This is a genomic window from Streptomyces mutabilis (genome assembly GCF_014649815.1).
Lineage (GTDB): Bacteria > Actinomycetota > Actinomycetes > Streptomycetales > Streptomycetaceae > Streptomyces > Streptomyces mutabilis.
In genome coordinates this window covers 453197-508892 of the sequence record NZ_BMTT01000003.1, presented here as the reverse complement: position 1 = coordinate 508892, position 55696 = coordinate 453197, and the positions used below count along the sequence as shown (strand labels likewise).

Genomic DNA, 55696 nt, shown 5'->3' with positions numbered 1-55696 from the left:
TCCAGCTCCACCCCGACCTGCCGAACATGTGGGACGCCTGGGACGTCGACGAGTTCTACCGCAACACGGTCACCGACCTCACCGACGCCGACGAGGTCGCGCCCGGCGACGACGGAGCCTCGGTGCGGATCACCCGCTCCTTCGGCTCCTCCCGCGTCACCCAGGTGCTGACCCTCGCGCCGGGGGAGCGGCGGCTGGAGGTGGACACAGAGGTCGACTGGCACGAGACGGAGAAGTTCCTCAAGCTCGCCTTCCCGCTCGACGTGCACGCCGAGCGGTACGCGTCCGAGACCCAGTTCGGGCACTTCCACCGCCCCACGCACACCAACACCAGTTGGGAGGCGGCCAAGTTCGAGGCCTGCAACCACCGCTTCGTCCACCTGGAGGAGCCCGGCTGGGGCGTGGCCGTCGTCAACGACTCGACGTACGGGCACGACGTCGCCCGCACCGTCCGCACCGAGGGCGACGCCGGTACGACCACCACCGTGCGTGTCTCCCTCCTGCGCGCCCCGCGCTTCCCCGACCCCGAGACCGACCAGGGCGTGCACCGCTTCCGGCACGCGCTGGTGCCGGGCGCGGACATCGGCGCCGCCGTGCGCGAGGGCTGGCGGATCAACCTGCCCGAGCGGCGGGTCACCGGTGCGGGGGAGGTCGCGCCGCTGGTCACGGCCGACCGGGACGCGGTCGTGATCACCGCCGTCAAGCTCGCCGACGACGGCAGCGGCGACGTCGTCGTCCGCTTCCACGAGGCTTACGGCGGCCGGGTGAGGTGCACCCTGACGGCCGGCTTCCCGGTCGTGGGCGTGGCGGTCACCGACCTTCTGGAACGTCCGCTCGCCGGGGAGGGGGAGACGGCGGTCGAGGCGGACGGCGACCGGATCGGCGTGCGGCTGCGCCCGTTCCAGCTGATGACGCTGCGGCTCAAGCGCGCGTAGCGCCTCGACGAGGTCCCGGCCCGGCACCGGCGCCCGCCGGTCCGGGCCCTCGTCCTGACCGCTGGTAGGTTCACGTCAATCGCGTCGGCGGCAGGAACTCCCGCACGTAGGTCCGCTCCCAGCACGCGCCCGTCTCGCGCAGTTCGCGCCAGGTCGTGTACCGGTAGCGGTACAGCCTGGCGCGCACGAAGCGCGGCGGCGCGTCGGGAGGGAACGGCGACCGGCGCAGCAGCTTCAGCGTCGCCCGGTCGTTCTCCAGCAGGCGCTCCACGAAGGTGCCGAACCACGACCCGGCGTACGCGGGCGACAGCGCGACGAACCACATCAGCCAGTCCAGCCTCAGGTGGTACGGCGCGAACTGGCGCGGCCAGCGCCGTGGATCGCCGGGCTTGCCCTTGAACTCGTACTCCCGCCAGTCCCCGTCCGCACGGGCCACCTCGTCGGCGGTGCCCTCGATCACCACCTCGTGCCGGATCCGGCTGACGGTCCCGAAGGCGCCGTAGGTGTTGACCAGGTGGAGGGAGTCGAAGGAGCGGTTCATCACCTGGCGCCGGGAGATCATGTTGCGGACCGGCCGGTGGCTCAGGAAGACCAGCAGCGCCGCCACCGCCAGGACCACGACCTCGTACCAGAGCGGCGCGGCGGCCACGGACGGCGGATCGGCCGGGAACCGCACCGCCGACAGGGCCAGCACGATGGTGATCCAGTTCAGCCAGGAGAAGTTGCCCGAGAGCACCAGCCACAGCTGGGTCACGATCATCAGGGCCGCGGCGGTCGAGGCGACGGGCTGCGGGGTGAAGAGCAGGAAGGGCACCACGAGCTGCGTGACGTGGTTCGCGGCCGCCTCGACCCGGTGCAGCGGCCGGGGGAGACGGTGGAAGAACCAGCTCAGCGGTCCCGGCATCGGCTGGGTCTCGTGATGGTGGTCCAGACACGTCAGCTTCCGCCAGCACTCGTCGCCCCGCATCTTGATCATCCCCGCCCCGAACTCCACGCGGAACAGCAGCCAGCGCAGCAGGAACAGCACGACGATCGGCGGCGCCACCTCGTCGTTGCCGAGGAAGACGGCGACGAACCCGGTCTCCAGCAGCAGTGACTCCCAGCCGAACGAGTACCAGGTCTGCCCGACGTTGACGATGGACAGGTACAGCATCCACGGCACCAGCCACAGCAGCATCGCGCCCCACAGCGGCACCAGTGAGTCCAGCCCCGCCGCGAGCGCCGCCGACACCCCGCAGCCCGTCCACGCCACGACCGCGAAGAGGCGGTCCGAGTAGCGCAGCTGGAACAGGCTCGGCGCCCGCTCGAACGGCACCCGCTCCACGAACCGCGGCACGGGCGTCAGGCCGCGCTCCCCCATCAGCGGGCGGAACTGCAGGGCCGCCGTCAGGAACGCGACCAGGTACATGATGGCCAGACCTCGCTGGAAGACCAGCCGGGCCGTCCAGTACTCGGGTGCGGTGAACCACTCCACGGCCGCGCTCCTCTCGTACGATCACGCTCTGTCTACCCCGCTCGGCCACAAGCCCCCTGCCCACGGGCGGCGGACCAGGAGTCGAAGAATCGGGCGAACCCTGGCAAGGTAGGGCCCATGGCTGATCGGGCAGCGAGTGCCCTGCCGCTCCCGGACGACTGGCCCGCCCACCCGGACCCGATCCTGGCGCTCAACCGCATGGGCAGCTTCGACTGGGACCTGGACACGGGACTGTTCCACATGGACGCCCAGGCGCACGAGGTGTTCGACCTGCGCCCCGAGGAGTACGACGGGCGCCCCGAGTCGCTGTCGGTGCGCGTTCCCGCGGCCGAGGGCAGGCGCCTGGACACGATCGTCGCCCAGGCCATGAAGGACGGCAGCGAGAACTACGGCACCTACTTCCGCCTGCGCCGCCGCGACGGCACCCTGCGCTGGACCCGCACCCAGGGCTACATCCGCCGGGACGAGACCGGCCGCCCCCGCCGCATCATCGGCATCGTCCGCGACGCGACCCAGGAGGTCGCCGACATCGAGGCCCACCGGGAGCAGGCCGCGCAGGACGAGGCCCGCCGCCGGCTCACCAACGTCGTCCAGCTCGCCACGGCCGCCCTCGCGCACGCCCGCACGGTGGACGAGGTCATCGAGGTCCTGCGCGACACCCACGGCCTCACCCGGCTGGGCGCCACCAGCCTCGTGATGGGCCTGGTGGAAGCCGGCCGCATCCGGCTGGTCGCCGACGGCCCCGACAACAGCTTCGTCCCCGGCACCCGCGTCACCCGGATAGACGAGCCCTACCCGATGAGCGAGGCCGTACGGACCCTCAGCCCTCGCTTCATCGAGTCACCGGAGGAGTTCGCCGAGCGCTACCCCCTGCTGTGGCGGAACATCACGCACCTGAACATCACCGCGGCCGCCTACCTGCCGCTGATCGCCCAGGCCCGGCCGATCGGCGCGATCGGACTGCTCTACAGCGACCGGCAAGGGTTCTCCCCGGAGGACCGCAACGTCCTCGTCGCGCTCGGCAGCGGCATCGCGCAGAGCCTGCAGCGGGCCATGCTCTACGAGCAGGAGATGGACCTCGCCGAGGGACTCCAGCAGGCCATGCTGCCGCGCACCATCCCGAGCGTGCCCGGCTGCGACGTCGCCGTCCGCTACCGCGCGGCCACCATCGGCGGCGCCTTCGGACGCGACATCGGCGGCGACTGGTACGACCTGATCCCGCTGCCCGGCGGCAGGGTCGGCGCCGTCATCGGCGACGTCCAGGGCCACGACACCCACGCCGCCGCCGTCATGGGCCAGCTGCGCATCGTGCTGCGCGCCTACGCAGCCGAGGGCCACCCGCCGGCCACGGTGATGGCCAGGGCCTCCGTCTTCCTCCACGAGCTCGACACCGACCGCTTCGCCACCTGCCTGTACGCGGAGGCCGACCTGGCCACCGGAGTGGTCCAGGTGGTCCGCGCCGGGCACATCGACCCCCTGCTGCGGTTCGGCGACGGAAGCTGCCGCCGCGTCCCGGTGGAGGGCGGACTGCCGCTCGGACTGTCCGCCGAGTTCGGGCGCCTCGCCTACCCGGTCTCCACCGTCGAGCTGGACCCCGGCAACACCCTGCTGCTGTGCACCGACGGCCTGGTGGAGCAGCCCGGCGCCGACCTCGACGAGGGCATCGAGGTCCTCACCGCGCTCGTCGCCTCCGGCCCGCGAGACGTTCGGGACCTGGCGGACCGGCTCATCGACGTGGCCGAGGAGCGCCGCGGTGACGACGACGTGGCGCTGCTCCTGCTGCGCCGCCACACGGTGGGCGCCCCGAGGACCTTCGGACGGCTCCAGCAGCACGTCCCCCCGGGCGACCCCGAGGCACTGACCGATGCCCGGCACATGATCCGCACCGCCGTCCGCGCCTGGGGGGCCTCGCGGCAGAGCGACGAGATCGAACTGGTCGCCGACGAACTCGTCACCAACGCCCTCATGCACACCGAGGGCTCCGCGATCGTCACCCTGCGGCTGCTGACCGGCACCGACCGCCGGCTCCGGGTCGAGGTCGAGGACTCCTCTAGCGCGCTGCCGCGCCGCCGCGAGGCCGGGGACGACGGCGTCTCCGGACGCGGACTGCTGCTGGTCGAGACGCTCGCCGACGTGTGGGGCGTGGAGGCGCGCGGCGGGGGCAAGTGCGTGTGGTCCGAGTTCCTGGTGTCCCACCCCACGGGCTGAGTCCCGGCCGGGTCCCACTGGCACCGCCGGTCACCGGTGGCACTCTGGACGTATGCCAGAACTGCCCGAGGTCGAGGCGCTCAGGGACTTCCTGACCGAGAACCTGGTCGGCCGTGGGATCGTCCGCGTGCTGCCGGTGGCCATCAGCGTCCTGAAGACGTACGACCCTCCGCTCACCGCCCTGGAGGGCCACCGGGTGGCCGCCGTGCACAGGCACGGCAAGTTCCTCGACGTCGAGACCGCCGGCGGCCCGCACCTGGTGACCCACCTGGCCCGTGCCGGCTGGCTGCACTGGAAGGACAGCCTTCCCGGCGGGCTGCCCCGCCCGGGCAAGGGCCCGCTCGCCCTGCGCGTCGCCCTGGAGGCGGGAGCCGGCTTCGACCTGACGGAGGCGGGCACGCAGAAGCGGCTGGCCGTGTACGTCGTGGCCGACCCGCGGGAGGTGCCCGGCGTGGCCCGGCTCGGCCCCGATCCGCTCGCCGACGACTTCGACGAAGGGCGCTTCGCCGACCTCCTCCGGACCGAGCGGCGGCAGCTCAAGGGAGCCCTGCGCGATCAGAGCCTGATCGCGGGTGTGGGCAACGCGTACAGCGACGAGATACTGCACGCGGCGAGGATGTCCCCGTTCAAGCTGGCCGCGTCCCTCACCGACGAGGAGACCTCGCGGCTGTACGCGGCCCTGCGCGCCACTCTCACCGAGGCCGTCGAGCGCTCCCGGGGAGTCGCGGCCGGCCGGCTGAAGTCCGAGAAGAGGAGCGGGCTGCGGGTCCACGGCCGCACCGGCGAGCCCTGCCCGGTGTGCGGCGACACCGTGCGCGAGGTGTCCTTCAGCGACTCCTCGCTCCAGTACTGCCCGACCTGCCAGACCGGCGGCAAGCCGCTGGCGGACAGGAGGCTGTCCCGGCTGCTGAAGTGACGGGTGTCCCCCGACGGTGGTTCTTCGACGGTCAACCGGTCGGGAGAGTCACCAGACGCTCCCCGTCCGCCGTCCGCACCTCGTAGCGGGCGATCTGGTCGGCGTGCAGGGCGGCCCCACCGCGCATGGTGTTCGGCCGGGCGTCGCGCCCGGGGACCGTCCAACTGGTGACCGTCTGCTCCGTGCCGTCGCGGCCGACGGCGACCAGCAGGCAGGGCCGCGGGCCCGCCGCGTCCTTGACCGTGAGCTCCACGCCGGTGCCCCAGGTCTCGTCCTCGGCCGAGAGTTGCGCCCACACCCCGGACCGTTCGCCGGTCGCGGTGACCCGCACCGCCGACGTGTCGGCCCCGCCCGCGTGGAGCACGGCACCGGGACCGGCCACGGCGCACACGACCGCCGCGGCCAAGGCGTACAGCAGGCGCCTGCGGTCCGCCCGCCGACGCGTGGCGATCTCGGTCAGCAGCCGGTCCAGCAGGCGCGGGCCGGGCCGGGGCATGGGATGGACGAGGCGTGGCGTCGCCTGCCGGTACAGCATCAACTGGCGGGTGACGGCGCCGAATTCGGTCACCTGCGTCGCGCACCGCGGGCATTCCATGAGGTGGTCCTCGAAGCGGAACGCGTCGGCCTCGTCCAGCACGCCGAGCGCGTAGGCGCCGACGTCACGATGCCTTTCCGTGGACCTCATGCCGAATCCTCGTGCCGTGGGTGCGGGTGGGGTTACTCCTTGCTCCCACCCGTACGCACCGGACAGTCGAATCACTCAAGCCACGTACGGAATCGCGACCTAGGGGTTCGGAACGACGGAGCCGGCGGACTGGGCCGCGCGGAATGATTCTCCTGCGCCGGCCGGACTCCCCGGGGTACCGGCCGGTCGTCTAGAAGAGGTGGATGGCGAGGTGGCCGAGCGGCAGCCCCAGCTGCCAGGCCGGCGTCCACACCTTGGGCCCCTCGTCCTCGCCGGTCACCGACGCCCCGCCGGGCACCGCGTTCAGGTCCGGGGCGAGCAGTTCGGTCTCCTCGAGCCAGCGCCAGGCGGCCCGGGCCAGGTCCAGGTCCGGCGAGTGCCGCCCGGCGGCTTCGGCGTCGGCAGTGACCTGGGCGAGGCGCTCGCGCACCCACTCCTGCCACGGCTGGTCGTAGGCGGTCAGCGACAGCCAGGTCTCCAGCCGGGTGATGACCCGGATGCCGCTGAGCTCGCCGTCGGTGTCGGACAGGAAGACGGTGAGCGCCAGCGCGTCGCGTCCGGCGCGGAACTCGAAGGACGTGGGCGGCATCAGGTCGCCGGTCCGCAGCAGTTCGTCGGCGATGTACTCGGCGTACAACCACGCCATGGGGACGGTCAGTTCGCCCCCGCCGGCGTCGTCCGTGCTCTCTTGGCCTCTGTGCAGCATCCCTTCCTGCCTTCCTCCGGTGCGTTCGCGTCGCCCGACCCGGGTCGTGGGCCCCCGTCCGGAACACGGATGAGGACAGCCGATTACTCAACCGGGGTCCTGGGCAAGGCGCTTTACGGAGGCTTGACCATACGATCGGTTTCACCGCAGGTCGGCGGCGTATCCCGGTAGCACCCTGCGCAGGGCTCGCAGCGCGTAGTACGCGCGGGACTTCACGGTACCGGGTGGGATGCCCAGGGCCGCCGCGGCTTCCGCCACACTCGCCCCCTGGAAGTACACCAGCACCAGAACTTGACGGTGTTCCGGAGTGAGTGTCTTCACAGCCTCGCGCACATCCAGGGCGGCGGCGGCCCGTTCGGCGTGATCGGCGCAGACCCGGGCGTTCTCCAGCACGGCGTCGCCGACCTCCGCGGGCCGCGCCTGCCGGGCCCGGCGCGCGTCGATCGCCAGGCGCCTGGCCACCGTGAGCAGCCAGGGCCGTACTGAGTCGAAGTCGTCGGCGCGCAGGGCCTCGGGGTGCTGCCAGGCGCGCACCAGGGTCTCCTGCACGAGATCCTCGGCGCGCTGCCGGTCTCCGTCGCTGAGCCGCAGCAGCAGCGCGAAGAGCGGCCGGCCGTGCTCGCGCTGCAGTGCGGCGAGCTCGTGCTCGGCGGTCGTCTTGCTCGTCCTGTCGATCAGGGTGGTTCCGGCCGTCATGGCCGTATGGCACCGCAGGGGGCCGTCCGGTGACAGGGCGCGCGCACGGGTGTGCGACGGACGGTCGATCGCGTCGACGAACGGTTCGACGAACGGTCGGCGCACCCGGTCCGAACAATTCACGCACTTCGTCCGAGCGGTCGGCGTACCCGGTCCGAGCGGCGGAACACCCCGTTCGCGCACGCCGGACGGGCTAATGAGCGTGTCGGAGCCGCCCGGGACCCCGCGAGCCCATTACCTGTTTGTAGGTAAATGTGACTTTCCCTCGGTGTGTGCGACCCCAGCGGAGTGAACGGATGATCACACGCAGTCGGCAGGCGGCCCTGGCCCTGACCGCCCTTCTCACCCTGGGCGCGGCCTGCCAGGCCCGCGACCACGAACCGCCGAAGCCACCGGCTCCGGCCCCGTCCGCCGCGGACACCGGCGCCTTCACCCTGGTCGCCTCCGGCGACGTCCTGCCCCACGACTCGATCATCGACCGGGCCCGCTTCGACGCGGGCGGCAGGGGCTACGACTTCCGCCCCATGCTGGCCGGTGCCCGACCCGTCGTCTCACGCGCCGACCTGGCCCTGTGCCACATGGAGACCGTGTACGGCGCGAACGGCGACTACAGCGGCTACCCCCTCTTCAGGTCCCCGCCGGAAGTGGCCGAGGCGCTGGCCGCCACCGGCTACGACGGCTGTTCCACCGCCTCCAACCACAGCGTCGACGACGGAGCCGACGGCATCCGCCGCACCCTGGACGCCTTCGACCGCGCCGGTGTACGGCACGCCGGGACGGCGCGCTCGGAGGCCGAGGCGCACACCACGACCGTCCTGCGCGCGGGCCGGGCCGAGGTCGCCCACCTCGCCTACACACTCCACACCAACGGCCACCCGCTGCCCGACGGGCAGCCCTGGGCGGTCGACATGATCGACGAGGAGCGGATCGTCGAGGACTCCCGGGCCGCCCGGGAGGCCGGCGCGGACGTCGTCGTCGTGTCCCTGCACTGGGGCACCGAATGGCAGGACGAGCCCGACCGGGACCAGTTGGCGCTGGCCCGTAGCCTGACCGCCGCCCGTACCGGCGATCGCCCCGACATCGACCTGATCCTCGGCACCCACGCCCACGTTCCCCAGGCGTATGAGAAGGTCAACGGCACCTGGGTGGTCTACGGGATGGGCGACCAGATCGCGGGCGAGATGATCAACGACGCGGGCGAACGCGACCCGCGCGGCAACCAGTCGACCATCGGCCGCTTCACCTTCACCCCGCCCGCCCGGCCCGGTGAACGCTGGCGGGTGGCGAAGGCCGAGTTCGTCCCGCAGCTCTTCGACGTCGACGCGGGACGGGTGGTGAACCTCAACCGCGCGCTGGAGGAGGGCGCCGAGGTGCGGGCCGTGCGCGACCGCATCCGCGACGTCGTGCTCAGCCGGGGCGCGGCCGAGGACGGGCTGGTGATGGGGGAGTAGGGCGGGGCCGCCGCGCGTGTCAGGCGTCGTCCACGTGGTCCAGCGCCGTCAGCATCGCCCCGAGCACCCGCCGGCAGGTGGCGACGTCGGCGTCGGTGAGGTCGCCGCCGACGTCGCGCAGCAGCCGGTGCTCCCGGTCCAGCACGGCGGCGATGGTGTCCTGTCCGGGGCCGGTCAGCCGGATCAGCGACGACCGTCGGTGCGCCGGGTTCGGGATGCTCTCCACCAGGCCCAGCGCCGCGCCCTCGTTGACCATGCGCTGCACGAACTGACGGCTGATCGCCTGGGCCCGGCCCATCTGCGGCACGGTCATCGGCCCGTTGCGGTGCAGCAGCGTCAGCACGGCACGGACTCCGACGGACAGGCCGTCGGCGGCCAGGCCCTGCTCGACACTGCGCTGCGCACGCCGGTAGAGGGGGCCGACCAGATCGTAGACCTCGGTGAGGCGCCGGGCGAGCGCGTCCGGCGGGAGGGGGGTGTCGGTGTCCTTCACCCCTTCATCATGACACCTGGGTTGCCAAATCGGGCCCGAAATGACACCTTGGTTGTCATGAATGCTGCTTCGGATCTGCGCTTCTTCACCTCCTCGGACGGGGAACTCGCCTACGGTGACGCCGGGGCCGGGGACCTGGTCGTGCTGCTGCACTCCGGATTCGTCGACCACCGCGTGTTCGAGGCCCAGATCCCGGCTCTCGCTTCCGCCGGATACCGCGTGATCGCGCCCGATGTCCGCGGTCACGGTGCCTCGGCCAACGCCACCCGGCCGTTCCGCTGGGCCGACGACCTCGCCGCCCTGCTGCGCCACCTCGACGCCGGGCCCGCGGCGTTGGTCGGTGTCTCCATGGGCGGGGCCATCGCCACCGACACGGTGCTGGAGCACCCGGAGCTGGTCCGTGCGGTGGTGGTCTCGGGAGCGGCCACCAGCGAGTTCGAGTACACCGACCCCTGGGTGCGGCAGGTGCAGGCCGAGCAGGCCCGCGCGCTGGGGGCGAGTGACGTCGAGGGCTGGGTCGCCGCCTTCCTGCGCTTCGTGCCCGGCGAGCACCGCACCCTCGACGACGTCGACCCCGCCGTCCTGACCCGGCTGCGCGAGATGGCCCTCGGCACCCTCGCCAAGCACACCCCGGACGAGGAGAACCACCACGTGCCGATGACCGACACCTGGTCCCGCGTCCCGAAGATCGACGTCCCGGTCCTCACGGTCAACGGCGCGCTGGACGCGCCCGACCTGATCGCCGAGGCGGAACGGCTCGCCCGCACGGTCCCGGACGGCCGCTGCGCCACTGTGGAAGGCACCGCGCACTACCCCAACATGGAGCGCCCGGACGCCTTCAACGCGATCGTCACCGGCTTCCTCGGCAGCCTCTAACGCCGCCGCGCCAGCTCCGACTTCCGGTACGAGTACCCGAAGTAGATCACCAGGCCGACCGCGAACCACACGGCGAACCGCGCCCAGGTCTGCCAGCGCAGGAACGTGATCAGCCAGATCGAGAAGACGATGCCCAGGGCCGGCACGAACGGCATCCACGGCGTCCGGAAGGTGCGCGGCAGCTCCGGCTGCCGGTAGCGCAGCACGATCACCGCCGCGCACACCACCACGAACGCCAGCAGGATGCCGATGTTGGTCAGCTCCGCCGCCTCGCCGATCGGCAGGAACCCGGCGATCAGCGCCGACGCGACCCCGACGATCCAGGTCACCCGGGTCGGCACGTGCCGCGTCGGGTGCGTCTTGGCGAACCACTTGGGCAGCAGCCCGTCACGCGACATGGCGAACCACACGCGGGTGACGCCCAGCATGAACGTGAACATCACTGTCAGGATGCCGATGATCGCGCCCACCGCGATCACGTCCGCCAGACCGCTCAGCCCCACCGACTTGAACGCCGTCGAGAAGCCGCTCTCCGGGTCGACTTCCTTGTAGTTCTGCATGCCGGTCAGCACCAGACAGGCCGCCACGTACAGCACCATCGAGATGATCAGCGAGTAGATGATCGCCTTCGGCATGTGGCGCTGGGCGTCCTTCGACTCCTCGGCCGCCGTCGACATCGCGTCGTATCCGAAGACCGCGAAGAACACCGTCGCCGCGCCCGTGAACGCCCCGCCGACCCCGTACGGGAAGAACGGGTCGTAGTTCGTCGTGTCGATGTGGAAGATGCCGACCGCGATCACCAGCAGCACCACCAGCACCTTCAGCACCACCACGACCATCTCGAACCGGGCCGCGTTCTCGATGCCCAGGTTCAACAGGTACGCGATGAGCAGGCAGAGCAGCGCGGCGAACAGGTCGACCTTGTGACCGTCGCCGGTGCCGGGCGCGCCCAGCATCCAGTTCGGGATGTCCGCGCCCATCTCCCCGACCAGGAAGCTGAAGTAGCCGGAGATGCCGATCGCGACCACCGCCACGATCGCCGTGTACTCCAGGAGCAGGTCCCAGCCGATGAACCAGCCCGCCAGCTCACCGAGGACCACGTAACCGTAGGTGTAGGCGGAGCCCGCCTTCGGGATCATCCCGGCGAACTCGGCGTACGACAGGGCCGCCGCGGCGCTCGCGACGCCCGCGACGAGGAAGGAGACGAGGACCGCCGGTCCCGCCGTGCCGTTGGCCACCGTGCCGGCCAGGGTGAAGATGCCCGCCCCGATGATGCCGCCCACGCCGATAGCGGTCAGCTGCCACAGCCCCAGCGTCCGCTGCAGGCCCGTTCCCCCGCCGCCCTCGGTAGCTTCGATCTGCTCGATCGGTTTGCGGCGGAGAACGCCCTCGCCCGTACGGAACCCGGCCATGCGCCTCACCTCTTTGTGGACGGCAAACGGCTGACGGTGGATCATGATGACTCACACACGCCCGCGACGGAAGCGACGACGCACACGCCACTCCGACAGGAGTCACGGCACCACGGTCACCGGCCAGCGCCCCGCCTTCACCAGCCGCACCGCGACCGAGCCCACGATCCGGTGCCCGGCCTGCTCGGAGGCGCCCACGACGACGGCGTCGGCCTTCAGATCGTCGGCCGCCTTCACCAGGCCGTTGTACGGGTCGCCGCGGAAGGTGTGGAACTCCCAGCGCACGTCGAATATCCCCTTGACCCGCTCGGCCGCCTCCCGGATGTGCGCCACCAGGTCCTCGGCGATCTCGTCGGTCGTCCCCGCCACCGGCGCCCCGAGCGCCGTACCCGCCGCCAGCACCGGCTGCACGTACACGACGGCGAGCAGCGCGCGCTGCCGCCGGGCCAGACCGCCGGCGTAGGCCGCGGCCCGCAGCGAGGAGTCGGACCCGTCCACCCCGACGACGATGACCTTCGGCCCGTCCGTGCCCCGCTCGAACCGCTGGGCGTGCTGCTCCGTCACGCGGCGAGGTTATCGGAGTCACTCCCGATCTTGGCCCGTGCGGGTGGTTCCGTGCAGCCGCACCGGTGTTTCTCAAGTGCGCCGGACCCCCGCCGGGCGACTGATGAGTCATGCAGAAGGATCAGTTGTTCACCCGGCGTCGCGCACTGCTGGCCGGCGTCACGGCAGTCGGAGCGGTCGGCACCGCCGGCGCGTTCGCGGTGGGCTCGGGGGGTGGACCGGCCCCGTCGGCCGCGCCCGCCCCGGGCCCCGCGGCGCACCGCCCGCTCAAGCCGTCCGCCTACCGCCTCCAGCCTCTGACCGGATACGGCGCGCCCCGGGACGCGCTCCGGCGGCCACCGGTGCGCAGCGAGCCGATCCTGCGCATCTCCGGCCGGGGCCGCGTCATGATGCTCACCTTCGACGACGGCCCCGACCCCCGCTACACCCCGGACATCCTGGACACGCTGGCCGAGTACGGCGTGCGCGCCACGTTCTTCGTCTGCGGGGAGATGGCGGACTACAACCGGGACCTGCTGTCCCGCATGGCCGACGAGGGACACGTCGTCGGCAACCACACCTGGTCCCACCCCCTGCTGACCCGGCTGACCCGGCGCCGCATCCGCACCGAGATGGAGCGTACGAGCGAGGTCGTCGAGCAGGCCTATGGCGAACCGCCCCTCTGGTTCCGGGCCCCCTACGGGGCGTGGAACCGCGCCGCCTTCCAGCTCGGCGCGGAGCTGGGCATGGAACCGCTCGCCTGGACCGTGGACACCCTCGACTGGACCACCCCCGGCACCGGCACCATCGTCGAGCGGGTCGAGGACGGCGCCGCCCCCGGCGTCGTGGTGCTCTCGCACGACGCCGGGGGCGACCGCTCGCAGAGCGTCCGGGCCCTGCGCAGGTACCTTCCCGAGCTGCTGGACTCCGGCTACCACCTCACCGTCCCCCGCCGTCGGTTCGTCTGATCCCCGGCGCGCCCGCGGGCCGGGGCCCGCTCAGCGGACCTCGGTCATGCGGGCGAAGGCCACGACGTTCCCCTCGTAGCCGTTCTGCTTGGAGAAACCCCCGCCGCAGGTGATGACCCGCAGTTCAGGGCTTCCCTTGGACGCGTACACCCGGTCGCCGGGGAAGTCGTCCTTCGCGAACACCTCGATGCCGTAGATCTCGAAGACCGCCGTCTTCCCGTCCTGGCGGTGCACCTCGACCTCGTTCCCCTTCTTGAGGGCCCCGAGTCCGTAGAAGACGGCTGGCCCCTGCTGGTTGTCGACGTGGCCGACCACGACCGCGGTGCCCTTCTCGCCCGGGGTGACCGCGCCGGTGAACCAGCCCGCCAGGTTCGGGTCCTCGGGGGGCGGCGCGTCGATCCAGCCCTCGGCGTCGAGACCGACCGACATGACCGGCGCGTCGACCTGGATGGCGGGGATGCCGACCCGGTCGGGTACCGAGTACGGCAGCGGGGCGAGACCCGTGGCCGCGCCGTTGTCGTCCGCGACGCGGGTGTCCGAGGCGGCGGCCGACGTCGGCTGCGGCGGACCCTGGTCGAATTCCCCCGAACCGTTCCGGATGAGCGCGAGTCCGGTCAGCAGAACAAGCGCTATCACGCCCCAGGGAGCGCGCTTCCTGCGCCGCTCCTCCTCTTCGGCCCACTCGGACGCGTCCATTGGCCATCCCCTCTCGGCCCGGCCGTCGCCGTGTCGTTCGCGCATACGGGCACGCTAAGCGCCACGCGCCCGACCGGCGACGGGGCGGTGGCGAACGGGTGGCGGGAGCGTCCTTCGGTGAGCCATCCGGGATTCGGCCGAATGGAATTCGCTGACGGTGCGTGACCTGCGGCGATATCGGCCCGCGCGGTTTCGGCCCCGTACACCGCTCACCAGGACGGACCATTCCCGAAATGCGGCCCCGGGCAGGGCAACTGAGGGTCATTCCGGGAGGCGCTTTCTCGCCGATCGACCGGGGACGGGTCCCGGGGCGTCTTCCGCGGAGGATCACATGCGCAACACTCGTGCCCTCGCGGCAGCCGGCGCCGCGGTCGCTGTCCTCGGGCTGGCCGCCCCCACGGCCACCGCGGGCGGCGACCACAACCAGCCGAGCAACATCGTCGCCCTGCCCAGCGTGATCGCCCGCGGCGGCCAGATGACCGTCACGGTCGACGGTTGCCCCCAGGGTGGCACAATGACCTCGGACGCCTTCCGGACGACCCACCTGACCCCGGTCAGGGGAGCCAACGAGACGTCCAAGGGCACCGCCACCATCAAGCAGGACGCCCGTCCGGGCTCGTACGACATCACCGTCAACTGCTCGGGCAGGCGCCTGACGCGTCCGGCCGCCTTCACCGTCATCGGCGGCGTCCGCGGTGGCATCGGCGGCAGCAGCACCAGCGGGGCGACGTCGGCCGACATCGCGATCGGCGGCGGGCTCGTCGCCGCGGCCGTCGCCGGCGGCGGCCTGTTCTGGATGCGCCGACGCGCCGAGCGCCGCATCTGACCCGCCCCGGCACGTCACCGTACGGGACCCGCCTTCGGAAGGTGGGCCCGTCCGGTCTCTCCTTCCCACCGCGCGTCGGCGTCGCACGGCCGGTTCGCGCACCGTCCCGACAGGACTTCGCCCCGGGCCCTTCGCGGGTCCGGGGCGAAGTCCTGTCGGGGACGTTCAGGTCGCGTCCTCGCCGGAGCGGCGGCGCGAGAGGTGGTACGCCGCGCCGACCGAGCCCGCGATGAGCAGGGCGCCGAGCCCGATCTCCTTCACGTCGAACCCCGCGACGCTGCCGCCCTCACCGGCGTGGACGCCCTTGTCGGGGTGGCGGGGGTGGTGCGTGGGGTGGCCGGAGTGGCCGCCCGCGATGGTCAGGTTCAAGGTCTCGGACCTGCCGTCACAGGCGAACTTCACCTCGTAGACCGCCCCGCGCCTCGCGTCCCGGTCGACCTGCGCCGTCGCCGAGTACTCGTGCCGCGGGATGGTGACCGTGTCGAAGACGGGCGACGACACGGTGACGCGCCCCTTGCAGCCGCCCGCCCCGCGGCCCACTCCCAGCGTCACCTCGTCGCCCGGTGCCACGGTGGCCGGGGAAAGGGTGAAGCCGTACGTGCCGCCCGGGGCTGCTCCGGCCGGTACACAGGCGGAGAGGGCGGCGACGCCCAGCAGTGCGACCGAGGCGGCGGGTATCGCGCGCATGGTGAATCCTCCGGGTCCCCGAGGAGCGGCGGGCGGACCTGTTCCGCTCGCGCCAGGAATGCACCTCGATGCCCGAAACGCTAGGAAGCCGGAGGAGCCGGCGCGATCGCAGTCGCGCGAATGGGGGCAGATGTGTGGGCCGCTCAGGGGACACCGACGGCGTGTCGGGTGTCCCCCGGCGGTTCCCCGGTGCCGGGTCTCAGTCCTTCACCCCGGGGAAGAGGTTCAGGAACGGGTCGGTCGACGCCGCCACACCGCGGCTGAACGGTGCGTCGAAGTCCCAGATGAGGAAGAGCAGGAAGGCGATCAGCGCGGAGAACAGCCCGGCGAGGATGAGTTCGCGCGCCGTGCGCTGGATCTGCAGGGCGAAGACCATCCCGACCGTGACGACGCCCCCCGTGATGAGGCCGAACCACACCACGCCCGGCATCGTCGCCCCGGTCGACTCCGCCCGGGCGATGCGGGCCTGGTCCGCGACGGCCACCTGGTCGACGAGCGGCTGGTACGCCTGGGCCTCGAAGTCCGACTTCGGCTCGTAGTCCGTGACGTCCGCGCGGACGCGGTCGAGGAGCTCGGTGCCGCGCTCGGTCACCTCGCCCCGGTCGGCCATCACCTTCCACTCGGTGGTGACGACGTGTCCGACATAGGCGTTGACATCCTCCCGGATGCGGTCGCGGACGTCGGGCGGATAGGCCCGGACGCGTTCCGAGATCTCGTGCAGCGCGACCGCCTCCGCCTGGACGTGGTCCTGGGCGGCGCTGCGCGCCTCCCAGACACCCGCGATGGCCAGACCCAGGACGATGGCGTACACCACCCCGATCCACATCGTCATGTACTCGATGACGTCCGGGGTCTCGGTGATGTCCTCGTCGTCGGACGCCCGGCGGTGCCGCACGACGGTGATGATGACCACCACGACACCGGCGGCCACCATCGCGAGGGTGAGAACAAGCCATTCCGGCAAGACAGGCTCCAGGGGATCAGCGCGCACGGAGCGCGGCCACGGCGACCACCGCGGGCACCGTGATGAGCAGGACGAAGACGAGCGGCGAGGTGGCCCCGCGGGACGACCGCTGCTGCGGCCGGGCTGTGCGGTAGCGCGGGTAGTGCACCGGGCTCAGTGTCGGCCGGGGCGTGGGCGTGACCGACGGGGTGGGCGCGGGCGGCGCCGGCCGCTCCGGTACGGGGGCGGGCGCCGGCGGAAGGGTCGGGGTCGGTGTCGGCGTGGGCCGCTGCGGTGCCGGTCGAGGGGGCGGCGCGGGAGGCGGCGGCTCGGGTCTCGGGGCGGGCGGCGCCGGTGGCTCCGGTTCGGGCTCCGGTGCGGGTGGTGGCGGTGGCGGTGGCGGGGGAGTGGGCTTCGGTGGTGGTGGCGCGGGCGTCGGTGGCGGGGCGGGCGGAGGCGTCGGTGAGAGCTCGGGGCACGCCGGGAAGGTGGGCCAGGTGCCGCTCCCGGCGATCGCCACGGCGTCGATGCCGCCCGGCCCCGTCGAGGCGTACGCGCAGGCGTCCGCCCGCGCCGGGCCGACCGGTGTGCCGACGAGCGTGAACGTCAGCGTCACCAGGGCCAACACGCGTCCGGCGCAGGCGGATCGGGTCGGTTCGGGTCCATGCACGAGCAGATCATGAGGCCCGCACGAGCCGGAACAGTCCCGATTACCGGACGATTGACCCGAAGGGGGTAAGGGGGTCGGTCGGGGGTTTGACCAGCGCAGCTCGGCTCGTGCCCAGGTCGTACCCGTGTACGGCGCCGCCGGGCCGGGCCGACCCGGGAAAGAAACCGCGCCCCGATTGAACACAACCGGCGCCGGCGTGCGTACCCAGTGTCGTGCGGCGGCGCGACGCCGCCTCCAACACCTTCGTGACGATCGGGGATTGACGATGAAGACCTCCTGGCGGAGCGCCTCACTCGTGGCGAGCGCTGCGGCGGTGCTGGCGCTGACGACGGCGTGCGGCCAGGACGGCGGCGGTGCCACCGGCAGCCGGAACGTGAGCGCCACGGCGGCGCCCGGAGACGTCGGCGACATCGGCGCCGGGGCCGGCGAGGGGCTGGGCACCGGCACCGGCGCGGGCGCGCAGGCGTCGGCGAACGCGCTGGAGCCCGCGGGCAAGCTGTCCGTCTCCACCGACGCCGAGATCGGTGAGCTGGTGACCGACGGGGCCGGACGCACCCTCTACCGTTTCGACGAGGACACCGCCAAGCCGCCCGAGACGACGTGCGAGGGCGACTGCGCCACCGCCTGGCCGCCCGTACCCGCCGACGACGCGCTGGCCGGCGAGGGCGTCGACAAGGCGCTGCTGGGCGAGGTCGCCCGGCCCGACGGCACCAAGCAGCTGACCATCGGCGGCTGGCCCGCCTACCGCTACGCCAAGGACGCGGCCGCCGGCGACGTCAAGGGCCAAGGCGTGGGCGGCAAGTGGTACGCGCTCGCCGCCGACGGCAAGAAGGCCAAGGCGGACGACCTGCCCGGACTGTCCACCCGCGACGACCCGAAGCTCGGCGAGATCGTCGTCGACCTGAACGGTATGACCGTCTACCGCTTCATGAAGGACGAGGCCTGGCCGGAGCCGGTGTCGGCGTGCACCGGCGAGTGCCTGGAGAAGTGGCCGGTCGTGGCGCCCGTGGAACCCGACGACACCGAGGGCGTCGTGAAGAAGGACCTGATGACCTTCACCCGGCCCGACGGGGCCGAACAGCAGACGGTCGACTGCTGGCCCGTCTACACCTTCGCCGGTGACAGGAAGCCCGGCGACACCGACGGCCAGGGTGTCGGCGGCACCTGGTACGCCGTCTCGCCCGACGGAAAGCCGGTCGGCGCGCCGAAGAAGTAGCGGCCTCCCGCCCGTCACCCTCCGGCGCGCGACCGAGGGCCGTCCCCTCCGCACCCAGGCGCAGGGGACGGCCCCGTTCGCGTGTCGTGCCGTGGCCCCCGACTCCTCGGCTCGCTCCGGCTCGTCCTGGCACCTGGCACGTGCCCCAGGCAGTGACCGGGAACGGACGGTCAATTTCCGGTTCGGCTCGCCCGTTTGGCGGGCGATCAGTAGCCTCAGCTCGAACACCGGATCGCCTATGCCTTGGAGAGCTAGATGGAGCGTCCCGCCTGGGCCCCTCGCAGCATCGACATCTCGGTGCCCAGCGTGTCCCGGATCTACGACTTCTACCTGGGCGGTTCGCACAACTTCGAGGTCGACCGGGAAGCGGCCCGCAAGGCCATGGAGTTCATGCCGGGACTCCCCAAGATCATGCAGGCGAACCGGGCGTTCATGCGCCGCGCCGTGCGCTTCGCCGCCGCCGAGGGCATCGACCAGTTCCTGGACATCGGCTCCGGTATTCCCACCTTCGGCAACGTCCACGAGGTGGCCGCGGGCAGCCGCCCCGGCTCCCGCGTCGTCTACGTCGACCACGATCCGGTGGCGGTCGCGCACAGCCAGGCCGTGCTGGCGGGCAACGACGACGCGGACGTGGTGGCCGCCGACCTCCTGAAGCCGCAGGAGATCCTCTCCAGCCCCCAGGTGGAGCGGCTGATCGACCTGAATCGGCCGGTGGCGCTGCTGTTGGTTGCCATACTGCACTTCGTGGAAGACGCGGACGACCCGTACGGGGCGGTGGCCGAGCTGAGCGACGCGCTCGCACCCGGCAGCCTGCTCGTCCTCACGCACGCCTCGTACGAGGGGATCCCCCTGCCCGCCGAGCGGGCCGGGGGCGCGGTGGACGTGTACAAGGACATCCGCAATCCGCTGATCATGCGCTCGCGCGACGAGATCGCGCGGTTCTTCGAGGGGTACGACATGGTGGAGCCCGGGCTGGTGCCGATGCCGCGCTGGCGGCCGGAGGGGGCACCGGAGGAAGAGGACCCTTACGCGTTCTCCGGGTTCGCCGGCGTGGGGCGTACGGCGTGACGGCACAGCCGGGCGGGCCGGAGGACAGACTGCGACGGTTCGCGACCATCTGGAGCCGGGCGGTCTTCCCGGTGACCTCGACGTCGTCGACCCGGCCCGAGTTCGAGGAACAACTGCTGCCGCTGGCCCGCAGACTGCGCCGAGCGCTGCGGGCCCGGAGCTTCGACGCCGACGAGGCCCAAGCGGTCGGCGCCGCGCTCGTCGACGCCCACTGCACCGACCCCGAGGCGCTCGCCCGAACCCTGGACTGCGTGGACGCCTACCTGGTGCTCTACTGCGGCGAGGACGGCGACCCCGAGGACCTGCGGGCCCGTTCGGCCCGGCTCCAGCACGCCATGGCGGCCGGGTTCGCCGGGGCACTGCGCGCCCGGACCCTGACCGAACAGGAGGCCATCGCCCAGGCCGCACTGAAGGCGCAGGGCGTGGTGGCGGAGGCCCTGCACGCCAGCGAGGCCCGCTTCCGCGCGGTCTTCGAGGGCGCCGCCATAGGCATCGGCATCGCCGACCTGGACGGCAACGTCCTCCAGGTCAACGGGGCGCTGATGCGCATGTTCGGCATCACCGACCGGACGATGCGCGGCCGCAAGGTCCGGGAGTGGTCGCACCCCGACGACGCGCCCCAGACCTGGCGGCTCTACGACGAGCTGGTGCGCGGCGAGCGCGAGCACTACCACGTGGAGAAGGCCTTCTACCGGCCCGACGGCACCGTCCTGTGGACCAACCTCACCGTCTCCCTCCTGCGGGACGCCGACGGCGTCCCGCAGTACCAGCTCGCGTTGATGGAGGACACCACCGAGCGCCGGCTGCTCAACCTGCGGCTGCGCTACGAGGCCACGCACGACGCGCTGACCGGCCTGCCCAACCGCAGCTTCTTCTTCGAACGCCTGGAGAAGGCCCTGAACGCGGGCCCCGGACAGCGCTTCGGCCTGTGCTACCTCGACCTCGACGGCTTCAAGGCCGTCAACGACAGCCTCGGCCACGCGGCCGGCGACCGCCTCCTCGTGGAAGTGGCGGACCGGCTGCAGGCCTGTGCCACCGCGCCCGGCGAGATGGTCGCCCGGCTCGGCGGCGACGAGTTCGTGGCGCTGACCACGGGCCCCGACACCCGGCACGAGGTGGACGAACTCGCCGGGCGCATCATGAACGCGTTGCTGGCCCCGGTCAGTGTCGACGGCCGCGAACTGACCGTGCGCGGCAGCATCGGCGTCGTCGAGGGCCCGGCGGGCGAGCGCAGCCCCGCAGAGGTGCTGCGCAGCGCCGACATCACCATGTACCGGGCCAAATCGGCGGGCGGCAACCGGTTCGAGCTGGCCGACCCGGAGGCCGACGCCCGGGTCATCACCCGCCACGGCCTGACGACCGCGCTGCCGGCCGCCCTGGAACGCGGTGAGTTCTTCATCGAGTACCAGCCGCTGGTCCACCTCGGCGACGGCAGTGTGCGCGGCGCCGAGGCACTGGTGCGCTGGCTGCACCCGCAGCACGGCGTGCTCGGCCCGGACCGCTTCATCCCCCTCGCCGAGCACACGGGGCTGATCGTTCCGCTCGGCCGCTGGGTCCTGGAACAGTCCGTGCGGCAGGCCCGCGACTGGCGGGAGCGCCACGGCGGTGCGACCACCGCCGGGCCGTTGCGCATCAACGTGAACCTCTCGCCGTGCCAGCTCACCCACCCCGGCCTGGTCCAGGACACCGTCGACATCCTGGAGCGGACGGGCGTCGCCCCCGACGCGCTGTGCCTGGAGGTGACGGAGTCGGCCCTCATCGGCGCCGACGACGACCTCCTGAAACCGCTGCGCCGCCTGGCCGAGTTGGGAGTGGACATCGCCCTCGACGACTTCGGCACCGGTTACTCCAACCTCGCCAACCTGCGCCGGCTCCCGGTGAGCGTCCTCAAGCTGGACCGCTCCTTCACCCAGAGCATGCAGCAGTTCCCGGCCGACCCCGTCGACCTCAAGATCGTCGAAGGCATCGTCGCCCTGGCCCACAGCCTCGACCTCACGGTCACCGTGGAGGGCGTGGAGACCGGCGCCCAGGCCGAGCAACTGCGCATACTCGGCTGCGACACCGCCCAGGGCTGGTACTACGCCCGCCCGGGGCCACCGGAGCGGCTGCACGAACTGGCGCTGGTCGACGCGACGGCGTAGGTCCCCTGGGTGCCTGATCACAGGCGCCCAGGGGAGCGTCCCCCAAGGGGGCGCGGGGGCTGTGGCATCATGCGGCTCCGCCGCGCGGGTGCGAGCGACCACGGATCACCCGCACCCCCGAACGGCGCTGAGCACAACGGCGCTGCCGGGCACCTCCCCGCGCTCATCTTTCCAACAGCATCCGCTGCAACTCCCGGGCCGCCCGAGGCGGAGCCACATCGCTGCGATGCGCCAGCGCGATGGTCCGGTGCAGCCCGGGACGGGCCAGCGGAGTGACCCGCAGCCCGCGTCCGGAGCGCGCCGCCACCATCCGCGGCACCACCGCCATTCCCAGCCCCGCCCGCACGAACCCCAGCACCGCGTCCATCTCCCCGCCCTCCACGGCGAAGTCCGGCTCGAAACCCTCCGCGCGGCAGGCCGCCACCGTCAGCTCCCGCAGGTCGTACCCGTGCCGGAACATCACCAGGCGCTCTCCCTCGAGGTCGGCGATGCGTACGGCGCGCCGCCCGTCGCCCGGCCGGGGGGCCTCCGGGGACGACACCACCACCAGGTCCTCCCGCAGCAGCTCCACCGTCGTCAGCGCCGGCGACGCGGTGGGCAGCGGAAGCACCACCAGCGCCAGGTCCAGCGCGCCCCGGGCCAGCTCCCGCACCAGGTCGTGCGAGCCGCCCTCCTCGATCATGAGCCGGATGCCGGGGTACCGGTCGTGGAAGGCGCGCAGCACGTCCGGCAGCAGCCCGGTGCACAGGCTCGGCGTGGCGCCCAGCCGTACCCGCCCGCGCCGCAACTGGACCAGCTCCAGCACCTCGTGCCGGGCGGTGTCCGCGTCTGCGAGGATGCGCCGGGCCAGCGGGAGCAGGGCCTCCCCGGCGTCGGTGAGGGTGATGTTGCCGCGTGCGCGCTGGAACAGATCCGCGCCCAGCTCCCGCTCCAGCGCCTTGATCTGCTGGGACAGCGACGGCTGAGCCACGTGCACCGTCTCGGCGGCCCGGGTGAAGTGCCGGGTCTCGGCGACTGCCACGAAGTACTGGAGCTGCTGCAACTGCATGAGGTCAGCTTAAGCCGTCGATAGCCGCAGCCTATGGAAACAAGGCGGACCATGTCTTGGACCGATGGCACCTCGCCCCGTAGCGTCTAGTGACATGGCTCTGGCAACGCGGACGGACCGACGGCCGTCCATGGCGCGCACCGTGTGGGACTCGACCGTCGGCAAGAAGACAGTGATGGCGGTCAGCGGGCTCGTCATGCTGCTCTACCTGGTCGTCCACATGATCGGGAACCTGAAGATCTTCTTCGGGACCGGTGAGTTCAACGGGTACGCCCACTGGCTGCGCACGGTCGGCGAGCCGTTCATGCACTACGAGTGGACGCTGTGGCTGGTCCGCGTGGTGCTGGTCGTCGCCGTCGTCGCCCACGCCGTTTCCGCGTACCAGCTCAGCCGCCGCGACATCAAGGCGCGGCCCAGCAAGTACGTGCACAAGAAGAAGCGGGCGAGCTACGCGACCCGCACCATGCGCTGGGGCGGGATCATCCTCGGCCTCTTCATCGTCTGGCACATCCTGGACCTGACCACCGGCACCGTGCACTCCGGCGGCTTCGAGACGGGCAAGCCCTACCAGAACGTCGTGGACACCTTCTCCACCTGGTACGGGAACGTCATCTACATCGTCGCCGTGCTCGCCGTCGGCATGCACGTCCGGCACGGCTTCTGGTCCGCCGCCCAGACCCTCGGCGCCGGCAGCCGCACCCGCGACCGCGCCCTGAAGACCGTCGCGAACGTCCTCGCGCTGCTGCTCACGGTGGGCTTCGTAGCCGTACCCGTGGGCGTCATGACCGGAGTGGTGAGCTGACATGACAACCTACGCCGACTACACGACCGGTGAGCCGGTCGCCGACACCAAGGCCCCCGCCGGGCCGGTCAACGAGCGCTGGGACACGCGGCGCTTCGAGGCGAAGCTGGTCAACCCCGCCAACCGGCGCAAGCAGACCGTCATCGTCGTCGGTACCGGCCTCGCGGGCGGCTCCGCGGGTGCGACCCTCGCCGAACAGGGCTACCGCGTCGTCCAGTTCTGCTACCAGGACTCCCCGCGCCGGGCCCACTCCATCGCCGCGCAGGGCGGCATCAACGCCGCGAAGAACTACCGCAACGACGGAGACTCCATCCATCGGCTGTTCTACGACACCGTCAAGGGCGGCGACTTCCGTTCCCGCGAGTCCAACGTGCACCGCCTCGCGCAGATCTCGGTCGAGATCATCGACCAGTGCGTGGCACAGGGCGTGCCGTTCGCCCGGGAGTACGGCGGCCTGCTCGACACCCGCTCCTTCGGCGGCGTCCAGGTCTCCCGCACGTTCTATGCCCGGGGCCAGACGGGGCAGCAGTTGCTGCTCGGCGCCTACCAGGCGCTCAGCAGGCAGATCGCGGCCGGCGGCATCGAGATGCACCCGCGCACCGAGATGCTCGACCTGATCGTCGTCGACGGGCGGGCGCGCGGCATCGTCGCCCGGGACCTGATCACCGGGAAGATCGGCACGTACTTCGCGGACGCGGTGGTCCTGGCGAGCGGTGGCTACGGCAACGTCTTCTACCTGTCGACCAACGCCATGAACTCCAACGCGACCGCCGTGTGGCGGGCGCACCGGCGCGGCGCGTACTTCGCCAACCCCTGCTTCACGCAGATCCACCCGACCTGCATCCCGCGCACCGGCGACCACCAGTCCAAGCTGACGCTGATGAGCGAGTCGCTGCGCAACGACGGCCGGATCTGGGTGCCGAAGGCCAAGGGCGACGACCGCCCGCCGAACAAGATCCCCGAGGACGAGCGCGACTACTACCTGGAGCGCATCTACCCGTCCTTCGGCAACCTCGTCCCCCGCGACATCGCCTCCCGCGCCGCCAAGAACGTCTGCGACGAGGGCAGGGGAGTGGGGCCGGGCGGCCAAGGCGTGTACCTGGACTTCGCCGACGCGATCAAGCGCATGGGCCGGGAGGCGGTCGAGGCCAAGTACGGCAACCTCTTCGACATGTACCAGCGGATCACCGACGAGGACCCGTACAAGGTACCGATGCGGATCTACCCCGCCGTGCACTACACGATGGGCGGACTGTGGGTCGACTACGACCTCCAGACCACGATCCCGGGCCTGTTCGCCATCGGCGAGGCCAACTTCTCCGACCACGGCGCCAACCGACTGGGCGCCTCCGCGCTGATGCAGGGCCTGGCCGACGGCTACTTCGTCCTGCCGGCCACCATCAACGACTACCTCGCCCGCAACCCCCACAAGGACGAGGTCGACGACGCTCACCCGGTGGTGCAGGAGGTGCTGGCCGAGACCGAGGACCGGCTCAACCTGCTCCTGTCCGTGGACGGCGACCGCACCCCGGACTCCTTCCACCGCGAACTCGGCGAGCTGATGTGGGAGTTCTGCGGCATGGCGCGCACCGACTCCGGACTGCGCAAGGCCCTGGAGCGGATCCCGCAGATCCGCGAGGAGTTCTGGCGGCGCATCAAGGTCCCGGGCACCGGCGAGGAGTTCAACCAGTCGCTGGAGAAGGCCAACCGCATCGTCGACTACCTGGAGCTCGCCGAGCTGATGTGCCTCGACGCTCTGCACCGCGCCGAGTCCTGCGGCGGCCACTTCCGCGAGGAGTCCCAGACCCCCGACGGCGAGGCGGCCCGCAAGGACGACGAGTTCGGCTACGCGGCGGCCTGGGAGTTCACCGGCACCGGCGAGGCTCCCACCCTGCACAAGGAAGACCTGGTCTTCGAGTACGTCCACCCCACCCAGCGGAGCTACGCATGAAGCTCACCCTGCGCGTCTGGCGGCAGAAGAACGCCGACGCCGAAGGCGCCATGTCCACGTACGAGGTGGACGGAATCTCGCCGGACATGTCCTTCCTGGAGATGCTCGACACCCTCAACGAGGAACTCATCCTCGAAGGCGAGGAGCCGGTCGCCTTCGACCACGACTGCCGCGAGGGCATCTGCGGCGCCTGCTCCCTGGTCATCAACGGCGATGCCCACGGTCCCGAGCGCACCACCACCTGCCAGCTGCACATGCGGTCCTTCGAGGACGGCGACACCATCGACGTCGAGCCGTGGCGGGCCGCCGCCTTCCCGGTCGTGAAGGATCTGGTCGTCGACCGGTCGGCCTTCGACCGGATCATTCAGGCCGGTGGCTACATCACCGCGCCGACCGGCGCCGCCCCCGAGGCCCACGCCACACCGGTGCCCAAGCCGGACGCGGACTTCGCCTTCGAGCACGCCGAGTGCATCGGCTGCGGCGCGTGTGTCGCCGCTTGCCCGAACGGTGCGGCGATGCTGTTCACGTCCGCGAAGGTCAACCACCTGAACGTGCTGCCGCAGGGCGCACCCGAGCGGGAGACGCGGGTGCTGGACATGGTGGCGCAGATGGACGACGAGGGGTTCGGCGGCTGCACGCTGGCCGGCGAGTGCGCGACCGCTTGCCCGAAGGGCATTCCACTGGTGTCCATCACCAGCATGAACAAGGAGTGGCTGCGGGCCACCCGGAAGGCGGCGAAGCGCTAGCACGACCGAGTACGACCGAACGTTCGCCGGAAGGTGCGGACGGGCGGGGCCGGGAGAGGTGCTCCTCCCGGCCCCGTCTCGCTTGCGCGCCCGGCATTCAGCAAGCGCACACCCGCTCTCCCGGCAGTGGTCACGCGCAGTACAGCCGGCATCGGAAGAACTGTGGCGGACCCGCCCCGCGGTCCACGGAACCGCCTTGCGACCAGGAGAGCACCCATGACCGGCGTACTGACCGCTGACCGCCCCCCGAAGCCCACAGCGCCCCACCGCTACACCGTCACCCTCGCCCGGGACGAGGAGGACGTGCGGGCCGCGCAGCGACTGCGGCACGACGTCTTCGCGGGGGAGATGGGTGCCCTGCTGTCGAGCCCGCAGCCCGGACACGACATCGATCCCTTCGACGCGTACTGCGACCACCTGCTGGTGCGCGAGGAGACTACCGGGCAGGTCGTCGGCACCTATCGCCTGCTGCCGCCCGAGCGTGCCGCGATCGCCGGACGGCTCTACGCGGAGAGCGAGTTCGACCTGACGGCGCTGGACGCCATCCGGCCCGGCCTGGTCGAGGTCGGCCGCTCCTGCGTGCACCCCGACCACCGCGACGGTGCCGTCGTCGGGCTCATCTGGGCCGGCATAGCCCGCTACATGACCGAGCGGGGCCACGAGTGGCTGGCCGGCTGCTGCTCCGTCCCACTCGCCGACGGCGGCGCCCTCGCCGCCGGCACCTGGAACCGGGTGCGGGCCAAGCACCTCGCGCCCGAGGAGTACCGGGTGCGGCCGCTGCTCCCCTGGCTCCCGCGCGCCTCGGCGCCCGTCGGCCGCAGCGAACTCCCGGCCCTGCTGCGCGGCTACCTCCGCCTCGGCGCCTGGGTCTGCGGCGAGCCCGCGCACGACGTGGACTTCGGCGTCGCCGACCTGTACGTGCTGCTGCCGATGAACCGGGTCGACCCGCGCTACCTGCGGCACTTCCTCTCGCTCGTCCCGGCCTGATGAGCGCCTGGCTGCCCAGCGCGCCCTGCACGCCGGGGACGTGTGTGGAGCCACTCACGGCCGCGAGGGCCCTGCCGAGTGCCGTCCTGCGGCTCACGGCGGTCGTCGTGCTGCTCGTCGCCGGCGTCGCGGTCGTCGCCACGCCGCTGCGCACCCGCGTCCCCGCCGTCCTGGTGCGGTTCTGGTGCCGCTGGATCGTGCGGGCCGCCGGTGTCCGGGTCCGTTTCACGGGTGCCGCCCCGCCCGAAGGCGGACTGCTCCTCGTCGCCAACCACGTCTCCTGGCTCGACGTCCCGCTGCTCGCCGCCGTGCGCCCCGCCCGGATGCTGGCCAAGAGCGAGGTCCGGTGCTGGCCGGTGGCGGGTACGCTGGCCGCGCGCTCGGGCGTGCTGTTCATCCAACGGGACCGGCTGCGGGCGCTGCCCGACACGGTCGCCGTGATCGCGCGGGCACTGCGCGCGGGTGCCGCGGTCGCCGCCTTCCCCGAGGGCAGCACCTGGTGCGGACGCGCCCGGGGCCGCTTCCGCCGGGCCGTCTTCCAGGCTGCGCTGGACGCCGGGGTGCCGGTCCAGCCGGTCCGCATCCGCTACCTGAGCGGGGAGCGGGCGGTGGGCACGGCCGCCGCGTTCGTGGGCGAGGACACCCTGCTCGCCTCCGTGTGGCGGGTGGCGTCGACCCGGGGGCTGACCGCCGAGGTGGAGGTGCGCCCCGCGGTCCCGTCGGGTCGGCACCACGACCGCCGCTCCCTCGCCCGGGCCGCGGAGCCGCCGGGTCGAGCGGCGTCGGTGGTCCGGCACGGCCACTCCGGGAAAGCACATTCGAAAAGTTTGCGCACTTTGTGATGTATGTGCCGTTTTCGTACGGCTGATGCGGACATCCGGAAGGCAGGCACTCCGGAAGGAGGGTGATGCCAGATGATCACCCGTGAAGAGATCGCCCACGTCTTGGACCATCCGGTCTACGACGGGGACGGCAACAAGATCGGCGACGCCAAGCACGTCTTCTTCGACGACATTACGGGGCGCCCCGAATGGGTGAGCGTCAAGACGGGGATGTTCGGCTCCAACGAGTCCTTCATACCCATCCGTGACGCCGCGGTGGTGCAGGACCACCTCGAGGTCCCCTACCGCAAGGACCAGATCAAGGACGCACCCAATGTCGACGTCGACGCGGGCGGCCATCTGTCCGAGTCGGAGGAGCACCGGCTCTACGACTACTACGGCATCAACTGGGACAGCGTGCTCTCGGAGGCCGAGCGCACCGACGACGGCCGCTTCGCCGCCGGCCCGGGACCGGCGGGCACCGCCCAAGCGGCGGGAGCCGCGGGTGCGGCTGGCCCGGCCGGCGCCGCCGGCACGGCGGGCGGCATGGCCGGCCGTCAGGAGGGCGCGGACCGCACCGGCATGCGCGGCGACGACGCCATGACCCGCTCCGAGGAGCAGATGCACGTCGGCGTCGAGCGGCGTGAGTCGGGCCGGGCCAGGCTGCGCAAGTACGTGGTCACGGAGGAGGTCCAGCAGACCGTTCCGGTCAGCCACGAGGAAGTCCGGGTGGAGCGCGAGCCGATCACGGAGGACAACCGCGGTGAGGCGCTGTCCGGCCCGGAGATCAGTGAGGCCGAGCACGAAGTAACGCTGCACGAGGAACGCCCCGTCGTGGAGACGGAGACGGTTCCGGTGGAGCGTGTCCGGATGACCACCGAGGAGCACACCGAGGACGAGGTCGTGCGCGGTCAGGTACGCAAGGAGCGGATCGAGGCCGAGACCGAGCGATTCACCGACGACGAGACGCGGCGGGGCCGCGAATAGTCGTCCCGGCCCCTCACCGCCCGGCGGGGCGCCGGTGAACCGCCTTCACCGGCGCCCCCCGCCGTACAGCGCCTCGGTCAGATACCGCGCCGTGGCGCTGCCGTCCGCCCGGGCCACGTCGGCCGGCGCTCCGGCGGCGACGATCCGGCCGCCCGAGTCGCCGCCGCCCGGCCCCATGTCGATCACGTGGTCGGCGCCCGCCACCACGGTCATGTCGTGCTCGACGACGACCACGGTGTGCCCGGCGTCCACCAGGCCGTGCAACTGGCGCATCAGCACCTCGACGTCGGCCGGGTGCAGGCCGGTCGTCGGCTCGTCGAGCAGGTACAGGGTGTGGCCGCGCCGCCCCCGCTGGAGTTCGCTCGCCAGCTTGATGCGCTGCGCCTCCCCGCCGGACAGTTCGGTGGCCGGCTGGCCGAGTCGCAGATAGCCGAGCCCCACGTCGAGCAGCGCGGCCAGGCTGCGGGCCACCGCCGGGGTGTCCGCGAAGAACTCCGCCGCGCCCTCCACCGTCAGGTCCAGCACCTCGGCGATGTTCCGTCCGCGGTACGTCACTTCGAGCGTGCCCGGGTTGTAGCGCGCCCCGCCGCAGTCCGGGCACGGCGCGTACGTGCTCGGCAGGAACAGCAGCTCCACGCTGACGAACCCCTCGCCCTGGCAGGTCTCGCAGCGCCCCCCGGACACATTGAAGGAGAAGCGGCCCACGCCGTAGCGCCGCTCCCGCGCCTGGTCGGTGGCCGCGAAGATTTTGCGCACCACGTCGAACAGGCCGGTGTACGTGGCCAGGTTGGAGCGCGGGGTGCGTCCGATCGGCCGCTGGTCGACGGAGACCAGCCGGCCCACTCCCGGCAGGTCCTCGGTGATCTCGCCGATGAGCGTCGACTTCCCGGAGCCGGACACGCCCGTCACCGCGGTGAGCGCGCCGAGCGGGAACCGGGCGGTCACCTCGCGCAGGTTGTGCCGGGTGACCGGACCGACCGTCACCGAACCCCGCGGCGTGCGCGGCGCACGGGCGGGCGCGGGGGAGCGGTCGAAGAGATGACGGGCCGTCGCGGACCGACCGACCCGGGCCAGCCCGTCGACCGGACCGCTGTACAGCACCCGCCCGCCGTGCTCGCCCGCCCGTGGACCGACGTCCACGATCCAGTCCGCGCCCCGCATCACGCCGAGGTGGTGCTCCACCACGAACACCGAGTTGCCGGCCGCCTTCAGCCGCTCCAGCACCGTCAGCAGCGCCTCGGTGTCCGCCGGGTGCAGCCCCGCCGACGGCTCGTCCAGGACGTAGACGACACCGAACAGGCCGGAGCGCAGCTGCGTCGCCAGCCGCAGCCGTTGCAGCTCGCCCGCCGACAGCGTGGGCGTCGCGCGGTCCAGGCTCAGATAGCCGAGGCCCAGTTCGACGACCGGCGCGATGCGGGAGGCGAGGTCCCCGGTGAGCACCCGGGCCGTCTCGCCGTCCGTCGGCAGCGCCTCGGCGAGCTCGGTGAGCGGCAGTGCGGCCAGCTCGGCGATGGTGCGCCCGCCGACGGTCACCGCCAACGCTTCGGGGCGCAGCCGACCGCCGCCGCAGACCGGGCAGGGCGCACTGGTGAGGAACCGTTCCGCCTTCGCCCGCAGCGTGGCGCTCTTCGTGTCCGAGAAGGTCTTCATCACATACCGCCGGGCGCTCGTGTACGTGCCCTGGTACGGCCGCTGGATGCGACCCGCGTCCCGCACCGGGTGCACCGTGACCACCGGCTGCTCGTCCGTGAACAGGATCCATTCCCGCTGCTCGGCCGGCAGCTCGCGCCACGGCCGGTCCACGTCGTACCCGAGCGCGTCGAGGACGTCCCGCAGGTTCTTGCCCTGCCAGGCGCCCGGCCACGCGGCGATCGCGCCGTCCCGGATCGACAGCGTCGGGTCCGGGACCAGCAGTTCCTCGGTCGTGCGGTGTACCCGCCCGAGGCCGTGGCACTCCGGGCACGCCCCGGCCGCCGTGTTCGGCGAGAAGGCGTCGGAGTCGAGCCGGGGCGCGCCCGGCGGGTAGTCGCCGGCACGGGAGAAGAGCATCCGCAGGGAATTGGAGAGGTTGGTGACGGTGCCGACCGAGGAACGGGACGTCGGCGCCGTGCGGCGCTGCTGCAGCGACACAGCGGGCGGGAGCCCCGTGATCTCGCCGACCTTCGGCGCGCCGACCTGGTGGATGAGCCGGCGCGCGTACGGCGCGACCGACTCGAAGTAGCGCCGCTGCGCCTCCGCGTACACCGTCCCGAACGCCAGCGACGACTTGCCCGACCCCGAGACACCCGTGAACACGGCGACCACGTCCCGGGGGATGTCCACGTCCACACCCTTGAGGTTGTGCTCACGGGCGTCGCGCACCCGGACGTACGGGTCGTGGGGGCTGTGCATCGCGGGGAACTCCGTACCGTCTTCGGCCCGGGGCGGGGCCCGGGGAGGGGGACAAACCCCGCGATTCTATGCCGGTACGGCCACCGGCTCCGCGCCGGTGACGCGGGCGAGCCGCCGGTAGGAGTCCAGCAGGGCCTCGCGGTCGTACGTGCTCGTGGTCACCAGCACCTCCTGGGCCCCCGTGTTCCCGACGAGCGACTCCAGCTCTTCGGCGACCTGTTCCTCGGTGCCGGCGAGATGACCGGCGAGACCGGACTCGTACAGGTCGCGTTCCTTGGCCGTCATCGTCCGGGCCCGGGCCTCCTCGGCCGGGGGCAGGGGCGGGAAGGAGCCGCGGGTGCGGGCCTGCGCCATGGACCAGGCCTCCGGGACCAGGAGCCGCCGGGCCGCCTCGGGGCTGTCGGCCACGGCGATCGTGCCGGACACGACGACGTACGGCTCCGGGCTCCACCCGGAGGGGCGGAACGCGGCGCGGTAGCGGTCGATGCCCCGCAGCATGCGGTCGCGGTCGCGCAGGTCGCCGATGACCATCGGCAGCCCCGCCCGGGCCGCGACCGCCGCGCCCTCGCCCATCGCCAGCACGAACGGCGGCACGGTCAACCCCTCCGCCGGGCGGGCGTGCGCACCGGTCGGGGAGGTGCCACGGAACCAGCCGAGCAGCTCGGCCAGTTGGGCGTCGAAGTCGTCGGCGTCGTCCTTGTCCCGGCCCAGCGCCCTGCGCACGCCGTCGGTGAAGCCCACCGAGCGGCCCAGCCCCATGTCTATCCGCCCGGGAAACAGCGACTCCAGCACACCGAACTGCTCGGCGACGACCAGTGGCCGGTGGTTGGGCAGCATCACGCCGCCGGTGCCGACCCGGATGGCGCGCGTGGCGCCGGCGACGGCGGCGGCCAGCACGGTCGGCGCCGAGCCCGCCACCCCGGGCACCCCGTGGTGCTCCGCCACCCAGAACCGGTGGTAGCCCAGCCGCTCCGCCTCCCGCGCCAGTTCCACCGTGTCACGCAGAGCCTCGGCGGCGGTGTGTCCCTCGCGGATGCGGGAGCGGTCGAGTACGGAGAAGCGGGTGGACGCGATCACTGAGCTCACACCGGGTTCAACGCCTGGGCGGCGCCAGGATTCCCGCGGCGCGTTCTAGGGTGGGCGGGTGACCCGCAGCGAGAAGCCCCCGGTGGCCGTGTTCGACCTGGACAACACCCTCGCCGACACCGCGCACCGACAGCGGTACCTGGAGCGCCGGCCCCGTGACTGGGACGCCTTCTTCGCCGCCGCGCCGCACGACCCGCCGCTCGCCGAGGGCATCGCGCTGGTGCGGGAGAGCGCCGAGGAGTGCGAGATCGTCTATCTGACCGGGCGGCCCGAACGCTGCCGGCGCGGCACGCTCGACTGGCTGGCCGCGCACGGCCTGCCGGACGGGGCCGTGCACATGCGGGGCAACGCCGACCGGCGGCCCGCCCGGCGCACCAAGCTGGAGATCCTGCGGCGGCTCGCCCGGACCCGCGAGGTCAGGGTCCTGGTGGACGACGACGATCTGGTCTGCGCCGACGCCGAACGGGCCGGGTTCGCCGTGGTGCGGGCCCGCTGGGCGGCCCGGTCGGCCGAGCTGCGGGTGGCGCAGGAGCGGGAGGGCCGCGCCTGACCGCCCGGGTCCTCGCCGACGTCAGTCCGTCTCCTCCAGGCGGAAGCCGAGCTTCAGGCCGACCTGCCAGTGCGCGATCTCGCCCTCCTCGATCTGGCCGCGCACCTGGGTCACCTCGAACCAGTCCAGATTGCGCAGGGTCCGCGAGGCACGGGTGATGCCGTTGCGGATGGCCTGGTCGACGCCGTCGGGCGAGGTACCGACGATCTCGGTGACCCGGTAGGTGTGGTTCGACATGCGGGTGCTCCCTTCCGCGGGCGGCGGTGTGCCGTGTCATTCCACCGTGCCCCAAGCCGCGACGTGGCGCGAGGCGTCGGGAACCGGTGGAGCGACCGACCGTCACCCCTTGACCTCGGCATTGGTCCATACCAAAATTCCAGACACCCGTTCGAGCATCGGGCTCGTCTCCCCCCACGTCGGGTCTCCCTTCGCGTGCGCCGGACATCCCCGTCCGCGTGCGCCCCCTGTCCGTCAGACTGAAGGACCCTCCGTGAGTCGTCGCCTCCTCGCCCTCGTCTGTGTGTCCGCCTCCCTCGCCAGTGGCTGCGGCCTGACGTCGCAGGACGGCGCGGACGAGCGGCGCACCGTCACCGTCTGGCTGATGAAGGACAGCGCCTCCCAGGACTTCCTGAAGCGGTTCACCGAGGGGTTCGAGCGGGATCACCCCGGCCTCGACCTCGACATCCGGATCCAGGAGTGGACCGGGATCGGCGACAAGGTGCAGACGGCCCTGAAGACCGACCGCACCGACGGGCCCGACGTCATCGAGGTGGGCAACACACAGGTCCCGCAGTACGCCGAGGGCGGTCGGCTCCAGGATCTGACGCTGGAGTCGATGCGGGACTGGGGCATGGAGGACTGGCTGCCGGGCCTCGCCGAACCGGGGCAGTGGATGTCCCGGCAGTTCGGCATCCCCTGGTACGCCGCCAACCGCGTGGTCATCTACCGCAAGGACCTCTTCGAGAAGGCCGGGATCACCGAGCCGCCCCGCACCCGCGAGGAGTGGCTCGCCGCGACCGAGAAACTCGACTCGGGCGGTGACCAGGGCATCTACCTGGCCGGGCAGGACTGGTACACGCTCTCCGGCTTCATCTGGGACGAGGGCGGCGAACTGGCCGAGGAGAAAGGCGGTACCTGGAAGGGCGCCCTGGACTCCGAGGCCGCCCTGCGCGGAATGGACTTCTACCGTGAACTGCAGGCCCTGGGCGACGGACCGGTCGACGCCGACGAGGAACACCCGCCGCAGTCGGGGGTATTCGCGAAGGAGCGCGTCGCGCAGATCGTCGCGGTGCCGGGACTCGCCCGGTCCATCGTGCACGAGAACCCCGAACTCAAGGGCAGACTGGGCTTCTTCCCGGTGCCCGGCAGGACCGCCGACAAGCCCGGCGCCGTCTTCACCGGCGGCTCCGACCTCGTCGTACCGAAGAACACCGACGAGCACGACGGAGCCCTCGCCGTCGTCGAGGCGCTGGTCGGCACCAAGTGGAACACCGACCTGGCCCGCACCATGAACTACGTCCCGAACAAGAAGTCCCTCGCCGACGCCGTCGCGGGTGAGGAGGGGGTCGCCGCCATGGCGGCCGGTGCCGCACAGGGCCGCGCGACCCCCGGTACGCCCCGGTGGGGCGCGGTGGAGGCGGACAACCCGCTCAAGGAGTACATGACGAGGGTACTCACCGGGGGCGACGCGGAGTCGGAGGCCCGGAAGGCCTCCGACCGCATCACCGGGCTGCTGGACCTGGACGCCTGACCCGCGCGCCCGCGGGTCAGCGCACCACGCTCAGCGACAGCGCGAACCGGTCCCCGCCGTCCGTCCACCAGTGGGTCAGTTCCAGCCCGGCCCCCGCCAGTTCGTCGCGCACGCCGTCCCGCCGGAACTTCGCGGACACCTCGGTGCGCAGCTCCTCCCCGGCCGCGAAGTCCACGGTCAGGTCGAGCTCCTGGATCTTGACCGTCTGCGCGGTGCGCGAGCGCAGCCGCATCTCGATCCACTCCCGTTCCGCGTTCCACAGCGCCACGTGCTCGAAGGCGGCGGGCGCGAAGTCGGCCACCAGCTCCCGGTTGATCACGGACAGCACGTTCTTGTTGAACGCGGCCGTCACCCCGGCAGCGTCGTCGTACGCCCGGACCAGCACCTGTTCGTCCTTGACCAGGTCCGTGCCCAGCAGCAGGGCGTCGCCGGGCGAGAGCAGGGCCCGGACGGCGGCCAGGAACGCGGCGCGCTCGTCGGGCAGCAGGTTGCCGATCGTGCCGCCGAGGAACGCCACCAGCCGGGGGCCCGGCGTGTCGGGCAGCGTCAAGTCTGCGGTGAAGTCGGCGATCAGCGCGTGCACTTCGAGGCCCGGCCGCTCGGCGACGAGCGCCCGGCCGGCCTGGGTGAGGGCGCTCTCGCTGACGTCGACCGGGACGTAGCCGCGCAGCCCGGTCAGCGCGTCGAGCAGGAACCGCGTCTTCTCCGAGGAACCCGAGCCCAGCTCCACCAGGGTGCGGGCGCCGGTCGCCGCGGCGATATCGCCGGCCCGGTCGACGAGGATCTCCCGCTCGGCCCGGGTCGGGTAGTACTCGGCCAGCGAGGTGATCTCCTCGAACAGCTCGCTGCCGCGCGCGTCGTAGAACCACTTCGGCGGCAGCCACTTCGGCGTGCTCGTCAGCCCGGCCAGGACGTCGTCGCGCAGGGCGGCGTCCGCGGCGTCCTCGGGCAGCGTGCGGGTGAGGCGGAACGGGCTCACGTGCGGGGCTCCTTCGGGGAGGCGAAAGCGTTTGCGAGGGCGTCGCCGCCCGGGTCCTTCAGCGGGGTGAGCAGCACGTCGGTGCCGCTCGCCGCGAGCAGGGTGCGGTCGGGGACCTCCTGCCAGCGCGGGTCGTCGTCGTACGGCTCCGAGGCGACGACCGTGCCGCCGCCTGGCCGCCTCAGGTACCACAGGGTGTCGCCCCAGGTGGTGGCCGTGACGCCGGCGCCGTCGGTCAGCAGCAGGTTGAGGCGGGATGCGGGGGCCGCCGCGGCGACCTCCGTCACCGTCTCGGCGAGCGCCCTGCCCGGGTCGTCCCCGGCCCGCAGCCGGGCCAGCACCAGCGCCCACACCAGCGCCGAGTCGTTGCGGGCCTCCAGCGCCAGCAGGTCCTCGGGCGGCAGCGTCCCGGACACCCGGGCCAGTGACCCCGGCCAGCCCGCCACCGCGCCGTTGTGACTGAACAGCCAGACCCCCGAGGCGAACGGGGCGGCGGCGGCCTCCGCGTCGGCGCCCGAGAGCGTCGCGTCGCGCACGGCGGCCAGCAGCGCGCCGGTCCGCACCACCCGGGCCAGGTCGGCGAAGGACTGGTCCGCCCAGACGGGACCGGCCCGCCGGTAGCGCGCCGGCACCGGGTCGCCCCCGGCGTACCAGCCGACGCCGAACCCGTCGGCGTTGACCGTGCCGTACCGCTGGTGCCGGGGCGCCCATGACTGGCGGTACAGACCGTGCGGCGGCGCCACCACGAGCCGGCCGATCAGTTCCTCCGGTCCCACGTAGGCCAGGTGACGGCACATCAGCAACCCTCCGCCGAACGGGCGGTGCGGAACCCGGAGAAGATCTGCCGCCGGATCGGGTAGTCCCAGTTGCGGAACGTGCCCCGGCAGGCCACCGCGTCCACCGCGAAGGACCCGCCGCGCAGCACCTTGTGGTCGGGCCCGAAGAACACCTCCGAGTACTCCTTGTACGGAAACGCCCTGAAGCCCGGGTACGGGGCGAAGTCGCTCGACGTCCACTCCCAGACGTCCCCGATCAACTGCCGCACACCGAGCGGCGACTCACCGGCCGGGTAGCTGCCGGCGGGCGCCGGACGCAGGTGGCGCTGGCCGAGGTTGGCGTGCTCCGGGCCCGGGTCCGCGTCGCCCCACGGGTAGCGCATGGCGCGGTCGCCCGCCGGGTCGTACCGGGCGGCCTTCTCCCACTCCGCCTCGGTCGGCAGCCGCCGCCCGGCCCAGCGGGCGTACGCGTCGGCCTCGTACCAGCACACGTGCACCACCGGCTCGTCGGCCGGCACCACCTCGGTGACCCCGAAGCGCCGCCGCAGCCACTGTCCGCCGTCCCGGCGCCAGAACAGCGGGGCGGTGACGGAGTGCCTGCGGACGTGGTCCCAGCCCTCCGGTGCCCACCAGCGCGGGTCGTCGTAGCCGCCGTCGTCGATGAACGCCTGGTACGCGCCGTTGGTCACCGGTGTGGTGTCGAGGTGGAAGGGCGCCACCTCGCGCCGGTGCGCGGGGCGTTCGTTGTCCAGCGCCCACGGCTCGGTCGACGTGCCCATCACGAACGGGCCGCCGGGCACCAGGACCTCGGTGGGACCGGTGAACAGCGGTACCGGTTCCGGGTCCGGCGCGGTCAGGGCCGGGGGGCCCTTGCGGAGCTGGTGGGTGATGAGCATGGTCTCGTCGTGCTGCTGCTCGTGCTGGGCGATCATCCCGAAGGCGAAGCCCGCCTCCGTCAGCCGAGTCCCGTGGAACGCGGTGCTCTCCAGCACGTCCAGCGCCCGGCCGCGCACGTCGGCCGCGTACCGGCGGGCCTCGTCGGGCGGGAGCAGCGGCAGTCCGGGCCGCTCGGCGCGCGGATGCTCGAAGGCGTCGTACAAGCTGTCTATCTCGGGGCGGATCGCCTCGTGCCCGGCGACGGCGCGCAGCAGCCACTGCTCCTCCTGGTTGCCGATGTGCGCAAGGTCCCACACCAGCGGGGACATCAGCGGCGACACCTGGGCGGTCAGGTCGGGACCCTCGACGCAACTGGTCAGCAGGGTGGTGCGGTCGCGGGCGGTGACCAGCGTGGCCAGGGCCCGCTCGCGCAGGATCTCGGCGTCGACGGGCGGCTCGGCGGCGGTGTTGTCGGCGGTGGTGACGGTGGCGTTGTCCATGGCGGGGTCGGTCATGGGCGGGTCTCCCTCCCGTGCGGGCCACGGCCCGCGAGGTCCGGCGCGTCCAGCAGGTCGTCGGCGGGGCAGCGGCCCCGCAGGACGTAGCGCTCCAGGTACCCGGCGACGGCGTCCGTGGTCCCGGTGGTGGCGCCGAGCCGGGGCAGGGCGGCCAGCGCCGCGGTGAAGCAGGTGACGGCGGCCTCGCGCAGCTCCGGATCGGTGAGCGCGTACCGGGCCGCGTCCCGGTAGAGCGGATTGTGCGGGGCGGGCAGCCCGAGCGCGCGCTCGGCGAGGGGCTTCACCGCCCGGTAGGCCGTCTCGGTGGCCTCCGCGTCGTCGAACAGCGCCGCCGTGACGGCGAGCGGCACGATCCAGCCGTCGTCCCCGGGCTGTGCGTCGATCATGCGCAGCTCCAGATGGCCACGCGGTCTGACCGGCGGGAACAGCGTCGTGAGGTGGTAGTCCAGATCCTCCCGCGTGGGCGCTCTCGGCGTCCGGTTGCGGATCCACTCCCGGAAGGTCATGCCCTCCGGCACGTCCCAGGGGCCGCCGTCCCGGCGTACGCACATCACCGGGGCGTCCAGGACGTGCCGGGTCCAGGCGCCGCGGGGGTCGGAGTCCAGCGGGGGGCCGCCGGCCCGGCCGGTGCCGATCTGCGTCCAGCGCAGCTGACGGGTGGACCGCCAGCCGGTGGGCCGGTCGCGGGCAAGCGGGGAGTTCGCGAACGCGGCCAGCAGTACCGCGCCCAGATGATGGGCCAGCCACCACCGGCGCACATGCCCGAGGGGGCTGGGCTCCTCGTGCCCGGCGTCCAGACACACCTGCACGGAGGCGGAGGTGCACATCATGAAACGCCCGGCGGGGCCGGTGCGGTCGAGGCACGCCTCCATGGCGTCGTAGCGCGGCTGCCGCAGGAAGCGGCGGGGCGTGTGCCAGGGGTCGTGGCCGAGGCCGACGAGGGCGAGACCGTCCTCGCGCAGGACCGCACGGACGGCGTCGAGGTCGGCGGAGACGGCGCCGACGCACTCCGTCAAGGATGCGGCGGGCAGCGAGCTGAGCTCCAGCTGGCCGCCGGGTTCGACGGTCAGTGCGGACCTGAGGGGCACGGTCCGCAGGGCGGCGTAGGCCGCTTCGAGCCGTTCGGGTGCCACGGGGAGCCGTGGCGCGTGCATCTCGTGGACAAGCCATTCCACTTCGACGCCGAGGCGCCGGGGCGGGCCGGTCTTGAAGCAGATGCCGTGGACCAGTGCCTCGACCTCTGCTTCGGTGACAGTGGTGCGTGGCTGGACACAGCCACTTACCGCATCGGACATGTCGGGATCCTCCTGAGATTCCACCATGTCGCCGACCCGTTCGCAGCGGGCCGGGTCGGCACACTCGTCCCACCCAAGACCCTCGTGGGGCTCCGCACAAGGGTGCATAACGGGACGTTCCAGCTCGGCAACCTTTGCGTCCCGTCCGTTTCCGGGGGCGTTCCCCGTCGTTCCCCGGCCGGGAAACTCCGTTGCACCGCAGCACCAGCATCACCCAGGATCACCGCATGAGCACGACGGGGGAGACCGCGCGGCGCGCGGCCATGGCGTCCACGGGGGTGTCGCCGTGAGCGCGCGCCTGCGGGGCATCGCACAGCAGACCGAGCGGGTCGTGACGGCGGGGTACTACCGCGCATCCGACGGGCGCGAGGTGTCCGTCGCGGCCGCGGTCGCCGAGGCACGCGAGGGCACCCGGATGTACGGGCCGGAGCCCGTGGAGCCGGCCCCGTACACCCCGGCGCGGACGGTTTTCGAAGTGACCGGCGAGAGCAGCCTGGAGGCCGCCCGCCGCCTGGGCGGCGAGGTCGCCGTGCTCAACTTCGCCTCCGCCCGCAACCCGGGCGGCGGCTACCTCAACGGCGCCCAGGCCCAGGAGGAGGCCCTGTGCCGGGCCTCCGCGCTGTACACCTGCCTGCTGCGCACCCGCGAGTTCTACGACCACCACCGCGCCCACCGCGACCCGTTCTACACGGACCGCGTCATCCACTCGCCGGCCGTCCCCGTCTTCCGTGACGACCGCGGCCACCTGCTCGACGAGCCGTACACGGCCGGATTCCTCACCGCCGCCGCGCCCAACGCGGGGGTGGTGCTCCGCACGGCCCCGGAGCGCGCCGCCGAACTGCCCGCCGCGCTGGCCGCGCGCGCCGAGCGGGTGCTGGAGACGGCCACCGCACACGGGTACCGGCGACTCGTGCTCGGGGCCTGGGGATGCGGCGTGTTCCGCAACGACCCCGCGCAGGTCGCGGGCGCGTTCCGGACGCTGCTCGGCCCCGGCGGGCGCTTCTCGGCGGCCTTCGAGCGGGTGGCGTTCGGCATCCTGGACCGCACGCCGGGCGGCACGGTCCGGGAGGCGTTCGCGCGCGCCTTCCCGGAGGGCGCGGGCCGTCCCGCTCAGGCCCAGCCGTAGCGTTCCCGCAGCCGCTTCCGCACGAGGTCGAACCGCATCCGGTCCAGGGCGCACGCCTCGCGGCGCATTCCGGCGTCGTGGAGCCGCAGCACCCGGTCGACGTCCACCCAGGAGTCCCGCCCGGAACGGTCCCAGGGTCCGCTCCCGATGGGCACCCACTCGCGGTCGCCGTCGTGCCGCCGGCTCGACAACTGCACCGCCAGCAGCGTTCCGGCCGTCTCACGGGCGACGACCAGCACCGGCCGGTCCTTGCCCCGCCCGTCGTTCTCCTCGTAGGGCACCCAGGTCCAGACGATCTCGCCGGGATCGGGGTCGCCGTCGTGCGCGGGGGAGTACTCGGTCCGCACCCGGCCCACGTCGCGGGGATCGGCCTCGGTGGTGGCGAAGGGGTTGTACTGGCCGGGAACGGCGTCTTCCGTGGGGTCGATGAAGGAGCTCACGGCCGTACCGTACGGGACGCGGGCGGACGGACAACGGCAGGTGCGGACCGCGGGAGGTGTGGACCGCGGCCCCGCCGCACCTGCGGCCGTACCGGTCGGCGTCGTCGCCGCCCGGGTGGCAGGCTGATCACCGGGCGCCGTACCCCCGGCCCCGGCCACCGGCCGTACGAGTACAGAAAGCCAACGTCATGACCGACCAGCTCACCGTGAGCGTCCTGGGCACCGGCATCATGGGTGCCGCGATGGCCCGCAACCTCGCCCGCGCCGGACACACCGTCCGCGTCTGGAACCGCAGCACGGACAAGGCCGAGCCGCTGGCCGCCGACGGGGCGCACGTCGCCGGCAGCGCCGAGGAGGCGGTGCGGGGTGCCGACGTCGTCCTCACCATGCTGTACGACGGTCCGGCCGCCCTCGACGTCATGCGGCGGGCCGCACCCGGTCTGCGTCCCGGCACCGCGTGGGTGCAGTCCACCACCGCCGGCGTCGACGCGGTCGCCGACCTGGCGGCCTTCGCCGACGAGCACGGCCTGGTCTTCTTCGACGCGCCGGTGCTGGGCACCCGGCAGCCCGCCGAGGCCGGGCAACTGCTCGTGCTGGCCGCGGGACCCGTCGACGCCCGGGACGCGGTGACGCCCGTGTTCGAAGCCGTCGGCTCCCGCACGGTGTGGACCGGTCAGGACGGTGCCGCCGGCAGCGCCACCCGGCTGAAGCTGGTGGCCAACAGCTGGGTCCTGGCCGCCACCAACGCGGCGGGCGAGGTCCTGGCGCTCGCCAAGGCGCTGGGAGTGGACCCGGACGGCTTCTTCGACGCCATCGCCGGCGGCCCGCTCGACATGGGGTACCTGCGTGCCAAGGCGGCGATGATCCGGGACGGCGCGCTGACCCCTGCCCAGTTCGCGGTCACCACCGCCGAGAAGGACGCCCGGCTCATCGTCGAGGCCGGCGAGGCGAACGGCGTCCGCCTCGACCTGGCCGCCGCCGGCGCCGGGCGACTGGCGCGCGCCGCGGCACAGGGGCACGGTGACGAGGACATGGCGGCGGCCTACTTCGCCAGTTTCGAGGAGAAGGCGTCCGACTGAGCGCACCCGGGTACCGGGTGACCGGAACGAGCGAAACGCCGACGTAGCCTCGGCACAGACCGAGAACGAAGGAGTCACACCATGTCCAAGCCCCCACTGCCGCCCGAGGCCGTCGAACTGCTGCGCCGCCCCAACCCGTGCGTCATGGCCACCGTCCGTTCGGACGGCGCCCCCGTCTCCACGGCCACCTGGTACCTGTGGGAGGACGACGGCCGGGTCCTGATCAACTTCGACGCCGGCCGGGTGCGCCTGAAGCACGTGCGCCGCGACCCCCGCGTCACCCTTACCGTCCTCGCGGACGACAACTGGTACACGCACGTCACCCTCATCGGCCGCGTGACCGACATCCGCGACGACGAGGACCTCGCCGGCATCGACCGCCTCTCCAGGCAGTACACGGGCAATCCCTACCCCGACCGGGTCCGGCCCCGGGTCAGCGCCTGGGTCGAGGTCGAGCGCTGGCACGGCTGGGGCGCGATGAAGGACAGCGACCAGGCGTCCACCTGAGCGACGGCCACGACCTCCGGGTCCGCGCCGGCCGGGTCCCCGTCCACGGTTCATCGGCCCCCGCACGTCACGGACGCGGGTGCGGGGGCGTGTCCGTGACGGCGCCGCCTGGACCAGCTAGTCTCTGCGCCCGGTGACGGCCACGGTGACGCCGAGGCCGATCATCGCCAGGCCGCCCGCCCCGCCGACCGCGGACAGCCTCCGCGGGGAACGCGCGAACCAGTCCCGCGTAGTGGCCGCCAGCAGCCCCCACAGGCTGTCGCAAGCCAGCGCGACGGCGTTGAAGACCAGTCCGAGCACCAGCATCTGCACGGCGACGCCACCCCGGTCCCGGTCGGCGAACTGCGGCAGTACGGCGGCGAAGAACACGATGGTCTTGGGGTTGGTCACCCCGACGGTGAAGCCCTCCCGGAAGGTGCGCCGCCGGTCGTGGCCCGCCCCGGCGTCCCCGGCGAACGCCGCCCGCAGGCAACCGCGTTCGCGCCAGGCGCTGACGCCGAGGTGGACCAGGTAGGCGGCGCCCGCCAGTTTGAGCGCCGTGAAGACGACGGCCGACCGCTCCACGACCGACCCGACGCCCGCGGCGACCGCGACGACCAGGACGTAGGAGCCGAGCGTGTTACCGGCCACCGTGGTGAGCGCGGCGCGGCGGCCCCGGGACAGCGCCCTGCCGACCACGAACAGCACGCTGGGGCCCGGGATCACGATGATCAGGAACGACAGCGCCGCGAAGGCGAGCAGACGGTCGGGGGACACCATGGCGCCATGAAAGCACGGGGCCCGGGCGGCGTTCCACGGGATTTCCACGGGCGTCGACAGCTCCGTGGGCCTCGTCTAAGATCCACCGCGCGGCATCGCGTGTCGGTCACCGTCCGGGTGAGGCATGGAGGCGCCGTGGAGATGCCCGTGGAGGCATTGACCGTGTCAGTCGAGTTCAACCACACCATCGTTCTCTCCCGGAACCGGGAGGAGTCCGCCCGCTTCCTCGCCACCGTCCTGGGGCTGGAGGTCGGCGAGCCCGCCGGAATGTTCCTTCCGGTGACGACCGCCAACGGCGTCACCCTCGATTTCGCCACCGTCGACACCGACATCCCCGTGCAGCACTACGCGTTCCTCGTCTCCGAGGACGATTTCGACGCGATCCTCGCCCGACTCGTCGGGGACGGCGTCCCCATCCAGGCCGATCCGCACGGCCGGCACCCGCGCCGCATCAACCGCAACGACGGTGGGCGGGGCGTGTACTTCAGCGACCCGTCCGGGCACGGCATGGAAGCCTTCACCCGCCCCTACGGCAGCGACCCGGCCTCACCGCTCAACGGAGTCACGGAGGACGTCCCCGGCGCCCGCTGACCGCGGTCGTCGCCGACGGCTTCGGCCTGGTCACGGGCCGCCCCGCTCCCGGGGAGCGGATCCACCGCGGGACCCGTGACCGGGTCCCGTAGCCGGAGATCATCTCCCGGGGCGGTCGGCTGCCCGACCGTCCCGGGAAGCCGGCGGCGCCGTTCGCGCGCCGCCTCAGGGCCCGCCGACCTGGGCGGCCGGCCGGTTCCGCCGGGGCAGCAGCAAGGGCGTCGTCAGCAGGAGGACCCCGGCCAGCGCGATCGCCGTACGCGGCCCCGTGAGACCGGCCAGCAGGCCCCACACCGCGGTCAGCGCCGCGGTCGCCAGCTTGGCGCTGACGGTCCAGGCGGTCAGGGTGCGGGCCACCCGGTCCGCCGGGGTCAGTTCGAGGCGGCGCGTGGCGAGCACCGGGTTGAACACGCCCGCGCAGGCGATCAGCCCGAACTCGACGGCCATCACGAGGACGAGTCCGGCGCTGCCCGGACCCACGAAGGCCAGCCCCACCGACCAGCACACGCGCAGCACCCCGCTGCCGACCAGCACCCGGTGCTCGCCGAACCGCGTCACGAGCCGGCGGGCCAGCCGCGAGCCGAGCAGCCCGCCGGCGCACGGCACCGCGAAAGCCAGACCGTACTGCCAGGGCGCGAAGCCCAGTTCGCCCAGCATGAGCACGGCGAGCAGGGGCGCGGTCGCCATGATCAGACCGTTGACCAGGAGCGTGTTGAGGAACAGCGGACGCAGGCCCGGGGAGGTGAGGATGTACCGCCAGCCGTCCAGCAGGTCACCCGCCCGGGGTCGGACCGGGCCGGTGCGGACGGGGCGCGGCTCACCGCCGCCGAGGGCCCGGACGCCCAGCGCCGACAGCAGGTGACTCACCGCATCGACCGTCACCGTCACCACCGGGCCGAAGAGCCCGATCGCCGCCCCGCCGGCCGGGGGCCCGAGCATGGTCGCCGTCCAGGTCGTCGCCTCGAACCGGCCGTTCGCGGTCAGCAGGTCCTCCGGCCGTACCAGAGCCTTGAGACAGGACCCGGCGGCGGCCCTGAACATGATGTCGGCCGTGGCCACGACGACCGACACCACCAGCAACTGGGCGAAGGAGAGCCGGTCGAACGCGTACGCGACGGGCACGCTCAGCAGCACCGCGCACCGGACCAGGTCCGTCGCGACCATGACCGGCCGCTTGCGCCGGAACTCCACCCACGGCCCCAGCGGCACCGCCACCAGCGCGCCCACCGCGAGTCCGGCCGCCGCGAGCACCGCCACCTGCTGCGGCCCGGCGCCCAGCACCACGACCGCGATCAGCGGGAAGGCGTCGAACGCCAGCCGGGTGCCGAACGTGCTGACGGCGTACGCCGCCCACAGCCACCCGAACGGCCGCCCCAGCGACCTTCCGCCCCTCACCGCACCCGACACCGACACGCCCGACATCCAAGCGAGCGCGGTACCCGCGGATCAAACAACGGGTCGGGGGCGGCGTACAACCCGTCGTTGTACGCCGCCCGCCCGCCCCTACCGCACGAGCAGTTTCCGCAGCGCCCCGGCGACCTCGCCCGGTGCCTCCTCCGCCATGAAGTGGCCGCAGCCGACGGTCTCGTGGCTCAGGTCCGGGGCCCAGGCCCGCCACAGCGCGGCGGCGTCGTAGCCGAGGGCCGCGCCCCAGTCCTGCTGGAGGACGGTCACCGGCATCCGCAGCCGGTTCCCGCCGTCGCGGTCGGCCCGGTCGTGGGCGACGTCGATGCCGGCCGAGGCCCGGTAGTCGGCCACGATGGACGGCACCGCCGCGCGGGACGCCTCCAGGTAGGCGGCGCGGACGTCGGCGGGCAGGGCGTCCGGGTCCCGGGTCCAGACGTCGAGGAAGTGACCGAAGAACGAGTCCGGCGCCGCGCCGATCAGCTGCTCCGGCAGCCCGGGCGGCTGGGCCATCAGGTACAGGTGGAAGCCCACCGCCGCCGACGTGCCGTGCAGCACGTCCCACATGTCCAGGGTCGGCAGCACGTCCAGCGCGGCCAGGTGCGTCACCGCGTCCGGATGGTCCAGCCCGGCCCGCACGGCGACCAGCGCGCCCCGGTCGTGCCCGGCCAGTGCGAACCGCTCGTGCCCGAGCGCGCGGGCGAGGGCGACGACGTCGGCGGCCATGGTCCGCTTGGCGTAGGCGGTGCCGTCGGGGTCGACCGGCTTGTCGCTGGCGCCGTAGCCGCGCAGGTCGGGGCAGATGACCGTGTGGTCGGCCGCGAGTTCGGTGGCGACGTGCCGCCACATCAGGTGGGTCTGCGGGAAGCCGTGCAGCAGGACGACCGGGCTGCCGGAGCCGCCGACGGCCGCGTTCAGGGCGACGCCGTCGGCGACCGTGACGCGGTCGTAGGTGAAGTCGGGGATGGTCGGTGCCATGGCTGCTCCGTGCCTCTCGTCGCACGCCGAGCCTGTTCCACGGCGCGCTGGTGACTGTTCCGAGCCTCCCGGGCGCGAATCAGCAACGGATCAGCACGCGTACCGTGGGCGGTGGCGAGCAGCGGTACGTATCGGAGCGGGCGGAACATGGAAGCGGTCACGTTCGGTGTGCTCGGGCCCGTCACCGCGGAACGCGCCGGCGCCGGACTCGCGCTCAAGGGCCCCAGGCACCGCGCGGTGCTGGCCCGGCTGATCCTGGCCCGGCGGCGCGTCGTCCCGCTCGACCGCCTGGTCCGCGACCTGTGGGACGAACCGCCGCCGCGGGCCGTGGGCGCGGTGCGGACCTTCGTCGGCGACCTCCGCCGCGCACTGGAGCCCGACCGTCCGCCGCGCACCCCGGCCCGGCTGCTCGTCACCGAAGGCCCCGGGTACGCCCTGCGCGCGGCTCCGGACGCCGTGGACGCGTGGCACTTCGAGGCGGCCGTCGCCGAGGCCGACCGGCTGCCGGCCGCTCAGGCCCCGGACCGCATCCGGGCGGCCCTCGGACAGTGGCGGGGACCGGCCTACGCCGAGTTCGCCGAGGAGGCGTGGGCACGGGGCGAGCGCTCCCGCCTCACCGAGCTGCGGCTGCGCGCGGTCGAACGCCGGGCGGAGTTCCTGATGGACCTGGGCAGGGAGGCCGAAGCGGTCCCCGACCTCGACGCCCACCTGACCGAACACCCGTGGCGCGAGGAGGCCTGGCGGCTGCTCGCCCTTGCCCTGTACCGGACCGGACGCCAGGCGGACGCCCTCGCGGTGCTGCGCCGCGCCCGTGACCTGCTGGCCGGACACCTGGGCGTCGACCCCGGGCCCCGCCTGCGCCGCCTGGAGGCCCGCGTCCTCGCGCAGGACCCGGACCTGGACCCGCCCGGCGAGCCCGTGGAGGCGGCGGCCCGGTTGTGGGCCCGCGCGACGGAGGCCTACGACCGCACGGTCGCCGCCGGCGCCCACGCCCGGCTGGAGTCCACCGTCGGCCTGCTGCGGGGCCTCGCGGTCACCGGCGGCGGCGGTCTCCAAGCGGCCCGCGAGCAGCGCGTGGCGGCGATCGCGGCGGCCGAGGAGACGGGCGACGCCGAACTGACCGCCCGGGTGATCGGCGCCTACGACGTACCCGCCAACTGGACTCGCGGCGACGACCCCGAAGCGGCCCGGCGGATCGTCGCGGCGGCCGAGCGCACCCTTGCCGCCCTGCCGGACGACCCCACCGCCGACGCGGCCCGCTGCCGCCTGCTGGCCACCGTCGCCCTCGAGTCCCGGGGCGTCAGGTCCCCGCGCGGACCACGGGCGGCGCACGAGGCCGAGCGCATCGCCCGCCGCCTCGACGACCCGGCGCTGCTCGCCTTCGCCCTCAACGGGACCTTCATGCAGTCCTGCACCACCGCCGGACTGGCCCGCCGCCGCGACGCCATCGGCGCCGAACTCCTCGCGCTCTCCGCCCGGCACGGTCTGGTCAACCACCTGGTCCTCGGTCACCTGATCCGGCTCCAGGCACGCCCCGCCCTCGCCGACCTCACCACCGCCGACGAGCACGCCGCCGCCCTGGACCGGCTGTCCGAACGCCACGAACGGCCGCTCGTGAACGTCTTCACCGCGTGGTACCGCGCCCTGCGCCACGCCGTCACCGGCAGCCCGTACGACCGTACGGAGGCCGCCTACCGGTCCGCCGCCGCGCGCCTCGAGGGCGCGGGCATGCCGGGCCTGGAACGCGGACTGCTGCCCCTCGCCCTGCTGGGTCTGCGCCTGTCCCGCGGCCGCCCGGCCGACGTGGACCCGCGCGCCGACTGGGGCCCGTACCGGCCCTGGGCCGAACCGTTCGCCCGCCTCGCCGACGGCCGGGCCGCCGAGGCCCGCACGGCCCTGCGGTCCCTCACACAGCCGCCGCCGGACCTGCTGTACGAGGCCCTGTGCTGCGCGGAGGCCGCGCTCGCCCTCGAACTCGGAGACCGCGCGGCACTGGAGCGGACGTACGACAGGCTGCTGCCCGCCTCCGGCGAGATCGCGGGCGCGGGAAGCGGGCTGCTCACCTTCGGGCCGGTCGACACGTGGCTCGCCGCGATCCGACGTGCCCTCGGCCCGTGAACCCGCGGTGGGACGTAACGGGCGCCGGGCTGGCCGTCACCGGGTTGCCCCGGCCCCCGTCGGGTACCCGGCGTCCATGAAGTGGCAGCAGGTGCAGGACGGACCGTCCGCGGTGTACGTGGTGGTGCTCGACCCCGGCGAGGACGCGGTCACCGAGCTCACCGCGTTCGCGCGCGACCGCTCGCTCGGGGCCTCCCAGGTCACCGCGGTGGGCGCCTTCTCGGAGGCGGTCGTCGGCTGGTTCGACCGGCAGGCCAAGGACTACCGGCGCATCCCGGTGGGGGAGCAGTGCGAGGTGCTGTCCCTGATCGGGGACATCGCCGTCGCCGACGACGGACCGACCCCGCACCTGCACGCCGTACTGGGCCTCAGCGACGGCTCCACGCGCGGCGGCCACCTGCTGTCCGGCCGGGTGTGGCCGACGCTGGAGGTCGTTGTACGGGACAGCCCGGCGGAACTCGCCAAGACCCACCGCCCCGAGATCGGGCTCGCCCTGATCGACCTGGAGGCGCGACCATGACACGGCGCATCCGGGACGTGATGTCGCCGGCCCCCGTGGCCGTCGAGCCCATGACCACCGTGGCGCGGGCGGCCCGGCTGATGCGCGAGGAGGACGTCGGCGACGTTCTGGTGACCTACGATTGCGACCTGTTCGGTGTGCTCACCGACCGCGACATCGTGCTCCGGGGCGTCGCCGGCGGCCGCGATCCCGAATCCACCACGGTCGGCTCGGTGTGCACGCCCCCGCCCGTCGTCACCCTCGAACCGGACGACACCACCGACCGTGCGGCCGAGCTGATGCGGCACCACGCCGTCCGGCGGCTCCCGGTCGTCGAGCGGGGCGGCGTCCCGGTCGGCGTGGTCACCCTCGGCGACCTCGCCGCCGCCGACGACCCGCACTCGACCCTGGCGGACATCAGCAGGGCCGCGCCCGGACCACTGACGATCCCCGCACCCGGCCACGCAGGAGGCACGGCATGAGCGACCGGCGGCACCCCCACGGGGCCACGGGACCCGGCCCGCGCGCGAGGTCCGGCGCGGTCGGCCGCCGCCGCCCGCGCACCGGCACCGAACCGGTCACGGCACAGAGCGCGCTGGGGCTCCGGCTGCTCCTCTCGGCCGTGTTCCTGCCGCTGTTCCTCGCCGGTGCCGCGTACTTCGGCGTGTGGGCCGCGGACGCCGGTCCCGGTGACAGCCCAGGACGCGGCGGTCTGGTCGTCCTCGCCGTCGTGTGCCTGGCGTTCGCCCTGCTCGCGGTGTCGGACCTGCTGGTCGTGACCCGCCGGTTGCGCCGCGAACGCGCCGGAACGGTCCCGCACTGATCGAGAACCCGGAGGAGGGGACGGAGGAGGAAGCGACATGGCTCCCCTGGCACGAACCCCCGCGTCCGGCACCGAGGACCGCCGCGCCCCCACCCGCACCGCGCGGCTGCGCAGCCGCATCCCCGAACCCGACGAGGAACCCGACCTGCTCGGCCAGTACCTGGCCCGGATCGGCGCCACCCCGCTGCTGACCGCCGACGACGAGGTGCGGCTGGCCAAGCGCATCGAGGCCGGCGTCCTGGCCAGGGAGGAACTGGAGGCCGCCGACACCGGCGAACCCGCCCCGACGCCCGTCCGGCGCCGCGCACTGGAGGAAGCCGTCCACGACGGCCAGGCCGCCAAGGACCACATGGTGCGGGCCAACCTGCGGCTCGTGGTCTCGATGGCCAAGCGGCACGCCCACCGCGGCCTGCCCCTGCTGGACGTCATCCAGGAGGGCAACCTCGGCCTGATCAGGGCGGTGGAGAAGTTCGACCACACCAAGGGCTTCAAGTTCTCCACGTACGCCACCTGGTGGATCCGCCAGGCCGTCGAGCGGGGACTGGCCACGCACGCGCGTACGGTACGGCTGCCGGTGCACGTCGTGGAGCAGCTGCAGAAGCTCGCCAAGGTCGAACGGAAGCTGCGGGCGAGCCTCGACCGCGAGCCGACCGCCGACGAGGTCGCCGCCGAGAGCGGCATCGACGGGGACAAAGTCGTCTGGCTGCGCCGCGTCGGACGGGACGCCGTCAGCCTCGACACCCCGGTCGACGAGACCGGCGAAACCGTCGTCGGCGACCTCATCCCCGACGCCGAGGTGCTCCAGGCCCCCGAGGTCGCCGAGTTCCAGGCGCTGGCGGCGGAACTGCGGGAGGCCGTCGGCACCCTCGCGCCCCGCGAGGCGCTGATCCTCAGCCTGCGCTACGGCCTGCACGACGGCCGCCCCCGCACCCTGCACCAGGTGGCCCAGCACGTGGGCCTGACCCGGGAACGCGTCCGCCGGCTGGAGAAGGCCTCCCTCGACCACCTGCGCGCCCCCGAGACCCGGGACCGGCTCCTCGACTGGGCGAGTTGACGGGCCCGGGGCCTACGTGCGCAGCCGCGCCCCCTGCCGCAGCAGCTCGTGCTGGACCATCCGGTAGGGCAGGCCGCGCGGCCCGCTCCCGTGCCGGACGGTCAGCGCCGCACAGACCCCGGCCGCGTGACCCGTGGCCATCGCGATGGGCATCACCCGGTACGACGAGTGCGCCACGTGCGTCCCGGAGATGCAGCGCCCGGCCACCAGCAGCCGCTCCGTGCCCCGGGGGACCAGACAGCGCAGCGGGATGTCGTAGAAGCTGCCCCGTGGGACCCGTTTGAGGAGGGTGCCGGAGCCGCGCGGGTTGTGGATGTCGACCGGATAGGCGCCGTGCGCGATCACGTCCGGGAAGGTGCGCGCGGCCAGGATGTCGTGACCGGTGAGCTGGTAGTCGCCGAGGACGCGTCGGCTCTCCCGCACGCCGATGTGCGTGCCGCTCTGCGCGACGTACGACTCCTCGAAGCCCGGGACGCGGGTGCGCAGGAAGCGGTCGATCTGGGCCATCTGGCGCCGTGCCGTGTACTCGGCGCGGGTGAGGTCCCACACGCTGGTGCCGAGGACGCGGTTGACCCGGGTGCTGTTGACGGCGACCTCGCGCGGATGCGGGGTCGCGAAGAAGAGGATGTCCTCGCGCGGCAGCCGCAGCTCGCCGGCCGCCCTGGCCTCCTCGATCAGGTCCCACAACCCGTGCACGCCACGCCACTGGTCGGGATTCTCCCGCACGTACTCGGTGAAGTCCGGCCGGGAGAAGTCCGCGACGCGGAACATCAGCGTCATCGGCTGCACCAGCCCGTCCTCGGGCCGGCCGATCTCGAACGGGGCCCCGCACGAGGCCGCCACGTCGCCGTCGCCCGTGCCGTCGACGACCACCCCGGCGTCGATCACCACCGGCCCCGACTTGGTCTCGAACACCACGCGCCAGCCGGAGCCGTCGTCCAGCGGCAGCGCGCCGGACGCGAACGCGTGGAAGAGCATCCGCACCCCCGCCTCGTCCATCATCTCCAGCAGGGAGAACTTGAAGAGCTCCGGGTCGAAGGGGACCGTGTACCCGGTCTTGGGGGAGGGCGGAAGGCAGCCGCCCCGGCCCGTCAGCCGGTCGAGCAACTGCCACAGCACGCCCGCGACGACCGGTTCGCCCTCGCCGTGGTCGGTGGGCAGCAGCCGGGAGGTGTCCCCGGCCTCGGTGAACGCCGCCTGCTTGTGCTCGTTGTGGAACGACATCAGCGGCATCACCAGCGCCGCGGTCGCGTTGCCGCCGAGGAAGCCGTACCGCTCGACCAGGACCACGTCGGCGCCCGTGTCGGCCGCGCCGACCGCGGCGGCGAACCCGGCGGGGCCGCCGCCCACCACCAGCACGTCGCACCGCCCCCCGTGCCGCGCGGACCGCGGCGGCAGGGTGACCTCACGGGGTTCGCGGGGTTCTTCCAGTACCGGCATCGCTCTCCTCGGGCGGTCAGGCGTGCAGGGGGCGCGGCTCGGCGACGTACGGTTCCTCTTCGGCCGCCGTACCGTCTTCGGTCCCACCGCCCTCACGCAGGGCGTCGAGCAGGGAGCCGCAGCGCACGCAGGTCTCCCGGGCCGCCGCGGACAGCTTCCTCATCCGCGACCGCAGGTCGTCCCGGCGCCGCGGGTACTCGTCCCACATCCGGTCCACCTCCGCCAGCAGCAGCCCGGCCTGCTCCCGCGCGACTCCCACCAGCGCCGGGGCGCCCAGCCGGCGCGCGAAGTCGAAGACCTTGCCGGAGTAGGGCAGCGGCAGCACCGGCACACCGCTGAGCGCCGCGAAGATCACGAAGTGCAGCCGCATGCCGACGGCCACGTCCAGGTGGCGCGTGAAGCCGAGGACCTGCCCGGGGCTGTAGTCGCCGTGCAGGATCCGGCCCTTGTCCGGCGCCGTCATGTGGGACAGCACGGCGTGCGCGTGCCGTACGTCGTGCCGCTCCATCGGCAGGAACACCACGTGCGCGTCCAGCCGCCGCACGAGGAAGTCGGCGACGTCGGCGAGCAGCGCGTGGTAGTCGCCCTCGTCCAGTTTCTCGGCGGCCCGGCCCGGTTCGCGCACCGACATCCCCACCAGCCGGGCGCCGGCGGGGATGCCCTCGTCGCGCATCATGGTCTCGGTGAACGGTTCGGGCCCCAGCAGCAGGGCCGGGTCCGCGGTGACCGTGACCTCGCGCTCCAGGCCGACCTCCTCCAGCACCAGCCGGGACTCCTCGTCCCGCACCACGACGTCGTCCATGTCCGCGAGCACGGTGCGCACCGCTTCCCGGTCCTCCGCCTCCGTCAGCGGCCCGGCGCCGACCGCGTAGGCGAAGGTGGGCACGGAGCGGGTCTGCGCGGCCCGCACCAGCCGCAGGTAGCGCCTCGCCTCGCCGTCGTAGAGGATCCCGCCGCCGCCCAGTACCAGCAGGTCCAGGCCGGGCAGCACGTCCAGGACGTGGTTGCGGCTGACGCCCTCCCAGGGCACCACCTCGTCGGCGTCCGGGTGATGGGCGCGGGTGTGCTCCGCGTTGCGGCTCATGACGACGAGGCGCGCGTCGGGCCGCTGGGCGCGCAGGCAGCTCAGGACGCAGGTGAGGATCGCCTCGTCGCCGGTGTTGAAGCCGCCGTAGGAACCGAGCACGCCGATGCGTGGACCCGGCCGGGCGGGGTGCGGATGGGAGGGGGCAGTGGTCATCCGGGGGCTCCCGTCAGGTCGCGATGGGCCGGCCCGCCGGCCTCGGTGCGCCGATCCCGCAGATCGGGCACGGTGCCGGGTTGCCTGTGCCGTCTCGCGGAAACACCCTGACGAAGAACCCGTTCGTGACCCCGCCCCCCGCACCGCGTCCGTCCCCACCGCATCAGGAGCACCAGTGAACGTATCGCTCACGGTCTGGCTGCTGACCGTCGCGGGCCTGTGCGTCCTCGTCGCCGCCGACTTCTTCATCGGCCGCAAGCCGCACGACGTGTCGATCCGGGAGGCGGGGATCTGGACGGCCGTCTGGGTGGTCCTGGCCTGTCTGTTCGGTGTGGGGCTGCTGGCGGCCGCCGGCGGCGCTCCGGCCGGCGAGTTCTTCGCCGGGTACGTCACCGAGAAGTCGCTCAGCGTCGACAACCTCTTCGTCTTCGTCCTGATCATGGCGAAGTTCGCGGTGCCCTCGCAGTATCAGCAGCGGGTGCTGATGGTGGGCGTCATCGTGGCCCTGGTACTGCGCGCCGCGTTCATCGCGGCCGGCGCGGCGATCACCTCGGCCTTCTCCTGGGTCTTCTACATCTTCGGCGCCTTCCTGATCTGGACCGCCTGGAAGCTCGTCCAGGACGCCCGCAAGGGCGGGCACGACGAGGAGTACGAGGAGAACAAGCTGCTCAAGTCGATCGAGCACCGTTTCGGCGTCGCCGACCGCTATCACGGCACCAAGCTGTGGATCGAGGAGAACGGCAAGCGCGTCATGACGCCGATGCTGGTCGTGATGCTGGCGATCGGCTCCACCGACGTCCTCTTCGCCCTGGACTCCATCCCCGCGATCTACGGCCTGACCCAGGACCCGTACATCGTCTTCACGGCCAACGCCTTCGCCCTGATGGGTCTGCGCCAGCTGTACTTCCTCATCGGCGGCCTGCTGAAGAAGCTGGTCCACCTCTCCTACGGGCTGTCGATCATCCTGGGCTTCATCGGCGTGAAGCTGGTGCTGCACGCCCTGCACGAGTCCGGGGTCCACGTCCCCGAGATCAGCATCCCGTTCTCCCTGGGCTTCATCGTGCTCGTCCTCGCGGTCACCACGGTGACCAGCCTGGTGGCCGCGAGGAAGCAGGAGGAGCGGAACGTGTGACCAGCGCCTACTGGATGGTCCAGCCCACGCTGCCGACCCCCGAGCTGTAGATCGCGCAGACACCCGAGGACTCCCCGTACTGCCCGGGTGCCAGCGTCACCCACTGGCCGGACACGTCCGGCGCCCATCCGCAGACCACCTCGGCGCGGAAGGTGATGGTCCGGTCGGTGTTGTTGCTGCAGCCGGCGATGCCGTGGTCGAACCTCGCAGGTGTCAGGGTCGCCCTCCGGGTGTTCGCCCGCTTCGACGCGCCGGGGTCGCGGCCCCGGCGCGCAGGCGCCTCAGCAGCCCGCCGGGGTGGGCCTGCCGCGGGAGATGACGCGGGTGCCGTGGCCGTCGACGACGCGGGCCTGCAGCGAGCCGCAGGCGCACCGGGTCCACAGGGTGCCGCCCGCCGCGGTGTGGTGCGCGGACAGTACCTGGAAGGGCTCGGCACCGTCGGGCCACCCGCAGTGCGGGCAGGCGACACCGGTCGTGCTGGACATGGCTTCTCCTCGTGTGTGTCGGGGGTGCCGCGTGGGGCGGTGCGTCGGACGGCCGGTGCGCGGCGCGTGATCACCGTCCCGTCACTGCAAGGGTGCGGCCCCGAGTCCGTTCACGTCCAGGTTGACTTTACGGACTCGACCGTGAAGCGTGAACTTCATGATTGACCTGCGCAGGCTGCACGTCCTCAGGGCCGTCTCCCACTACGGCACGGTCACCGCCGCGGCCCGCGCCCTGCACTTCACGCCCTCCGCCGCTTCCCAGCAGATCCGGTCGCTCGCCCGCGACCTGGGCGTCGACCTGCTGGAGCCGCAGGGGCGGGGTGTGCGGCTGACCCCGGCCGCCGAGAGCCTACTGGCGCACGCCGACGCCATCGAGGCCCGCTGGGACGAGGCGGAGCTCGATCTGCGGGCGGGGGAGGGGGTGCCGGCCGGGCCGCTGCGGGTGGCGGGGCTCTCGGTGGCCGTCGCGGTGCTGCTGGCGCCGATGGCCGCGCGCCTGCGTGAGCGGCATCCGCGGTTGTCGGTCCTGATCAGGGAGGTCGAGGTGGTGGAGAGCTTCGACCTGCTCTTCGAGGGGGAGGCGGATGTGGCGGTGGTGGAGGCCACCCCGGCCAACCCGCCGGCCGCGGACGCGCGCTTCGATCAGCGGCCGCTCCTGGACGACCCGTTCGACCTGGTCGTCCAGGAGAGCCATCCGCTGGCCGGACGGGACGGTGTCGACCTCGCCGATGTCGCGCACGAGCCCTGGATCGCCCCCATGGCCGACAGCCCTTGCCGGACGCACGTGATTTCGGCGTGCGGCGCCGCCGGGTTCACGCCCGACGTGGTCCATCTCGCGCGGGACTGGA

The 55696-nt window shown here is 72.8% G+C and carries 57 protein-coding genes (2 of these 57 cut by a window edge); 31 read left to right on the top strand and 26 right to left on the bottom strand.

Translation table 11 applies throughout. The annotated features are described in order from the left end of the window. On the top strand, positions 1–935 hold the 3' portion of the coding sequence (locus IE142_RS10660; RefSeq protein ID WP_191885468.1) for an alpha-mannosidase. Its footprint begins 2092 nt before the window's first position; the window shows 935 of its 3027 coding nt (coding positions 2093–3027); the start codon falls outside the window, past its left edge; its stop codon occupies positions 933–935. Positions 936–1005: 70 nt separating this feature from the next. Here IE142_RS10660 and IE142_RS10655 read toward each other — a convergent pair whose 3' ends face one another. Beyond that, positions 1006–2409 (bottom strand): lipase maturation factor family protein, encoded by a 1404-nt coding sequence (locus IE142_RS10655; protein WP_191885467.1) that lies wholly within the window; start codon positions 2407–2409, stop codon positions 1006–1008. A gap of 117 nt (positions 2410–2526) precedes the next feature. On the opposite strand from IE142_RS10655, the gene IE142_RS10650 reads away from it, so the two are divergent. After that, on the top strand, positions 2527–4617 hold the full coding sequence (locus IE142_RS10650) for a SpoIIE family protein phosphatase (protein WP_191885466.1): 2091 nt from the start codon (positions 2527–2529) through the stop codon (positions 4615–4617). A 52-nt stretch (positions 4618–4669) separates the two neighbouring features. After that, positions 4670–5533 (top strand): Fpg/Nei family DNA glycosylase, encoded by an 864-nt coding sequence (locus IE142_RS10645; RefSeq protein ID WP_191885465.1) that lies wholly within the window; start codon positions 4670–4672, stop codon positions 5531–5533. 31 nt (positions 5534–5564) lie between these two features. Here IE142_RS10645 and IE142_RS10640 read toward each other — a convergent pair whose 3' ends face one another. The 3 genes from IE142_RS10640 to IE142_RS10630 all read right to left on the bottom strand — a co-directional run bounded on the left by IE142_RS10640 (position 5565) and on the right by IE142_RS10630 (position 7620). Further along, positions 5565–6218, bottom strand: coding sequence for an anti-sigma factor family protein (locus IE142_RS10640; protein WP_191885464.1), 654 nt, complete (start codon positions 6216–6218; stop codon positions 5565–5567). Positions 6219–6408: 190 nt separating this feature from the next. Further along, complete coding sequence (locus tag IE142_RS10635; protein ID WP_191885463.1) at positions 6409–6924, bottom strand: hypothetical protein; 516 nt, start codon at positions 6922–6924, stop codon at positions 6409–6411. 141 nt (positions 6925–7065) lie between these two features. Further along, entirely contained in the window at positions 7066–7620 is a 555-nt protein-coding gene (locus IE142_RS10630; RefSeq protein ID WP_191885462.1) for a sigma-70 family RNA polymerase sigma factor, read from the bottom strand. Between the two features lie 296 nt (positions 7621–7916). Between IE142_RS10630 and IE142_RS10625 the strand changes: the two genes are divergently transcribed. After that, entirely contained in the window at positions 7917–9071 is a 1155-nt protein-coding gene (locus IE142_RS10625; RefSeq protein WP_191885461.1) for a CapA family protein, read from the top strand. A gap of 19 nt (positions 9072–9090) precedes the next feature. Here IE142_RS10625 and IE142_RS10620 read toward each other — a convergent pair whose 3' ends face one another. Further along, a complete protein-coding gene (locus IE142_RS10620) occupies positions 9091–9564 on the bottom strand; it encodes a MarR family winged helix-turn-helix transcriptional regulator (RefSeq protein ID WP_191885460.1) in 474 nt (157 codons plus the stop codon). Positions 9565–9621: 57 nt separating this feature from the next. Here IE142_RS10620 and IE142_RS10615 point away from each other — a divergent pair, with 57 nt between their 5' ends. Continuing rightward, entirely contained in the window at positions 9622–10440 is an 819-nt protein-coding gene (locus IE142_RS10615; RefSeq protein WP_191885459.1) for an alpha/beta fold hydrolase, read from the top strand. Here IE142_RS10615 and IE142_RS10610 read toward each other — a convergent pair. Next, entirely contained in the window at positions 10437–11852 is a 1416-nt protein-coding gene (locus IE142_RS10610; RefSeq protein ID WP_191885458.1) for an amino acid permease, read from the bottom strand. The genes IE142_RS10615 and IE142_RS10610 overlap by 4 nt on opposite strands. A 102-nt stretch (positions 11853–11954) precedes the next feature. Beyond that, positions 11955–12416 (bottom strand): universal stress protein, encoded by a 462-nt coding sequence (locus IE142_RS10605; RefSeq protein ID WP_191885457.1) that lies wholly within the window; start codon positions 12414–12416, stop codon positions 11955–11957. A gap of 110 nt (positions 12417–12526) precedes the next feature. Between IE142_RS10605 and IE142_RS10600 the strand changes: the two genes are divergently transcribed. Then, positions 12527–13363 (top strand): polysaccharide deacetylase family protein, encoded by an 837-nt coding sequence (locus IE142_RS10600; RefSeq protein ID WP_191885456.1) that lies wholly within the window; start codon positions 12527–12529, stop codon positions 13361–13363. 30 nt (positions 13364–13393) lie between these two features. On the opposite strand, the gene IE142_RS10595 is transcribed toward IE142_RS10600, so the two are convergent. Continuing rightward, positions 13394–14059 carry a class F sortase gene (locus tag IE142_RS10595; RefSeq protein ID WP_191885455.1) on the bottom strand — a complete coding sequence of 222 codons (666 nt, stop codon included), beginning with the start codon at positions 14057–14059 and terminating at the stop codon, positions 13394–13396. 331 nt (positions 14060–14390) lie between these two features. On the opposite strand from IE142_RS10595, the gene IE142_RS10590 reads away from it, so the two are divergent. Next, positions 14391–14885: a hypothetical protein gene (locus tag IE142_RS10590; RefSeq protein WP_179342814.1), complete on the top strand. Its 495-nt coding sequence runs from the start codon at positions 14391–14393 to the stop codon at positions 14883–14885. A gap of 165 nt (positions 14886–15050) precedes the next feature. Here IE142_RS10590 and IE142_RS10585 read toward each other — a convergent pair whose 3' ends face one another. The 3 genes from IE142_RS10585 to IE142_RS37345 all read right to left on the bottom strand — a co-directional run bounded on the left by IE142_RS10585 (position 15051) and on the right by IE142_RS37345 (position 16684). Then, positions 15051–15572 carry a hypothetical protein gene (locus tag IE142_RS10585; RefSeq protein WP_191885454.1) on the bottom strand — a complete coding sequence of 174 codons (522 nt, stop codon included), beginning with the start codon at positions 15570–15572 and terminating at the stop codon, positions 15051–15053. Between the two features lie 199 nt (positions 15573–15771). Beyond that, complete coding sequence (locus IE142_RS10580) at positions 15772–16536, bottom strand: bestrophin-like domain (RefSeq protein ID WP_191885453.1); 765 nt, start codon at positions 16534–16536, stop codon at positions 15772–15774. Between the two features lie 16 nt (positions 16537–16552). Further along, positions 16553–16684 (bottom strand): hypothetical protein, encoded by a 132-nt coding sequence (locus IE142_RS37345; RefSeq protein WP_043386335.1) that lies wholly within the window; start codon positions 16682–16684, stop codon positions 16553–16555. Positions 16685–16712: 28 nt separating this feature from the next. Between IE142_RS37345 and IE142_RS36490 the strand changes: the two genes are divergently transcribed. The 4 genes from IE142_RS36490 (at position 16713) to rmdA (ending at position 21610) form a co-directional block, all read left to right on the top strand. Further along, positions 16713–17198, top strand: coding sequence for a hypothetical protein (locus tag IE142_RS36490; RefSeq protein ID WP_229830328.1), 486 nt, complete (start codon positions 16713–16715; stop codon positions 17196–17198). 252 nt (positions 17199–17450) lie between these two features. Then, positions 17451–18401 (top strand): SCO0930 family lipoprotein, encoded by a 951-nt coding sequence (locus IE142_RS10570; RefSeq protein ID WP_191885521.1) that lies wholly within the window; start codon positions 17451–17453, stop codon positions 18399–18401. A gap of 255 nt (positions 18402–18656) precedes the next feature. Further along, positions 18657–19469, top strand: a complete 813-nt coding sequence (locus IE142_RS10565; RefSeq protein ID WP_043386341.1) for an SAM-dependent methyltransferase — start codon at positions 18657–18659, stop codon at positions 19467–19469. Next, positions 19466–21610 (top strand): cyclic Di-GMP phosphodiesterase RmdA, encoded by a 2145-nt coding sequence (rmdA, locus tag IE142_RS10560; protein WP_191885451.1) that lies wholly within the window; start codon positions 19466–19468, stop codon positions 21608–21610. The genes IE142_RS10565 and rmdA overlap by 4 nt, the downstream gene beginning before the upstream one ends. A 163-nt stretch (positions 21611–21773) precedes the next feature. Here rmdA and IE142_RS10555 read toward each other — a convergent pair whose 3' ends face one another. After that, positions 21774–22658: a LysR family transcriptional regulator gene (locus IE142_RS10555; protein ID WP_043386347.1), complete on the bottom strand. Its 885-nt coding sequence runs from the start codon at positions 22656–22658 to the stop codon at positions 21774–21776. A gap of 130 nt (positions 22659–22788) precedes the next feature. On the opposite strand from IE142_RS10555, the gene IE142_RS10550 reads away from it, so the two are divergent. From IE142_RS10550 to IE142_RS10525, 6 genes are all read left to right on the top strand, one after another. Then, the gene (locus IE142_RS10550; protein ID WP_191885520.1) at positions 22789–23460 is read left to right on the top strand and encodes a succinate dehydrogenase; all 672 of its coding nucleotides are present in this window, start codon (positions 22789–22791) and stop codon (positions 23458–23460) included. A 1-nt stretch (position 23461) separates the two neighbouring features. Beyond that, positions 23462–25411 (top strand): fumarate reductase/succinate dehydrogenase flavoprotein subunit, encoded by a 1950-nt coding sequence (locus IE142_RS10545; protein ID WP_191885450.1) that lies wholly within the window; start codon positions 23462–23464, stop codon positions 25409–25411. Continuing rightward, positions 25408–26157, top strand: a complete 750-nt coding sequence (locus tag IE142_RS10540; protein WP_191885449.1) for a succinate dehydrogenase/fumarate reductase iron-sulfur subunit — start codon at positions 25408–25410, stop codon at positions 26155–26157. Before IE142_RS10545 ends, IE142_RS10540 begins: the two co-directional genes overlap by 4 nt. A 216-nt stretch (positions 26158–26373) precedes the next feature. After that, positions 26374–27144: a GNAT family N-acetyltransferase gene (locus IE142_RS10535; protein ID WP_191885448.1), complete on the top strand. Its 771-nt coding sequence runs from the start codon at positions 26374–26376 to the stop codon at positions 27142–27144. Beyond that, on the top strand, positions 27144–27986 hold the full coding sequence (locus IE142_RS10530; protein WP_191885447.1) for a lysophospholipid acyltransferase family protein: 843 nt from the start codon (positions 27144–27146) through the stop codon (positions 27984–27986). The genes IE142_RS10535 and IE142_RS10530 overlap by 1 nt, the downstream gene beginning before the upstream one ends. Before the next feature lie 72 nt (positions 27987–28058). Beyond that, complete coding sequence (locus IE142_RS10525) at positions 28059–28952, top strand: DUF2382 domain-containing protein (RefSeq protein ID WP_191885446.1); 894 nt, start codon at positions 28059–28061, stop codon at positions 28950–28952. A gap of 45 nt (positions 28953–28997) precedes the next feature. On the opposite strand, the gene IE142_RS10520 is transcribed toward IE142_RS10525, so the two are convergent. Next, the gene (locus tag IE142_RS10520; RefSeq protein WP_191885445.1) at positions 28998–31343 is read right to left on the bottom strand and encodes an ATP-binding cassette domain-containing protein; all 2346 of its coding nucleotides are present in this window, start codon (positions 31341–31343) and stop codon (positions 28998–29000) included. 66 nt (positions 31344–31409) lie between these two features. After that, entirely contained in the window at positions 31410–32429 is a 1020-nt protein-coding gene (locus tag IE142_RS10515) for an LLM class flavin-dependent oxidoreductase (RefSeq protein ID WP_191885444.1), read from the bottom strand. A 58-nt stretch (positions 32430–32487) separates the two neighbouring features. Between IE142_RS10515 and IE142_RS10510 the strand changes: the two genes are divergently transcribed. Next, positions 32488–32979, top strand: coding sequence for a phosphatase domain-containing protein (locus IE142_RS10510; RefSeq protein ID WP_191885443.1), 492 nt, complete (start codon positions 32488–32490; stop codon positions 32977–32979). Between the two features lie 21 nt (positions 32980–33000). On the opposite strand, the gene IE142_RS10505 is transcribed toward IE142_RS10510, so the two are convergent. After that, positions 33001–33216, bottom strand: a complete 216-nt coding sequence (locus tag IE142_RS10505; protein WP_043386377.1) for a dodecin — start codon at positions 33214–33216, stop codon at positions 33001–33003. A 253-nt stretch (positions 33217–33469) separates the two neighbouring features. Here IE142_RS10505 and IE142_RS10500 point away from each other — a divergent pair, with 253 nt between their 5' ends. Beyond that, positions 33470–34729 (top strand): extracellular solute-binding protein, encoded by a 1260-nt coding sequence (locus IE142_RS10500; protein ID WP_191885442.1) that lies wholly within the window; start codon positions 33470–33472, stop codon positions 34727–34729. Positions 34730–34745: 16 nt separating this feature from the next. Here the strand turns inward: IE142_RS10500 and egtD are convergent, their stop codons facing one another. The 4 genes from egtD to egtA are packed head-to-tail and all read right to left on the bottom strand — an operon-like array spanning position 34746 to position 39173. After that, entirely contained in the window at positions 34746–35708 is a 963-nt protein-coding gene (gene egtD / locus IE142_RS10495; RefSeq protein WP_191885441.1) for an L-histidine N(alpha)-methyltransferase, read from the bottom strand. Continuing rightward, on the bottom strand, positions 35705–36505 hold the full coding sequence (gene egtC / locus IE142_RS10490; RefSeq protein WP_191885440.1) for an ergothioneine biosynthesis protein EgtC: 801 nt from the start codon (positions 36503–36505) through the stop codon (positions 35705–35707). The genes egtD and egtC overlap by 4 nt, the downstream gene beginning before the upstream one ends. After that, on the bottom strand, positions 36505–37860 hold the full coding sequence (gene egtB / locus IE142_RS10485) for an ergothioneine biosynthesis protein EgtB (protein WP_191885519.1): 1356 nt from the start codon (positions 37858–37860) through the stop codon (positions 36505–36507). Before egtB ends, egtC begins: the two co-directional genes overlap by 1 nt. Positions 37861–37871: 11 nt before the next feature. Further along, positions 37872–39173, bottom strand: coding sequence for an ergothioneine biosynthesis glutamate--cysteine ligase EgtA (gene egtA / locus IE142_RS10480; protein WP_191885439.1), 1302 nt, complete (start codon positions 39171–39173; stop codon positions 37872–37874). Between the two features lie 286 nt (positions 39174–39459). Between egtA and IE142_RS10475 the strand changes: the two genes are divergently transcribed. Next, a complete protein-coding gene (locus tag IE142_RS10475; protein ID WP_191885438.1) occupies positions 39460–40299 on the top strand; it encodes a TIGR02452 family protein in 840 nt (279 codons plus the stop codon). Here IE142_RS10475 and IE142_RS10470 read toward each other — a convergent pair. Continuing rightward, positions 40284–40739, bottom strand: coding sequence for a type II toxin-antitoxin system PemK/MazF family toxin (locus tag IE142_RS10470; protein ID WP_191885437.1), 456 nt, complete (start codon positions 40737–40739; stop codon positions 40284–40286). The genes IE142_RS10475 and IE142_RS10470 overlap by 16 nt on opposite strands. Between IE142_RS10470 and IE142_RS10465 the strand changes: the two genes are divergently transcribed. The 3 genes from IE142_RS10465 to IE142_RS10455 all read left to right on the top strand — a co-directional run bounded on the left by IE142_RS10465 (position 40726) and on the right by IE142_RS10455 (position 42325). Beyond that, positions 40726–40866, top strand: a complete 141-nt coding sequence (locus tag IE142_RS10465; protein ID WP_191885436.1) for a hypothetical protein — start codon at positions 40726–40728, stop codon at positions 40864–40866. The genes IE142_RS10470 and IE142_RS10465 overlap by 14 nt on opposite strands. Positions 40867–40927: 61 nt before the next feature. Continuing rightward, positions 40928–41818, top strand: a complete 891-nt coding sequence (locus IE142_RS10460) for an NAD(P)-dependent oxidoreductase (RefSeq protein WP_191885435.1) — start codon at positions 40928–40930, stop codon at positions 41816–41818. 81 nt (positions 41819–41899) lie between these two features. Continuing rightward, positions 41900–42325, top strand: coding sequence for a PPOX class F420-dependent oxidoreductase (locus IE142_RS10455; RefSeq protein ID WP_191885434.1), 426 nt, complete (start codon positions 41900–41902; stop codon positions 42323–42325). A 117-nt stretch (positions 42326–42442) separates the two neighbouring features. Here IE142_RS10455 and IE142_RS10450 read toward each other — a convergent pair whose 3' ends face one another. After that, on the bottom strand, positions 42443–43084 hold the full coding sequence (locus tag IE142_RS10450; RefSeq protein WP_191885433.1) for a LysE family translocator: 642 nt from the start codon (positions 43082–43084) through the stop codon (positions 42443–42445). 162 nt (positions 43085–43246) lie between these two features. Here IE142_RS10450 and IE142_RS10445 point away from each other — a divergent pair, with 162 nt between their 5' ends. Next, on the top strand, positions 43247–43675 hold the full coding sequence (locus IE142_RS10445; protein WP_191885518.1) for a VOC family protein: 429 nt from the start codon (positions 43247–43249) through the stop codon (positions 43673–43675). Between the two features lie 165 nt (positions 43676–43840). Here IE142_RS10445 and IE142_RS10440 read toward each other — a convergent pair whose 3' ends face one another. Next, entirely contained in the window at positions 43841–45097 is a 1257-nt protein-coding gene (locus IE142_RS10440) for an MFS transporter (protein ID WP_191885432.1), read from the bottom strand. An 81-nt stretch (positions 45098–45178) separates the two neighbouring features. After that, positions 45179–46057 carry an alpha/beta fold hydrolase gene (locus IE142_RS10435; protein WP_191885431.1) on the bottom strand — a complete coding sequence of 293 codons (879 nt, stop codon included), beginning with the start codon at positions 46055–46057 and terminating at the stop codon, positions 45179–45181. Positions 46058–46204: 147 nt separating this feature from the next. Here IE142_RS10435 and IE142_RS10430 point away from each other — a divergent pair, with 147 nt between their 5' ends. From IE142_RS10430 to IE142_RS10410, 5 genes are all read left to right on the top strand, one after another. Next, a complete protein-coding gene (locus IE142_RS10430; protein WP_191885430.1) occupies positions 46205–48175 on the top strand; it encodes an AfsR/SARP family transcriptional regulator in 1971 nt (656 codons plus the stop codon). A 76-nt stretch (positions 48176–48251) separates the two neighbouring features. Then, positions 48252–48695 (top strand): PPC domain-containing DNA-binding protein, encoded by a 444-nt coding sequence (locus IE142_RS10425; RefSeq protein WP_043386411.1) that lies wholly within the window; start codon positions 48252–48254, stop codon positions 48693–48695. Then, complete coding sequence (locus IE142_RS10420; protein WP_191885429.1) at positions 48692–49156, top strand: CBS domain-containing protein; 465 nt, start codon at positions 48692–48694, stop codon at positions 49154–49156. Before IE142_RS10425 ends, IE142_RS10420 begins: the two co-directional genes overlap by 4 nt. Further along, complete coding sequence (locus IE142_RS10415; RefSeq protein WP_191885428.1) at positions 49153–49497, top strand: DUF6343 family protein; 345 nt, start codon at positions 49153–49155, stop codon at positions 49495–49497. The genes IE142_RS10420 and IE142_RS10415 overlap by 4 nt, the downstream gene beginning before the upstream one ends. 37 nt (positions 49498–49534) lie before the next feature. Further along, a complete protein-coding gene (locus IE142_RS10410) occupies positions 49535–50551 on the top strand; it encodes a sigma-70 family RNA polymerase sigma factor (RefSeq protein ID WP_191885427.1) in 1017 nt (338 codons plus the stop codon). A gap of 12 nt (positions 50552–50563) precedes the next feature. Here IE142_RS10410 and IE142_RS10405 read toward each other — a convergent pair whose 3' ends face one another. Both IE142_RS10405 and IE142_RS10400 read right to left on the bottom strand, forming a co-directional pair. After that, entirely contained in the window at positions 50564–51991 is a 1428-nt protein-coding gene (locus IE142_RS10405; protein ID WP_191885426.1) for an FAD-dependent oxidoreductase, read from the bottom strand. Positions 51992–52007: 16 nt separating this feature from the next. Further along, complete coding sequence (locus IE142_RS10400; protein ID WP_191885425.1) at positions 52008–53231, bottom strand: polysaccharide pyruvyl transferase family protein; 1224 nt, start codon at positions 53229–53231, stop codon at positions 52008–52010. A gap of 175 nt (positions 53232–53406) precedes the next feature. Here IE142_RS10400 and IE142_RS10395 point away from each other — a divergent pair, with 175 nt between their 5' ends. Next, complete coding sequence (locus tag IE142_RS10395; RefSeq protein WP_191885424.1) at positions 53407–54363, top strand: TerC family protein; 957 nt, start codon at positions 53407–53409, stop codon at positions 54361–54363. Between the two features lie 281 nt (positions 54364–54644). On the opposite strand, the gene IE142_RS10385 is transcribed toward IE142_RS10395, so the two are convergent. Beyond that, positions 54645–54848: a hypothetical protein gene (locus IE142_RS10385; RefSeq protein ID WP_191885423.1), complete on the bottom strand. Its 204-nt coding sequence runs from the start codon at positions 54846–54848 to the stop codon at positions 54645–54647. Positions 54849–55005: 157 nt separating this feature from the next. Here IE142_RS10385 and IE142_RS10380 point away from each other — a divergent pair, with 157 nt between their 5' ends. Next, positions 55006–55696: the 5' portion of a LysR family transcriptional regulator gene (locus IE142_RS10380; protein ID WP_191885517.1), read on the top strand. It continues 215 nt past the right edge of the window; the window shows 691 of its 906 coding nt (coding positions 1–691); the start codon lies at positions 55006–55008; its stop codon lies beyond the right edge, outside the window.

Bases quoted from the DNA above. Each gene is read 5' to 3' on its own strand.
- IE142_RS10600 (WP_191885456.1), top strand. From the start codon at position 12,527: ATGCAGAAGGATCAGTTGTTCACCCGGCGTCGCGCACTGCTGGCCGGC.
- IE142_RS10530 (WP_191885447.1), top strand. From the start codon at position 27,144: ATGAGCGCCTGGCTGCCCAGCGCGCCCTGCACGCCGGGGACGTGTGTG.
- IE142_RS10525 (WP_191885446.1), top strand. From the start codon at position 28,059: ATGATCACCCGTGAAGAGATCGCCCACGTCTTGGACCATCCGGTCTAC.
- IE142_RS10610 (WP_191885458.1), bottom strand. From the start codon at position 11,852: ATGGCCGGGTTCCGTACGGGCGAGGGCGTTCTCCGCCGCAAACCGATC.
- IE142_RS10535 (WP_191885448.1), top strand. From the start codon at position 26,374: ATGACCGGCGTACTGACCGCTGACCGCCCCCCGAAGCCCACAGCGCCC.
- IE142_RS10420 (WP_191885429.1), top strand. From the start codon at position 48,692: ATGACACGGCGCATCCGGGACGTGATGTCGCCGGCCCCCGTGGCCGTC.
- egtA (WP_191885439.1), bottom strand. From the start codon at position 39,173: ATGTCCGATGCGGTAAGTGGCTGTGTCCAGCCACGCACCACTGTCACC.
- egtC (WP_191885440.1), bottom strand. From the start codon at position 36,505: ATGTGCCGTCACCTGGCCTACGTGGGACCGGAGGAACTGATCGGCCGG.
- IE142_RS10465 (WP_191885436.1), top strand. From the start codon at position 40,726: ATGAAGGAGCTCACGGCCGTACCGTACGGGACGCGGGCGGACGGACAA.
- IE142_RS10570 (WP_191885521.1), top strand. From the start codon at position 17,451: ATGAAGACCTCCTGGCGGAGCGCCTCACTCGTGGCGAGCGCTGCGGCG.
- IE142_RS10520 (WP_191885445.1), bottom strand. From the start codon at position 31,343: ATGCACAGCCCCCACGACCCGTACGTCCGGGTGCGCGACGCCCGTGAG.
- IE142_RS10645 (WP_191885465.1), top strand. From the start codon at position 4,670: ATGCCAGAACTGCCCGAGGTCGAGGCGCTCAGGGACTTCCTGACCGAG.
- IE142_RS10540 (WP_191885449.1), top strand. From the start codon at position 25,408: ATGAAGCTCACCCTGCGCGTCTGGCGGCAGAAGAACGCCGACGCCGAA.
- IE142_RS10615 (WP_191885459.1), top strand. From the start codon at position 9,622: ATGAATGCTGCTTCGGATCTGCGCTTCTTCACCTCCTCGGACGGGGAA.
- IE142_RS10410 (WP_191885427.1), top strand. From the start codon at position 49,535: ATGGCTCCCCTGGCACGAACCCCCGCGTCCGGCACCGAGGACCGCCGC.
- IE142_RS10550 (WP_191885520.1), top strand. From the start codon at position 22,789: ATGGCGCGCACCGTGTGGGACTCGACCGTCGGCAAGAAGACAGTGATG.
- IE142_RS10450 (WP_191885433.1), bottom strand. From the start codon at position 43,084: ATGGTGTCCCCCGACCGTCTGCTCGCCTTCGCGGCGCTGTCGTTCCTG.
- IE142_RS10405 (WP_191885426.1), bottom strand. From the start codon at position 51,991: ATGCCGGTACTGGAAGAACCCCGCGAACCCCGTGAGGTCACCCTGCCG.
- egtB (WP_191885519.1), bottom strand. From the start codon at position 37,860: ATGGACAACGCCACCGTCACCACCGCCGACAACACCGCCGCCGAGCCG.
- IE142_RS10555 (WP_043386347.1), bottom strand. From the start codon at position 22,658: ATGCAGTTGCAGCAGCTCCAGTACTTCGTGGCAGTCGCCGAGACCCGG.
- IE142_RS10625 (WP_191885461.1), top strand. From the start codon at position 7,917: ATGATCACACGCAGTCGGCAGGCGGCCCTGGCCCTGACCGCCCTTCTC.
- IE142_RS10505 (WP_043386377.1), bottom strand. From the start codon at position 33,216: ATGTCGAACCACACCTACCGGGTCACCGAGATCGTCGGTACCTCGCCC.
- IE142_RS10650 (WP_191885466.1), top strand. From the start codon at position 2,527: ATGGCTGATCGGGCAGCGAGTGCCCTGCCGCTCCCGGACGACTGGCCC.
- IE142_RS10630 (WP_191885462.1), bottom strand. From the start codon at position 7,620: ATGACGGCCGGAACCACCCTGATCGACAGGACGAGCAAGACGACCGCC.
- IE142_RS10460 (WP_191885435.1), top strand. From the start codon at position 40,928: ATGACCGACCAGCTCACCGTGAGCGTCCTGGGCACCGGCATCATGGGT.
- IE142_RS10565 (WP_043386341.1), top strand. From the start codon at position 18,657: ATGGAGCGTCCCGCCTGGGCCCCTCGCAGCATCGACATCTCGGTGCCC.
- IE142_RS10425 (WP_043386411.1), top strand. From the start codon at position 48,252: ATGAAGTGGCAGCAGGTGCAGGACGGACCGTCCGCGGTGTACGTGGTG.
- IE142_RS10585 (WP_191885454.1), bottom strand. From the start codon at position 15,572: ATGCGCGCGATACCCGCCGCCTCGGTCGCACTGCTGGGCGTCGCCGCC.
- IE142_RS10545 (WP_191885450.1), top strand. From the start codon at position 23,462: ATGACAACCTACGCCGACTACACGACCGGTGAGCCGGTCGCCGACACC.
- IE142_RS10430 (WP_191885430.1), top strand. From the start codon at position 46,205: ATGGAAGCGGTCACGTTCGGTGTGCTCGGGCCCGTCACCGCGGAACGC.
- IE142_RS10595 (WP_191885455.1), bottom strand. From the start codon at position 14,059: ATGGACGCGTCCGAGTGGGCCGAAGAGGAGGAGCGGCGCAGGAAGCGC.
- IE142_RS10400 (WP_191885425.1), bottom strand. From the start codon at position 53,231: ATGACCACTGCCCCCTCCCATCCGCACCCCGCCCGGCCGGGTCCACGC.
- IE142_RS10385 (WP_191885423.1), bottom strand. From the start codon at position 54,848: ATGTCCAGCACGACCGGTGTCGCCTGCCCGCACTGCGGGTGGCCCGAC.
- IE142_RS10635 (WP_191885463.1), bottom strand. From the start codon at position 6,924: ATGCTGCACAGAGGCCAAGAGAGCACGGACGACGCCGGCGGGGGCGAA.
- IE142_RS10435 (WP_191885431.1), bottom strand. From the start codon at position 46,057: ATGGCACCGACCATCCCCGACTTCACCTACGACCGCGTCACGGTCGCC.
- IE142_RS10440 (WP_191885432.1), bottom strand. From the start codon at position 45,097: ATGTCGGGCGTGTCGGTGTCGGGTGCGGTGAGGGGCGGAAGGTCGCTG.
- IE142_RS10415 (WP_191885428.1), top strand. From the start codon at position 49,153: ATGAGCGACCGGCGGCACCCCCACGGGGCCACGGGACCCGGCCCGCGC.
- IE142_RS10640 (WP_191885464.1), bottom strand. From the start codon at position 6,218: ATGAGGTCCACGGAAAGGCATCGTGACGTCGGCGCCTACGCGCTCGGC.
- IE142_RS10590 (WP_179342814.1), top strand. From the start codon at position 14,391: ATGCGCAACACTCGTGCCCTCGCGGCAGCCGGCGCCGCGGTCGCTGTC.
- IE142_RS10455 (WP_191885434.1), top strand. From the start codon at position 41,900: ATGTCCAAGCCCCCACTGCCGCCCGAGGCCGTCGAACTGCTGCGCCGC.